General features: G+C 73.4%; 39 protein-coding genes and 2 tRNA genes. 13 read left to right on the forward strand and 28 right to left on the reverse strand.

The annotated features are described in order from the left end of the window. Nucleotides 1–138 precede the first annotated feature (138 nt). The 6 genes from ACFVFR_RS16370 to ACFVFR_RS16395 form a co-directional block, all read right to left on the reverse strand. Complete coding sequence (locus ACFVFR_RS16370; RefSeq protein WP_383701972.1) at nt 139–4,455, reverse strand: ribonuclease E/G; 4,317 nt, start codon at nt 4,453–4,455, stop codon at nt 139–141. A 220-nt stretch (nt 4,456–4,675) separates the two neighbouring features. Continuing rightward, a complete protein-coding gene (locus tag ACFVFR_RS16375; protein WP_383701974.1) occupies nt 4,676–5,476 on the reverse strand; it encodes a TIGR03936 family radical SAM-associated protein in 801 nt (266 codons plus the stop codon). A gap of 347 nt (nt 5,477–5,823) precedes the next feature. Continuing rightward, nucleotides 5,824–7,596, reverse strand: a complete 1,773-nt coding sequence (locus ACFVFR_RS16380) for a protein kinase (RefSeq protein WP_383701976.1) — start codon at nt 7,594–7,596, stop codon at nt 5,824–5,826. Between the two features lie 258 nt (nt 7,597–7,854). Then, on the reverse strand, nt 7,855–9,792 hold the full coding sequence (locus tag ACFVFR_RS16385; RefSeq protein WP_383701978.1) for a TIGR03960 family B12-binding radical SAM protein: 1,938 nt from the start codon (nt 9,790–9,792) through the stop codon (nt 7,855–7,857). Between the two features lie 154 nt (nt 9,793–9,946). Next, nucleotides 9,947–11,665, reverse strand: a complete 1,719-nt coding sequence (locus tag ACFVFR_RS16390) for a CHAD domain-containing protein (protein WP_383701980.1) — start codon at nt 11,663–11,665, stop codon at nt 9,947–9,949. A 146-nt stretch (nt 11,666–11,811) separates the two neighbouring features. Continuing rightward, a complete protein-coding gene (locus ACFVFR_RS16395) occupies nt 11,812–13,182 on the reverse strand; it encodes an alpha/beta hydrolase family protein (RefSeq protein WP_383701982.1) in 1,371 nt (456 codons plus the stop codon). Nucleotides 13,183–13,339: 157 nt separating this feature from the next. Between ACFVFR_RS16395 and ACFVFR_RS16400 the strand changes: the two genes are divergently transcribed. Beyond that, on the forward strand, nt 13,340–14,371 hold the full coding sequence (locus tag ACFVFR_RS16400; RefSeq protein ID WP_383701984.1) for an ArsR family transcriptional regulator: 1,032 nt from the start codon (nt 13,340–13,342) through the stop codon (nt 14,369–14,371). Nucleotides 14,372–14,521: 150 nt separating this feature from the next. Here the strand turns inward: ACFVFR_RS16400 and rodA are convergent, their stop codons facing one another. The 8 genes from rodA to ACFVFR_RS16440 form a co-directional block, all read right to left on the reverse strand. Next, nucleotides 14,522–15,721, reverse strand: coding sequence for a rod shape-determining protein RodA (gene rodA / locus ACFVFR_RS16405; protein ID WP_383701986.1), 1,200 nt, complete (start codon nt 15,719–15,721; stop codon nt 14,522–14,524). Continuing rightward, on the reverse strand, nt 15,718–17,973 hold the full coding sequence (mrdA, locus tag ACFVFR_RS16410; RefSeq protein ID WP_383701988.1) for a penicillin-binding protein 2: 2,256 nt from the start codon (nt 17,971–17,973) through the stop codon (nt 15,718–15,720). The genes rodA and mrdA overlap by 4 nt, the downstream gene beginning before the upstream one ends. A gap of 88 nt (nt 17,974–18,061) precedes the next feature. After that, nucleotides 18,062–18,811, reverse strand: coding sequence for a rod shape-determining protein MreD (gene mreD / locus ACFVFR_RS16415; protein ID WP_383701990.1), 750 nt, complete (start codon nt 18,809–18,811; stop codon nt 18,062–18,064). Continuing rightward, nucleotides 18,808–19,746: a rod shape-determining protein MreC gene (mreC, locus tag ACFVFR_RS16420; RefSeq protein WP_383701992.1), complete on the reverse strand. Its 939-nt coding sequence runs from the start codon at nt 19,744–19,746 to the stop codon at nt 18,808–18,810. Before mreC ends, mreD begins: the two co-directional genes overlap by 4 nt. 287 nt (nt 19,747–20,033) lie before the next feature. Beyond that, on the reverse strand, nt 20,034–21,053 hold the full coding sequence (locus tag ACFVFR_RS16425) for a rod shape-determining protein (protein WP_383702158.1): 1,020 nt from the start codon (nt 21,051–21,053) through the stop codon (nt 20,034–20,036). A 338-nt stretch (nt 21,054–21,391) separates the two neighbouring features. Next, on the reverse strand, nt 21,392–21,805 hold the full coding sequence (gene ndk, locus ACFVFR_RS16430) for a nucleoside-diphosphate kinase (RefSeq protein WP_383701994.1): 414 nt from the start codon (nt 21,803–21,805) through the stop codon (nt 21,392–21,394). Nucleotides 21,806–22,134: 329 nt separating this feature from the next. Then, the gene (locus tag ACFVFR_RS16435; RefSeq protein WP_383702160.1) at nt 22,135–22,605 is read right to left on the reverse strand and encodes a DUF4233 domain-containing protein; all 471 of its coding nucleotides are present in this window, start codon (nt 22,603–22,605) and stop codon (nt 22,135–22,137) included. Between the two features lie 13 nt (nt 22,606–22,618). After that, nucleotides 22,619–24,163 (reverse strand): bifunctional folylpolyglutamate synthase/dihydrofolate synthase, encoded by a 1,545-nt coding sequence (locus tag ACFVFR_RS16440; RefSeq protein ID WP_383701996.1) that lies wholly within the window; start codon nt 24,161–24,163, stop codon nt 22,619–22,621. 384 nt (nt 24,164–24,547) lie between these two features. Here ACFVFR_RS16440 and ACFVFR_RS16445 point away from each other — a divergent pair, with 384 nt between their 5' ends. From ACFVFR_RS16445 to ACFVFR_RS16460, 4 genes are all read left to right on the forward strand, one after another. Further along, complete coding sequence (locus tag ACFVFR_RS16445) at nt 24,548–25,819, forward strand: ATP-binding protein (RefSeq protein WP_383701998.1); 1,272 nt, start codon at nt 24,548–24,550, stop codon at nt 25,817–25,819. Continuing rightward, entirely contained in the window at nt 25,816–26,553 is a 738-nt protein-coding gene (locus ACFVFR_RS16450; protein WP_383702000.1) for a response regulator transcription factor, read from the forward strand. The genes ACFVFR_RS16445 and ACFVFR_RS16450 overlap by 4 nt, the downstream gene beginning before the upstream one ends. Nucleotides 26,554–26,907: 354 nt before the next feature. Continuing rightward, nucleotides 26,908–28,038 carry a non-hydrolyzing UDP-N-acetylglucosamine 2-epimerase gene (gene wecB, locus ACFVFR_RS16455; RefSeq protein ID WP_383702002.1) on the forward strand — a complete coding sequence of 377 codons (1,131 nt, stop codon included), beginning with the start codon at nt 26,908–26,910 and terminating at the stop codon, nt 28,036–28,038. A gap of 150 nt (nt 28,039–28,188) precedes the next feature. Further along, nucleotides 28,189–29,547, forward strand: a complete 1,359-nt coding sequence (locus tag ACFVFR_RS16460) for a glycosyltransferase (protein ID WP_383702004.1) — start codon at nt 28,189–28,191, stop codon at nt 29,545–29,547. Between the two features lie 132 nt (nt 29,548–29,679). Here the strand turns inward: ACFVFR_RS16460 and ACFVFR_RS16465 are convergent, their stop codons facing one another. Next, nucleotides 29,680–32,313: a valine--tRNA ligase gene (locus ACFVFR_RS16465; protein WP_383702007.1), complete on the reverse strand. Its 2,634-nt coding sequence runs from the start codon at nt 32,311–32,313 to the stop codon at nt 29,680–29,682. A gap of 140 nt (nt 32,314–32,453) precedes the next feature. On the opposite strand from ACFVFR_RS16465, the gene ACFVFR_RS16470 reads away from it, so the two are divergent. Both ACFVFR_RS16470 and ACFVFR_RS16475 read left to right on the forward strand, forming a co-directional pair. Further along, a complete protein-coding gene (locus tag ACFVFR_RS16470; RefSeq protein ID WP_383702009.1) occupies nt 32,454–33,551 on the forward strand; it encodes a hypothetical protein in 1,098 nt (365 codons plus the stop codon). Between the two features lie 142 nt (nt 33,552–33,693). Beyond that, on the forward strand, nt 33,694–34,692 hold the full coding sequence (locus tag ACFVFR_RS16475) for a hypothetical protein (RefSeq protein WP_383702011.1): 999 nt from the start codon (nt 33,694–33,696) through the stop codon (nt 34,690–34,692). Nucleotides 34,693–34,814: 122 nt separating this feature from the next. Here the strand turns inward: ACFVFR_RS16475 and clpX are convergent, their stop codons facing one another. From clpX to ACFVFR_RS16500, 5 genes are all read right to left on the reverse strand, one after another. After that, on the reverse strand, nt 34,815–36,101 hold the full coding sequence (clpX, locus tag ACFVFR_RS16480; protein ID WP_383702013.1) for an ATP-dependent Clp protease ATP-binding subunit ClpX: 1,287 nt from the start codon (nt 36,099–36,101) through the stop codon (nt 34,815–34,817). A 164-nt stretch (nt 36,102–36,265) separates the two neighbouring features. Next, nucleotides 36,266–36,931 carry an ATP-dependent Clp protease proteolytic subunit gene (locus tag ACFVFR_RS16485; RefSeq protein ID WP_383702162.1) on the reverse strand — a complete coding sequence of 222 codons (666 nt, stop codon included), beginning with the start codon at nt 36,929–36,931 and terminating at the stop codon, nt 36,266–36,268. A gap of 47 nt (nt 36,932–36,978) precedes the next feature. Then, complete coding sequence (locus ACFVFR_RS16490) at nt 36,979–37,596, reverse strand: ATP-dependent Clp protease proteolytic subunit (RefSeq protein WP_383702015.1); 618 nt, start codon at nt 37,594–37,596, stop codon at nt 36,979–36,981. A 480-nt stretch (nt 37,597–38,076) separates the two neighbouring features. Then, nucleotides 38,077–39,498 carry a trigger factor gene (gene tig, locus ACFVFR_RS16495; RefSeq protein WP_383702017.1) on the reverse strand — a complete coding sequence of 474 codons (1,422 nt, stop codon included), beginning with the start codon at nt 39,496–39,498 and terminating at the stop codon, nt 38,077–38,079. Nucleotides 39,499–39,891: 393 nt separating this feature from the next. Beyond that, nucleotides 39,892–39,968 (reverse strand) — tRNA-Pro (locus ACFVFR_RS16500). Between the two features lie 192 nt (nt 39,969–40,160). On the opposite strand from ACFVFR_RS16500, the gene ACFVFR_RS16505 reads away from it, so the two are divergent. Next, nucleotides 40,161–40,234, forward strand: a tRNA-Gly gene (locus tag ACFVFR_RS16505). Nucleotides 40,235–40,822: 588 nt separating this feature from the next. Here the strand turns inward: ACFVFR_RS16505 and ACFVFR_RS16510 are convergent. The 4 genes from ACFVFR_RS16510 to ACFVFR_RS16525 all read right to left on the reverse strand — a co-directional run bounded on the left by ACFVFR_RS16510 (nt 40,823) and on the right by ACFVFR_RS16525 (nt 46,445). After that, nucleotides 40,823–41,017: a hypothetical protein gene (locus ACFVFR_RS16510; RefSeq protein ID WP_383702164.1), complete on the reverse strand. Its 195-nt coding sequence runs from the start codon at nt 41,015–41,017 to the stop codon at nt 40,823–40,825. Between the two features lie 1,339 nt (nt 41,018–42,356). Beyond that, nucleotides 42,357–42,812: an HD domain-containing protein gene (locus tag ACFVFR_RS16515; RefSeq protein ID WP_383702019.1), complete on the reverse strand. Its 456-nt coding sequence runs from the start codon at nt 42,810–42,812 to the stop codon at nt 42,357–42,359. A gap of 130 nt (nt 42,813–42,942) precedes the next feature. Then, nucleotides 42,943–45,474 (reverse strand): ABC transporter permease, encoded by a 2,532-nt coding sequence (locus tag ACFVFR_RS16520; protein ID WP_383702021.1) that lies wholly within the window; start codon nt 45,472–45,474, stop codon nt 42,943–42,945. Continuing rightward, nucleotides 45,471–46,445 (reverse strand): ABC transporter ATP-binding protein, encoded by a 975-nt coding sequence (locus ACFVFR_RS16525; protein ID WP_383702023.1) that lies wholly within the window; start codon nt 46,443–46,445, stop codon nt 45,471–45,473. The genes ACFVFR_RS16520 and ACFVFR_RS16525 overlap by 4 nt, the downstream gene beginning before the upstream one ends. A 367-nt stretch (nt 46,446–46,812) precedes the next feature. Here ACFVFR_RS16525 and ACFVFR_RS16530 point away from each other — a divergent pair, with 367 nt between their 5' ends. Further along, a complete protein-coding gene (locus ACFVFR_RS16530; protein ID WP_383702025.1) occupies nt 46,813–48,051 on the forward strand; it encodes a cation:proton antiporter in 1,239 nt (412 codons plus the stop codon). A gap of 208 nt (nt 48,052–48,259) precedes the next feature. On the opposite strand, the gene ACFVFR_RS16535 is transcribed toward ACFVFR_RS16530, so the two are convergent. The 3 genes from ACFVFR_RS16535 to ACFVFR_RS16545 form a co-directional block, all read right to left on the reverse strand. Further along, nucleotides 48,260–49,396, reverse strand: coding sequence for a PP2C family protein-serine/threonine phosphatase (locus ACFVFR_RS16535; RefSeq protein WP_383702166.1), 1,137 nt, complete (start codon nt 49,394–49,396; stop codon nt 48,260–48,262). A gap of 241 nt (nt 49,397–49,637) precedes the next feature. After that, nucleotides 49,638–50,462 (reverse strand): Fpg/Nei family DNA glycosylase, encoded by an 825-nt coding sequence (locus ACFVFR_RS16540; protein WP_383702027.1) that lies wholly within the window; start codon nt 50,460–50,462, stop codon nt 49,638–49,640. A 61-nt stretch (nt 50,463–50,523) separates the two neighbouring features. Further along, nucleotides 50,524–51,009, reverse strand: a complete 486-nt coding sequence (locus ACFVFR_RS16545) for a ribose-5-phosphate isomerase (protein WP_383702029.1) — start codon at nt 51,007–51,009, stop codon at nt 50,524–50,526. Between the two features lie 157 nt (nt 51,010–51,166). Between ACFVFR_RS16545 and ACFVFR_RS16550 the strand changes: the two genes are divergently transcribed. Continuing rightward, complete coding sequence (locus ACFVFR_RS16550; RefSeq protein WP_383702031.1) at nt 51,167–52,663, forward strand: amino acid permease; 1,497 nt, start codon at nt 51,167–51,169, stop codon at nt 52,661–52,663. Between the two features lie 134 nt (nt 52,664–52,797). Here the strand turns inward: ACFVFR_RS16550 and ACFVFR_RS16555 are convergent, their stop codons facing one another. After that, nucleotides 52,798–53,406, reverse strand: a complete 609-nt coding sequence (locus tag ACFVFR_RS16555) for a biotin transporter BioY (RefSeq protein WP_383702033.1) — start codon at nt 53,404–53,406, stop codon at nt 52,798–52,800. 284 nt (nt 53,407–53,690) lie between these two features. On the opposite strand from ACFVFR_RS16555, the gene ACFVFR_RS16560 reads away from it, so the two are divergent. The 3 genes from ACFVFR_RS16560 (at nt 53,691) to ACFVFR_RS16570 (ending at nt 57,587) form a co-directional block, all read left to right on the forward strand. Beyond that, nucleotides 53,691–55,097, forward strand: coding sequence for an amino acid permease (locus tag ACFVFR_RS16560; RefSeq protein ID WP_383702035.1), 1,407 nt, complete (start codon nt 53,691–53,693; stop codon nt 55,095–55,097). 141 nt (nt 55,098–55,238) lie between these two features. After that, nucleotides 55,239–56,747, forward strand: a complete 1,509-nt coding sequence (locus ACFVFR_RS16565; RefSeq protein ID WP_383702037.1) for an amino acid permease — start codon at nt 55,239–55,241, stop codon at nt 56,745–56,747. Between the two features lie 198 nt (nt 56,748–56,945). After that, nucleotides 56,946–57,587 (forward strand): superoxide dismutase, encoded by a 642-nt coding sequence (locus ACFVFR_RS16570; protein WP_383702039.1) that lies wholly within the window; start codon nt 56,946–56,948, stop codon nt 57,585–57,587. Nucleotides 57,588–57,671 lie beyond the last annotated feature (84 nt).

Raw genomic sequence — 57,671 nt, forward strand, 5'->3', positions numbered from 1 at the left:
CCTCACAGTTATAAGCGTTGTGGTTATAGCGGTGGTGGGTAGTTATTTGTTTAAACAGCCGGTGCCCGCCCCGGCCGCCCCCGCGGCCCCGGGGGGGGTCCGGGGAGCGCCGCGTGGTGGCTGGGCCGCGCGGGGCGGTCAGTCCTCCGTGGTGGCCGACACGGCGGGGGCGGGCTGCTGCTCCGCCGCCGCGGTCTTCTTCGCGGTCGCCTTCTTGGCCGGGGCCTTCTTGGCGGTCGCCTTCTTGGCCGGAGCCTTCTTGGCGGCCGCCTTGCTGGCCGGGGCCTTCTTGGCGGCCGTCTTGCGGGCCGGCTTCGCGTCCGCCTCCGACGCCTGCTCGGCCTCCGGTCCCTGGGCGTCCTCGGCCGCGGGGGCCTCGGTGGCCGGTGCCTTGGCCGCCGCCTTCTTGGTGGCGGTCTTCTTGGCGGTGGCCTTCTTCGCCGGCGCCTTCTTGGCCGCCTTCTTGGCCGGGGCCTTCCTGGCGGCCTTCTTCGCCACCGGAGCGGCCTCGGCCACCGCGTCGGCGGGCTCGGCCTGGACCGGCGCGTCGGGAGCCGCCTGCGGCTCCGGCACCTCGGCCACGGCCGGCTCGGGCTGGGCCGGGGCCTCGGCGGGAGCCGGGGCCTCGGCGGGAGCCGCCGTGTCCGTCGTACCGGACGGGCCGACGACCACCACGGCCGCTTCCGCGTCGGACGGCGAACCGGCCGGCGCGGTGACCTTGCGGGTCGCCCGGCGGCGGGCCCGGGGCGGCGCGACGGGCTCGGCCGTCACGGGCGCCGGCTCCACCGCGGCCTCGGGAGTCACCGGGGCCTCGGGCTCGGCCGGGGCCTGCGCGGCGGCGGCCGGAGCCTCCACCGGCGCCTCGACGACAATCTCCGTCACGGCCGGCGCCTCGGGGGCGGCCGGCTCGGCCTCGACGACCTCGACCGGGCGCGGCGAACCCGCCGGAGCGGACGCCTTGCGGCTCGCGCGGCGGCGGCCCCGTCGCGAGGCGGCCGAACCACGGCCCACCTCGGCGGCGGCCTGCGCCTCCGCAGCGCTGCCGAACCACTCCTCCTCGACCGGCTCGGGCACCGTCGGCTGGGCCGTCGCGGCCGGAGCGATCTCGGCCGGGGCCGACTCGACCGCCGGGCGCTCGGCCGGGGCGTGCTGGTGCTCGTGGTGGTCGGCGCCGCCGCCCTTCTTCTTCTTGCCGCGCTTGCCGCCGCCACCGCCACCGACGGAGGTCGGCTGATCCATGTGGACGAGCACGCCGCGCCCGTTGCAGTGCACGCAGGACTCGGAGAAGGACTCCAACAGCCCCTGTCCGACGCGCTTGCGGGTCATCTGCACCAGACCCAGCGAGGTCACCTCGGCGACCTGGTGCTTCGTCCGGTCCCGGCCCAGGCACTCCAGGAGCCGGCGCAGCACCAGGTCCCGGTTGGACTCCAGCACCATGTCGATGAAGTCGATCACGATGATGCCGCCGAGGTCGCGCAGCCGGAGCTGGCGCACGATCTCCTCGGCCGCCTCCAGGTTGTTCCTGGTGACCGTCTCCTCCAGGTTGCCGCCCTGGCCGGTGAACTTGCCGGTGTTGACGTCGACCACGACCATCGCCTCGGTCCGGTCGATCACCAGCGAGCCGCCGCTGGGCAGCCAGACCTTGCGGTCGAGGGCCTTCATGAGCTGCTCGTCGATGCGGTACGTGGCGAACACGTCCACGTCCGAGGTCCACTTCTGGAGCCGGTCGGCGAGGTCGGGGGCGACGTGCGAGACGTATCCGTGGATGGTCTCCCACGCGCCGTCACCACTGACGATGACCTTGGAGAAGTCCTCGTTGAAGATGTCACGCACGACGCGGACGGTCATGTCCGGCTCGCCGTACAGCAGGGTGGGCGCGTGCGAGCTGCCGCCGCCCTTCGCCTTCTGCTGGATCTCCTCCCACTGCGCCTGGAGGCGGGCGACGTCACGCGTCAGCTCGTCCTCGCTGGCGCCCTCGGCGGCGGTGCGCACGATGACGCCCGCGTCCTCGGGGACGATCTTCTTGAGGATCTGCTTCAGCCGCGCCCGCTCGGTGTCCGGGAGCTTGCGGCTGATGCCGGTCATCGAGCCCTCGGGCACGTACACCAGGTAGCGGCCGGGCAGCGAGACCTGACTGGTCAGGCGGGCGCCCTTGTGGCCGATCGGGTCCTTGGTGACCTGGACCAGGACGGACTGCCCGGACTTGAGCGCGGTCTCGATACGCCGCGGGCCGTGGCCCATGCCCAGCGCCTCGAAGTTGACCTCACCGGCGTACAGGACGGCGTTGCGGCCCTTGCCGATGTCGACGAACGCGGCCTCCATCGACGGCAGCACGTTCTGCACCTTGCCCAGGTACACGTTGCCGACGTAGCTGGTGGCCTGCTCCTTGTTCACGAAGTGCTCGACGAGGACGTTGTCCTCCAGCACGCCGATCTGGGTGCGCTCGCCGCTCTGGCGGACGACCATCACGCGCTCGACGGCCTCGCGGCGCGCCAGGAACTCGGCCTCGGTGATGATCGGCACCCGGCGTCGGCCCTGCTCGCGGCCCTCGCGGCGGCGCTGCTTCTTGGCCTCCAGACGCGTCGAGCCCTTGATGGACTGCACCTCGTCGGAGGGCTCGCTGTCCTTGGCGCGGCGTTCACGCGGCTCGCGGATCTTGACGACCGTGCGCTCCGGGTCGTCCCCACCGGTGGAGTCCGCGCCGTCACCGCTGCGCCGACGCCGACGCCGGCGACGCCGGCTGCTGCTGGAGCCGCCACCGGACCCGTCGTGCTCGCCGTCGTCCGCGTGCTCGCTCTCGTCGGCCTGCTCGGCCTCCTCCGCGTGCTCGGCGTCGGCGGACCGGTCGTCGTGGTCGGCGTGGTCGGCCTGCTCACCGTCGGTGTGCTCGTCGCCGCCCTCGGCGTCCAGCGCCTCGCCCCGACGGCGGCGTCGGCCGCCGCGACGGCGCCGCCGCGAGGGACGGTCGCCGCCCTCGTCGTCGGCGTCCGTGTCGTGCTCCGGCTCGGCGGCGCTCTCGGCGGCCGCGTCCTCGGGCTCCTCGGGCGCGGCGCTCTCGTCGGCTCCGTGCGAGCGGCTCGGCGCCGGGGCCTCGGTCGCGGTCTGCTCGGCGACGGCACGGCGCCGGCGGCGACGCCGGCTGCTGGTGGTGGCCCGCTCGGTGGCGGACTCCTCCGCCTCGTCCTCGTACGCGTCGTCCTGGCGCACCGCGGCGGCAGCGGCGGCGGCAGCGGTCTCGGGCGTCTGGAACATCGGCTCGGCGAACACCGGTGCCTGGAAGACGGCGGTCGGCGGGCGCACGGCGCGTCGCCGGCCGCGTACCGGCTCCTGTGTGGCGCCGATGTTGCTGGCCTCGGTGGCGGGTCGCGGCTCGGCCGACGCCCGGGGCGCGGCACCCGTCTTGGCGGCGCCGGTGGCGGGCGCGACCATCTCGCTGGCCACCCGCTGGCGGGTACGTCGCGTCACGGGCGCGGGCTCCGCCTCGGGCTGGGGGGCCTCGGCGGCTTCGGCGGCCTCGTGTGCCTCGGCCGCGGCGGCGGTCCTGCGCACCGCGCGACGCCGGGTCCGCGCCTTCGGCGCGCCCTCGGTCTCGGCCGGCTCGGCGGCGGGGGCCGGGGCGGCCTGGTCGGCGGCGCCGTCCTGGGCCGGAGCGCGGTCCGTCGTGGTGGGGGCCTGCTCGGCGGCGGCCTCCTGCGGGGCGCCGGCGGGGGCGGTGGCCTTGCGGGTGGCCCGGCGGCGGGTACGCGCCCGGGGAGCGGACTCCTCCGCGGCGGCCTCGTCCGCACCGGCCTCGACGGCGCTCTCGGCGGCCGGCTGGGGCGCTTCGGCGGTGGCCCGCGCGTCCTCCGGCTCCTCCTCGTCCACGGCGGTCTGCTCCGCCGTGGCGGCGGGCGCCTGCTCGGCGCTCTCCCGCGGGGCGCCGGAGGGCGCGGTGGCCTTGCGGGTGGCCCGGCGACGGGTACGCGCCCGGGGAGCGGACTCCTCGGCCGCGGCCTCGTCCGCACCGGCCTCGACGGCGCTCTCGGCGGCGGCCGGCTGGGGCGCGGCGGCGGGCGCGGCGGTCTCGGTGTCGGCCGCTTCGGTGGCGGGCGGGGCACCGGCGGGGGCGGCGGCCTTGCGGGTGGCCCGGCGACGGGTACGCGCCCGGGGAGCGCCCTCGGCGTCGGCGGTGTCGGTCGGCTCGGCGGTGACCGGGGCCGCCGTGGGCGGCTCCTCGGCGGCTGCGGCGGCGGGCGCGGCGGCCTGCGACGGCGTGCCGCTGGCGGCTGCCGACGGGGCGTCGTCGCTGGTCAGACCGGCCGGCGGGCCGGCGGGCCGGGAGGCGGCGCGGCGTCGGCGACGCGGCGGCAGGGTGCCGCTGGGGCTGTCGCCCAGCGACTCCTCGGCGCCGGAGCGGGCCGGGTCGGCGGCTTCGTGAGTCGCGGCGGATTCGTGGGGCTCAATTGGTTCGAGCATGCGGGCGGTTCTCCCGTCACGCTCCCGGGCGCCGCGCCTGGTTCCGGCCGCGGCACCGCGTGATGTGCGCGGTACCGCCATCCGGGGCGCGGGCGCCGCACGGGAGCTGTTGTCTCGCTCGCCGGGTCCCGTGCTTGGGCACCGGCGAAAGTCTTCTGGTCAGTGCGCCTGCCGCAGTCGGGCGGTTGCCTGTGCAGCGGCGGCGCGTCGACGACCATCCCTAAGCGGGACCTTCCGGCGCTCCCCCGCGAGCGGGCGTTGCCCCCGGCGCGGCGGTGATTCCGGCGGCCGTGGATGAGGCGGCCTGGACTGCCTCGCGGTCGGGTGCGAGCGGATCGGTCACCGTGTTGGACTCCTCATCGAGCAGCCCCTGCGCCAGCCTGGTCACCGCAGCGGGGACCGGCGGCGCCAGGTCGGCCGTGGCGCGGAGACCGGACAGGACGTCGTCGGGTCGCACGGCAGGTGTCACATGCCGAACAACCAGGCGCAGTATCGCACAGCCATCGGCGCCCGGCCTATCGGCCTGACCTGGGAGCGCTTCCAGTCCGACGACCGCGCCCCGGGCGTCGAAGCTGCGCAACCCGTTCTTCGTACGGCGTTGCACCTCTACGGTCTCGGCCGCGAGGAAGGCCGCGACGGCGCTCTCGGCGGCGGCGGTCTCCACCCCGTCCAGGCGCAGTTCCCACACCGACGCCTGAAGCCGGTCGGCCAGCCCCGACGTGCTGGCCTCCACGGCGTCGGTGACGTCGAGGCCGTCCGGCAGCGAGGTGTTGAGCAGCACCCGGACCTGCTCCGGGTCGCGCCGCTCGGCGAGCTGGATCTCCAGGTACTCCGCCTCGCTGCCGGTGCCCGTGGGCGCCGCGTTGGCGTAGGACACCTTGGGATGCGGGGTGAAGCCCGCCGAGTACGCCATGGGCACCTCGGCGCGGCGCAGGGCCCGCTCGAAGGCGCGCTGGAAATCACGGTGGCTGGTGAACCGGAGGCGGCCACGCTTGGTGTAACGCAGTCGGATGCGCTGCACCGCGGGTGCGGGCGGTGGGCCTTCGGGCTGTCGCTTGCCCAGGGTGACGTCTCCTTGCGTAGGGCCGGCCAGGGCGTCAGCCCGCGTTCCGTCGGGGCCACACCGGCTGTCGCCCGCCCAGTGTCGTCCGGTCCGGCGCGCCCCGCCTGTCTGCGGTGGTCAGCGCGCGGACCTCCTCCCCAGGGTACGCGCCGACCGCGTGAGCGGTGCCCGCCGGGGCCGGCTCCTCTTCTTTCCCGGCACCGCGTGACGGTGCGCTGACGCCGCGTACGGAGCGTGTTCGGCGACGGTGTCCCGGGCGACGGTCACCCGGGGTCAGCGTCCGCCGCCGACGGTGGTCGTCCCGGTCAGCGCTCGCTCCCGGGCGCGGGGACGCTCATCACGTCGCACACGAACAACAGCGTGTCCGTCCCCTTGATCCCCGTCGACGGCAGGCCCTTGTCCCCGTACGCCTTCTCCGGGGGCACCGAGATCTCCACGCGGCTGCCGACCCGCTTGCCGACCAGCGCCTCGTCCCAGCCCTTGATCACCGCGCCCACGCCGAGAGTGAACTCGTATGCCTGGCCGCGTCGGTGGGAGGAGTCGACCACGGTGTTCCCGCCCCAGACCTGCATGACGTAGTGGATCGCGGCGCGGCTGCCCTTGTCCGCCGCGCGGCCCTCGCCCTCGATCAGCATCTCGACCACGAGCCCGCGCGGCGGGGCGCCGCTGGTGTCGGCCATCGTCGGTGCCTGGCCGAACCCGGTGCCCGAGACGATCGCGGGCAGCCGCCCCTCGCCACCCACGCTCGGGTCGCGCGTGCCGGGTTCGGTGCTCGGCGCGGTGCTCGCGCCGCCGGCCGACGCCTGGTCACCACCGGTCGCCTCGCCCGGAGTCGGGGTCTTCGTCACCCGCTCCCCCGAGGCGCCCCCGTCTCGCCCCTCGGTCGCCGTACCGCCCCTGGCCGCGCCGCCCCGGCCGTCGCCGAACCCCTGCCACAGGGCGTACCCCCCGCCCCCGACGAGCGCGGCGCCGCCGCCCACGACGGCCGCCAGGACCGCGCGCCGGGAGGCCGGGCGCGTGGCGGGCGGGGCCGACCCGGGCCCCGGCGGGAGCCACGGGGCGGGCGGGGCCGGTGCGGGCAGCGACGGGGGCGGCCCGAAGCCGGGTACGCCGCCGGCGGGGGCGGTGGGCGGCCTGTACGGCGAGGGGCCGGGCGGCGGTGCGGGCGCGGATCCGGGCGGCGCCGTGGACGGGGCCAGGGGCGCCGGTGGGGGTTTCGGGTCGGGCGCGGGCGGGGTGGCGAGCCCCGACGGTAGCCAGCGGCGCTCGCGTACCAGGTCGGGGATCTCGAACTCCGCGCGCAGCCGCGCCACCGTGGGCCGCTGGGACGGCTCCTTGGCCAGGCAGCGCGCCAGCGTCGGGCGCAGCGCGGCGGGCACCCCGGTCAGGTCGGGGTCCTGCTCCACGGTGCGGTAGACCAGCGCGAACAGGTCCCCCTCACCGTACGGGCCCCGCCCGGTGGCCGCGTAGACGAGGGTGGCGCCCAGGGCGTAGACGTCGGTGTGCGCCCCGACGGTCTCACCGCGCAACTGCTCGGGCGCCATGTAGCCGGGGCTGCCCGCGATCTGGCCGGTCTGGGTGATCTGGGTGTGCTCCATGGAGCGGGCTATGCCGAAGTCGATGACGCGCGGGCCGTCGCCGGCGAGCAGCACATTGGACGGCTTGAGGTCGCGATGGGTGAGGCCGACGGCGTGGATGGCCTCCAGGGCGCGGGCGATGCCGGCCAGCAGGGCGCGGAGGGCGTCCTCCGGCAGGGGGCCCCGGTCGGCCACGGCCGTGGTGATCGACACACCGGCGATGTACTCCGTGGCCAGCCAGGGGCGGGGCGCGTGCGGGTCGGCGTCCAGGACGGCGGCGGTGAAGCGGGCGTCGACCCGGCGGGCGGCGTCCACCTCGCGGGCGAAGCGGCGTCGGAACTCCGCGTCGTCGGCCCACTCGGCGCGCGCCACCTTGACGGCGGCGTCGCGCCCGGTGGCGGTGCGGCCCAGGAAGACCTCTCCCATGCCGCCGCTCCCCAGTCGCCCGCGCAGCGCGTAGGCGCCTATCGACGGCGGATCGCCCGCCTCCAGCGGCCTCATGTACCGGCCCTCCCCGTAGCCCGGTGGGCGAGCCTACCCACGCCGCGCGGGGCGACACCACGGCCCCGCGGCCGGACCCGCGACCGGCGGGCGCGACGGACGGGGCGCGGCGGACGGGCGACGGGGAGGGTCGTCGGCCCGGCTGCCGGAGCCCGGGCCGGCGACGCGCGCGGCGTGGCCGGGCCGGGGGCGCGGGCCCGGACGGGGCTGTGCCGGCCCGGGGAGGTGCGGGCCCTCCCCGGGCCCGGCGGGGCGCGGTTACGCCCCGGGGGCGCCGACGACGGTCAGCGGCAGCAGCTTCTTGCCCGTGGGGCCGATCTGGATGCTGGTGTCCATCTGCGGGCACACGCCGCAGTCGAAGCACGGCGTCCAGCGGCAGTCCTCGACCTCGGTCTCGTCGAGCGCGTCCTGCCAGTCCTCCCAGAGCCAGTCCTTGTCCAGACCGGAGTCCAGGTGGTCCCAGGGCAGCACCTCCTCGTAGGTGCGCTCACGCGTGGTGTACCAGTCCACGTCCACGCCGAAGGCGGGCAGCGTCTTCTCGGCGCAGCGCATCCAGCGCTCGTACGAGAAGTGCTCGCGCCAGCCGTCGAACCGGCCGCCGTCCTCGAACACCGCGCGGATGACCGCGCCCACGCGCCGGTCGCCGCGCGAGAGCAGGCCCTCGACGATGCCGGGCTTGCCGTCGTGGTAGCGGAAGCCGATGGAGCGGCCGTACTTCTTGTCGCCGCGGATCTTGTCGCGCAGCTTCTCCAGGCGCGCGTCGGTCTCCTCCACGGAGAGCTGCGGCGCCCACTGGAACGGCGTGTGCGGCTTGGGCACGAAGCCGCCGATGGAGACGGTGCAGCGGATGTCGTTGGACTTCGAGACCTCGCGGCCCTTGGCGATCACGTTGATCGCCATGTCGCCGATCTGCAGCACGTCCTCATCGGTCTCGGTGGGCAGCCCGCACATGAAGTACAGCTTCACCTGCCGCCAGCCGTTGCCGTACGCCGTGGCGACGGTTCGGATCAGGTCCTCTTCCGAGACCATCTTGTTGATGACCTTGCGGATGCGCTCCGAGCCGCCCTCGGGCGCGAAGGTCAGGCCCGAGCGGCGGCCGTTGCGGGTCAGCTCGTTGGCCAGGTCGATGTTGAACGCGTCCACCCGGGTCGAGGGCAGCGACAGGCCGATCTTGTCCTCTTCGTACCGGTCGGCCAGCCCCTTGGCGATGTCGCCGATCTCGGTGTGGTCGGCCGAGGACAGCGACAGCAGGCCGACCTCCTCGAAGCCGGTGGCCTTCAGGCCCTTCTCCACCATCTCGCCGATGCCGGTGATGCTGCGCTCGCGCACCGGGCGGGTGATCATGCCCGCCTGGCAGAACCGGCAGCCCCGGGTGCAGCCACGGAAGATCTCGACCGACATCCGCTCGTGCACCGTCTCGGCGAGCGGGACCAGCGGCTGCTTGGGGTAGGGCCACTCGTCCAGGTCCATGACGGTGTGCTTGGACACCCGCCACGGCACGCCGGACCGGTTGGGTACGACGCGGCCGATGCGGCCGTCGGGCAGGTACTCGACGTCGTAGAAGCCGGGCACGTAGACGCCGCCGGTCCGGGCCAGGCGCAGCAGCAGCTCCTCCCGGCCGCCGGGGCGGCCCTCGGCCTTCCAGCCGCGCACGATCTCGGTGATCTCCAGGACGGCCTGCTCGCCGTCGCCGATGACCGCGCAGTCGATGAACTCGGCGATCGGCTCGGGGTTGAACGCCGCGTGCCCGCCGGCGACGACGACCGGGTGGTCCTCGGTGCGTCGCGCGGCCTCCAGCGGGATGCCCGCGAGGTCGAGCGCGGTGAGCATGTTGGTGTAGCCCAGCTCGGTGGAGAAGCTCAGGCCGAAGACGTCGAACGCGCCCACCGGCCGGTGGCTGTCCACGGTGAACTGCGGCACCTGGTGCTCGCGCATCAGCTCTTCGAGGTCGGGCCAGACGCTGTAGGTGCGCTCGGCGAGCACGCCCTCGCGTTCGTTGAGCACCTCGTAGAGGATCATGACGCCCTGGTTGGGGAGGCCGACCTCGTACGCGTCGGGATACATGAGCGCCCAGCGGACGTCACACTCGTCCCACTTCTTGACGGTGGAGTTCAGCTCTCCACCCACGTACTGGATCGGCTTCTGCACATGCGGGAGCAGAGCTTCGAGCTGCGGGAAGACCGATTCGGCAGACATACCCGGAAACCTTTGTGAGCTGACGGGGAGCACGCCCCTTTGCCGACGGCGAGGGACGGGTGACCCTCAAGCCTAACCCGCCCGACAGCACCTCCCCGCCCACCGCCCGCACCGGGCCCGCCCGCCGCGCCCGTCTCCCCCGCCGGCCGGCCGGTCACAGCAGTTCGCGCACCGGCCCCTCGGCGAGGCGGGCCCACAGCTCGGGCAGCTCGCGTTCGCGGGCCGCCGCCACCGCCTCCTCGCGCCCGTACAGCAGCCCGAGGGTGAAGGTGCTCTCGCCCGCCGCGTGCGCCCGTAGCGCGATGCCCCGCAGCGCCGCGCGCGCCATGACGCTGTCCTGGTGGTCGCCCAGGAGCCGCTGCACCTCCTGGAGGCGGTCGGCCAGCTCGCGCGCGGCCACCCCGAGGCCCAGTTCGGCGGCCTCGGCGGCGTAGCGGGCGCGCTTGGCCGCCTTGCGCGCGGCGTGCAGCGCGGTGTCGCGCTCGGGGCCCGGGGACAGCGCGAGGGCCTCCTCCACGCGCCGGGCCAGCCGGTCCACCTCGCGCAGTACGGCCGCGCGCACCACCTTGCGCGGCGGCCTGGTCGCGGCCGGGCGCAGCAGCGGTGTGTCGGCGCCCACCCGGGGCGGGTCGGCGCGCAGCCCGTCGAGGGTGGTGAGCAGGGCCAGGTGGCGCGGCCCGTCGAGGACCTCGGTCAGCCGTCGGCGCGCGTCGGCGTGCTGGGCGTGCGACCAGATCCGCAGCCGGGCGCGCACCGGGCCCAGCCGCTGTTCGGCGGGGATCGCGTCCAGAGCGGCCAGCAGGCGTTCGGCCAGCACCTCGCGGTCCCGGTCCACGCCCAACTCGGCGGCCAGCCACCTGAGTTCGGCGCCCACCGGGTCGGTGGCCGACCGGGCCACCACCGTGCGGTAGGAGCGCAGGACGCTGCGCAGGCGGCGCGTGGCCACCCGCATCTGGTGCACGGCGTCGGGCGCCTCGCGGCGGACGGCCGGGTCCAGCGCGACGATGGCCGCGACCTGGCGTCGCACCGCGTCCAGCACCACGTCCCCGGCCCGTGGGTCGGCGGCCGGATCGCCCCCACCCAGCAGCGCGTCGGCGCCCTGCCGGCGGCGGGCCTTCTTCGGCTTCTTCCCGCTGCCGTCGGGGACGGCGCGGCGCTCCTCCCGGTGTGCCTGGGTGGCCGGTGCGAGAGGCTCCGGTGCGGGCTCGGCGGCCGTCGGCGGCGGGGCGGCCGTCTGTTCCAGGGCGCGGGCCAGCTTGGAGGTGGCGCGGGCGGGCCGCAGGCCGAGGGTGGCCAGGTGCGCTTCGACCGCGTCGAGCAGGGTGGTGTCGTGGCCGGTGGCGAGTTCCACCTCGACCTCGCTCCAGTGGACGGGGTCCCCGTCCCGGCCCGCGCGGCGGGCGCTGACCTCGTCGGCGCTGATCTCCGCGAGCGGCTCGCCGGCCGCGTCCAGGAGGTGCCACACCGCGCGTCGGGTGTGCAGGACGACCAGCGGGGCCAGGGGTGCGTCGAGGGTGCGTGAGCGGGTGAGGCCGGCGAGTTCGGGTGGGATCGCGTCGCCGAGCGGGGCCCGGATCTCGTCCCTGACCACGTTCCCGCCGCTGGCGCGCGGGGCGCCCTTGGGGCGTACCGGGAGCTTGAGGTGCCAGCCCTCGTCGGGGCCGCCGGTGCGGCGGCGCAGGGTCACGCCGTCCGCCGCCAGGCGTCGGTCGGCGGTGTCGTAGTAGGTGGCGTCGAGCACGCGGACGCCTCGGTCCGCGACGGAGGCGACGCCGGGCAACTCGGCCAGGGCGGACAGCCCGGCGAGGTCGAGCGGCGCGGCGCCGGACGCCGTCTCGTACTTGCGTTCGATTTCTCGTACGGTACGTGCCATGGCCGCAATGTACGCCCGGGGCCCGACGGGCGGCGAGCAGCCGACGCGCGGGGGTACGTCGCGCGTACGTCGCCGCCCGACGGCCCGCCCTCGCGCCCCCCGTGGCCCACGCCGTCGGGCCGGGGGCGCGGGACGCGCGGGGCAGGTCAGCGCGTGGGCAGGTGGCGGGCGAAGAAGGTGCGCACGAGGTGGCGTACCAACGGCACCGAGCGCGCCGGGTCGATGGGGCCGACCAGCGCCTCGCGCGCTTCGGTGGTCACCAGGCCGGCCGCCCACAACCGTGGGACCAGGGCCGCGTAGTCGGTGAGGGTGCCGTGCGTGGCGCCCTCGATCCGCCGCCAGGTGGCCCGGCCGCCGGAGCGGGCCAGCACCGCCGACCACGAGCGGGCGAACTCCGCGTCCCAGAACCCCCGCGTGCCCACCGACAACAGCGGCCGGTCGGACCCGTCGCGGGCCACGGGAAAGAGCGGACCGGGACGGCCGGGCGCCGGCCCCGGGTGGCTCAGATACCCCTCCAGGTTGACCGCCGCGTCGATACGACGGTCGTCGTACAGCGCCTGCGCCGCCGTGGTGCCGCCCGCCGAGTGCCCGTAGACGCCCACCCGTCTCAGGTCCAGGGCGTCGGCCAGCCCCGGTGGCAGGACGCCGTGCCGGCCGCTGCGCGGGCGCCCGGACGCCAGCTCGGCCAACTGGTCGAGGACCAGGCGCACGTCGGCGATCCGGGTGGCGATCACGGTGGCGAACAGCTCCGGGTCGGTACGCGGATCGCCACGGAGGACCGTCTCGCGGAGCGTGCCGTCCGGGAGTTCGACCTCGCTGGCGTCGCCCGGGTGGTCGATGGTGACCACGACCGACCCGTGGCTGGCGAGTTCCTCCGCCAGGCAGGTGCCCAGGGTGCGCGGGTCGCCGCCGCCCGGGCTGTAGAGCAGCACCGGCCGCCGGCCGGGTCGGGCGGACGCGTTCTGGTGGGCGTGGGTCGTGGTGGCGGCCCAGTCCACACCGGTCGGCGGGAGCCCCGGGTGCAGGCGGGGCGCCCAGGTCGCGAAGGAGGCCGCGGCGCGCGGTGTCATGTGCGGGGCCCGCGCCCTCCCGCGCACGTCGACGGCCGGGTACCAGAGAGTGGCCATCACCTCGCGGGCGAAGCCCGCGCCCAGCCACGGGTCGGCGCGCCGCCCGTCGACCAGGTGCAGCACGCTGACGCCGATCCGGTACGGGCCGGTCGGCGCCGGCAGCCGCAACCGGAACCCGTCCCGCGCCGCGCCACCCTCCCGCGCCCGGCCCCCGGCGCCGCCCACGCGCGTCGCACCCGACGCCGGCTGGGCCCGCGCGGCGCCCGCGCCGGCCAGTGCCAGCCCCGCGCCGAGTGCGACGGAGGCGGCCACCGCGCGCCGGCCCGGCCCGCTACCGCTGGCCGCGCAGCCCGGCTCCGCCCGCACCCCGCCGGCCGGTCGCGCGCCACCGGCCCGCCGCCTCGCCCTCGCCCGCCCCGTACCGTCGTACGCCGCCTCGTTCGCCATGGTGAGCCCGTGCCTTCCGTCGCTGGTCGCCCCGCGCCCCGGCGCGGGCCCCCGCCGGGGGCGCGGGGGCATGACGGGATACTGGCGACCGGCGGGCGGCGCGGGCGATCGTTGTGGCGCTGGCCGAAACGCTGGCGCCGCACCACCGGGGGAAGTAGTGATCCGCGTTCACCTCACCGCCGCCGATCTGGCGCGCGTCCGCTTCGCCCCGCGCCCGGCCCCGCTCCAGGAGCTGAACGCGGCGCTGCTGACGATGGTCCACCCCGGTGGCGCGCTGCGGTACGGGCCCTGGCGAGCGCGGCTGCTGCACCGGCTGCCGGAGGCGACGCTGCCGCTGCGCGACCTGGTTCCCGGCGCGCACGCGCCCGGCTTCCTCGACGTGTTCGCCGACGACCTGCGCGCGGCCCTCGACACCCCGCGCGCCACACCCGTGGCCCGGGTGCGCGCCGAGCTCGCCCGCGTGTACGCCGACCAGCCGGCGCCACCCCCGGCGTGGGTGCGCGACCTGCACCGGGGGGACACCGACGCCTGGCGGGTGCTGCGCCGCGCGCAGCAGGCGGCCTTCGAGACGGTGCTGGGGCCCGTGTGGCCGCTGGTGGCCGACCTGCACCGGGCGGAGTTCGGCCGGCACGCGCTGCTCGCGGCCGAGGCGGGCCTCGACGCGGCGCTGTGCGCCGCCGTGCCCGGATCGACGCTGCGCGCGGGCGTCTGGGAGTTCGCCGCGCCCCGGGAGGCGGACGTACGGCCGGGCGGCCGGGGCCTGACGCTGTTGCCGACCTTCCACTGGCCGGGCGCCCCGCTCGTCGCCGACCTGCCGGACCAGCCGGTGTACGTGACGTATCCGGCCGGGCCGGGGGTCCCACCGTCTCCCGCCGGGGCAAACGGGACGCTGCCCGGGGTGCTCGGCCGCACCCGCTACGAGGCGCTGCTCGTGCTCGCCGACGAGCACACCACCAGCCAACTGGCCCGCCGGCTGCGGGTCAGCAACGCCACCGCCTCCGCGCACGCGGCGGCGTTGCGCGGCGCGGGCCTGGTCACCACGGTCCGCGCCGGCCGCGCCGTGCTGCACCAGCGCACCCCGCTGGCCACCCTCCTGGTGGGCCCGCCCGCCTCGACGGCCCCCCGGGCGCCCCGACGGCCGCCAGCCGGGCCGAACCCGCCCCCGGGTCCGCCCCCGGGCCCCCGGTGAGGGGCCCGGGGCCGCCCCGCCCGCACGCCACCTCCCGCGCCCGCCGTGTCACCCCCCGACCCCGACCCGCCGCGCTGCCCGCACCACGCGCCGGCGCCCCGGAGCGCGTCCGTGGTGGACGGGGCTGCCGGGGCGCCGGGGCGGGCGGGCCTAGGCTGATATGGGCCGCTGCACCTTGATCGACTGGAGCAGGCCGATCGCTATCCAGGCGGCGAACATCGAGGTGCCGCCGTAGGAGACGAAGGGCAGCGGCAGGCCGGTGACCGGCATGATGCCGAGCGTCATGCCGATGTTCTCGAAGGACTGGAAGGCGAACCAGGCGATGATGCCGGCCGCCACGATCGTCCCGTACAGCTCGGGCGCGTCGCGGGCGATGCGGCAGGCGCGCCACAACACGACGCCCACCAGCAGGATGATGAGCCCGCCGCCGAGGAAACCGAGTTCCTCGCCGGCCACCGTGAAGACGAAGTCGGTCTGCTGCTCGGGCACGAACTGCCCGGTGGTCTGGCTGCCCTTGAACAGGCCCGAACCGGTCAGCTGGCCCGAGCCGATGGCGATCCGGGCCTGGTTGGTGTTGTAGCCGACGCCGGCCGGGTCGAGCGCGGGGTTGGCGAACGCGGCGAAGCGGTCGATCTGGTACTGGTCCAGGATGTTGAGCTGCCAGATCAGCACGATGCCCAGCACGCCGGTGCCGATGATGCCGGCGATCCACCGGTTGGAGGCGCCGGAGGCCAGCAGTACCGCCAGCACGATGACGGCCATCACCATCACCGAGCCCAGGTCGGGCATGAGCAGCACGATCGCGACGGGCACGGCCGCGATGGCCAGCGACTGGAGCACGGTGCGGTGGTCGGGGTACTCCCGGTCGCCCGCGTCCACCTTGGCGGCCAGCAGCATCGCCATGCCCAGGATGATGGTGACCTTGGTGAACTCCGAGGGCTGGAGCGAGAAGCCGCCGGGCAGCTGGATCCAGGAGTGCGCGCCGTTGACGGTCGAGCCCAGCGGCGAGAGCACCGCGAGGACCAGGACCACCGAGAGCACGTACAGCACCGGCACCGCGCCGCGCAGGGTGCGGTGCCCCAGCCAGATGGTGGCGATCATCAGCCCCAGGCCGATGCTGGTGTTGAGGGTGTGCCGGAAGAGGAAGGAGTACGGGTCGCCGCCGGTGAGCTCGGTGCGGTTACGGGTGGCGGAGTAGACGAGTATGGCGCCCATCGCGGACAGGGCGAGCGCCGAGAACATCAGCGTCCAGTCCAGCCGGCGCACGATCGAGTCGCGCGCGGTCAGCTTGCCCCAGGTGCCGGGCTCCGGGCTGAACCGGCGTACGGAGAAACCGTCGGAGGCGCTCACTGGCCCCGCCTCCCGGCCGCCGCGAGCGGCGGGGTGAGCGCGCTGGGCGCGGAGAGGGGCCGCTCCCCCGCGTCCAGCGTCGCCACCGGTCGGCGCGGGGGCTCGCCCCCGGCCAACACGGGCGTCGTCTCGACCGGGTCGGCCTTCTTCGGCGGCTTGATCTGCGGGGCCTCGATCGTCCCGTCCTTCTCGATCTTGGGCAGGGTGCGCTGCGGCACGGGCAGCAGCGCCTTCTTCCGGTCGATCTCGCCCTTGGTGTCCACGCCGTACAGCGCGCTGTAGATGTTGCGCACGGCCGGCCCGGAGGCGCCGGAGCCGGTGCCGCCCTGGGAGATCGTCATGACGATCGTGTAGTCCTTGGTGTACGAGGCGAACCACGAGGTCGTCTGCTTGCCGTAGACCTCGGCGGTGCCGGTCTTGGCGTGCATCGGGATCTTGTCCTGCGGCCAGCCGCCGAACCGCCAGGCCGCCGAACCGTTGGTCACCACGCCGGCCAGGGCCTTGTCGACCTTGTCACGGGTGTCGCCGCGCATCGGCAGCCTGCCGTGCGAGGTGGGCTTGATCTCCTTGACCCGCTTGCCGTCGGGGCTGACGACGGCCTTGCCGACGCTGGGGTCGTAGAGCGTGCCGCCGTTGCTGATGGCGCTGTAGATCGTCGCCATCTGTATCGGCGTCACGAGTGTGTCGCCCTGTCCGATGGAGTAGTTGACGCTGTCACCAGCGCGCATGTTCATGCCCTCGGCGCAGTTCTCGCGGGCGATCTGGGTGGCGTAGTCGTTCTTCTTGGACTTGGCCTGCTTGCACCAGACGCTCTTGTTGGCCTCGTAGTAGTCCTTCTTCCACTGCCGGTCCGGGACCCGGCCGGCGACCTCGTTGGGCAGGTCGATGCCGGTCTCCTGGCCGAGGCCGAACTGGTGCGCCGTCCGGTAGAAGTGGTCGCTGGGCTTCTTCTTCGGCTTGTTGCCGCCGTCCTTCTGCCACTGCTTGTACGCCAGGTCGTAGAAGACGGTGTCGCAGGAGACCTCCAGGGCACGGCCGATGTCGATCGGCCCGTACCCCTTGGACTCGAAGTTCTTGAAGACCTGGCCGCCGATGTTGAAGGCGCTGCTGCAGTCGTACTTATTGTCGAAGTCGTAGCCGGCGTTGACCGCGGCGGTCGCGGAGATGACCTTGAAGATCGAGCCGGGCGCGGCCTGGCCCTGGATGGCCCGGTTCAGCAGCGGGTAGTTGGAGTCCTTGCCGGTGAGCCGGTTGTAGTCCTTGCCGGAGATGCCGCCGACCCAGGCGTTGGGGTCGTACGTCGGGTTGGAGGCCATCGAGACGATCCGCCCCGTCTTGGACTCCATGACCACCACGGCGCCCGCGTCCGCCTTGTAGTTGCGGTTGGTGTTGCGGTCGTGCTCCTTGCGGGCCGCCTTCATCGCCTTGTCGAGCTCCTTCTCCGCTATGGCCTGCACGCGGGCGTCGATGCTCGTGACGACGTTGGCGCCGGGCACGGCCCGGTCGCTGTTGGCCTTGCCGATGACGCGGCCGAGGTTGTCCACCTCGTACCGGGTGACGCCGGCCTTGCCGCGCAGCTGGGTGTCGTAGGTGCGCTCCAGGCCCGAGCGGCCGACCTGGTCGGCGCGCAGCAGCGGCGACTCGCTGTCCTCGGCCTTCTTGATCTCCTCGTCGGTGACCGGCGAGAGGTAGCCGAGCACCTGGGCGGTGTTGGCGTCGCCCGGCGCGGCGTAGCGGCGGACGGCGGTGGGCTCGGCGCTGATGCCGGGGAAGTCCTCGGCCCGCTCGCGGATCTGCAGGGCCTGCTGGGTGGTGGCCTCGTCGGTGATCGGGATGGGCTGGTAGGGCGAGCCGTTCCAGCACGGCTGCGGCGTCTTGGCGTCGCACAGCCGCACCTTGTCGGTGACGTCCTTCGGCGCCAGGTCCAGCACCTCGGCCAGCCGGCCGAGCACCGCGGCGCCGTCGTCGGCCATCTTCATCAGCTCGGTGCGGCTGGCGGAGACCACCAGCCGGGTCTGGTTGTCGGCCAGCGGGACGCCACGGGCGTCCAGGATGGAGCCGCGTACGGCGGGCTCGACGACCTGCTGGACGTGGTTGTTGCTGGCCTGGTTGCTGTACTCGTCGCCGTTGCGGATCTGGAGGTACCACAGCCGGCCGCCGAGCGTCAGCAGCAGCGAGAAGACCAGGATCTGAATGGCCACCAGCCGGATCGTGACCCGGGTGGTCCGCCCGGTCTCCGGGATGTTGCTCACCGTGTCCCCCTCTCCGGGCCCGCCGGCCGCCCCGGGCCCCGGTTGTCGTACGAGACCGTCCGCGGGCCCCGCGCGCGCACCTGCCGCCTCACGGTCGCTTGACCCCCTTGATGCGCGCCAGCTTGCCCTTGCCGGGCTTGGCCAGCAGGTCGCTGCGTGGGCTGGCGATCCGGGCGGACCTGCCGAGCCTGATGGTCTTGCCGATCCGCGCCGGCTTGCCCGAGCGGGCCGCCTTGCCCCAGCCACCGGAGCCCGAGCCGCCGCCGGAGCCCGGCGAGAGCCAGCCCAGCGAACGGTCCCGGGTGCCGCCGGAGGAGGTGCCGCCACCGTCGCTGAGCGGGTGGCTCCCGGTCCGCCGCGCCAGCGCCATCACCAGCGGTACGACGAAGGGGGCCAGCAGCAGGTCGTAGAGCGCGGCGGTGAACAGCAGCTTGCCCAGGCCCACGTGCTGGGCCGCGTCGTCACCGACCAGGGTGCCGACGGCCGCGTACAGCAGGGTGGTGCCGATCGCCGCGCCGACGACCACGAGCATCGGGCCGGTGGCCGAACGCAGTTGGCCCTTCTCCGGCTTGGCCAGCCCGGCCAGGTAGCCGATGACACACAGCACCAGCGCGTACCGCCCGGCGGCGTGGTCGGCGGGCGGGGCGAAGTCGACCAGCAGGCCGGCGCCGAAGCCGGTCAGCGCGCCCGCGGTGTGCCCGTAGACCAGGGCGAGCCCGAGGACGACCAGCAGCAGCAGATCGGGCACGGCGCCCGGCAACTGGAGCCGGGCCAACACGGTGACCTGGAGGATCAGGGCGACGACCACCAGGAAGGCGGAGAGGATGATCCGTTTCACTGGGCTGCGCCTCCGGGCGTTGCGTTCCCGCTGGGGGTGACCGTGACGGTGACCGTCGGGGTCGGCTTCTTACGGGGCTTGGGGGGCAGCACCTCGTCACGCGGGTTGACGCGCGGCGGCCTGACCACGATGCCGACGATGTCGAGCTTGGTGAAGCCCACGTACGGGCGGACCTGGACCGTGCGGGTGAGGTCGCCGCGCGAGGGGTCGACGCGGACGACCTCGCCGACCGGGACGCCGGGGACGAACGGCCGGTCGGCGCGGGAGCCGAAGGTGACCATGCGGTCGCCCTTCTTCACCTTGGCCTTGCCGTTGAGGAGTTGCACGCGCAACGACCGGCCGCCCTGGCCGCCCGCGAAGCCGAGTTCGCCGCTCTTCTCCAGTCGGGTGCCGACGGTGAAGTCGGGGTCGTTGGCCAGCAGCACGGTGGCGGTGGACGGACCGACGGTGGTGACGCGGCCGACCAGTCCGTCGCCGTTGATGACGGTCATGTCGCGCGCGATGCCGTCGTTGCTGCCCGCGTCGATGGTGACGGTCCAGGAGAAGCCCTGGGCCGCTCCTATCGCGATGACCTCGGCGCCCTTGATGCCGTACTGGCCGCGGGCCGCGGTTCCCAGCATCTTGTCGAGTTCGGCGGCGCGGGCGCGGTTGCGGTCGTCGCTGCCGAGCTTGTGCTTGAGTGCGGCGTTCTCGCGCTCCAGGTTGCTGATGCGATCGTGTCGCTCGTCCGAGTCCCGCACCGCGGCGATGGCGTTGCCGACCGGGTCGACGGCGGTGGCCACGGTGTCCTCCACCGGACCGAAGACCGTCTGGGCCGCCGTGCGCGGCTTGTCGAGCGGGGAGTCCTCGCCACCGCGGATGTCCACAGTGATCAGTGCGAAGGCGATGGCGACCAGCAGCACCAGTAGCAGCCGGCTCTCTCGGGTGTCCCTCACGTACGGCGGCCGTGCCTTCCTCGTCGGACCGGCCGGTCCAAGGCGGCGGCCGGTCGGGGCGTCCTACCTCGATACGAACGCTGTCCGTGGGGACCGCGTCGTGAGCTTGGTGTGGTCCTCAATACGTACGCGCGGGCGTCCGACGTACGGGGGACGCGGCGCGCGCGGCGCGGCCGGTGATGCTCCGTTGGAGCGACGAACCGGGCTTCCGCGACCATTATGCGGGGGTTTCATCGCGCCGGAACGCGGCTACCCGCGCGGCGTAACGCGTTCACCCCACCGTTGGTTCAGCGTCGCGGCTGGGAGTCGAGCACCTGCTGAAGGGCCTCGAACTCCTCCACGCACTTGCCCGAGCCGAGCGCCACCGAGTCCAGCGGGTCCTCGGCGATGTGGATGGGCATGCCCGTCTCGCGGCGCAGCCGCTCGTCGAGCCCGCGCAGCAGCGCGCCGCCGCCGGTGAGCACGATGCCGCGGTCCATGACGTCGCCGGACAGCTCGGGCGGGCACTTGTCCAGGGTGGTCTTGACCGCGTCGACGATCGAGTTGACCGGCTCCTCGATGGCCTTGCGCACCTCGGCGGCGGAGATGACCACCGTCTTGGGCAGCCCGCTGACCAGGTCCCGGCCCCGGATCTCGGTGTGCTCCTCCTGCTCGGACTCGTACGCCGAGCCGATGGTGATCTTGATGCTCTCAGCGGTGCGCTCACCGAGGAGGAGGCTGTACTCCTTCTTGATGTGCTGGATGATCGCGTTGTCGAGCTCGTCGCCCGCCACCCGGATGGACTGGGCCGTGACGATGCCGCCCAGCGAGATCACCGCGACCTCGGTGGTGCCGCCGCCGATGTCCACGACCATGTTGCCGGTGGCCTCGTGCACCGGCAGCCCGGAGCCGATCGCCGCCGCCATCGGCTCCTCGATGATGTGCACCTGGCGGGCACCCGCCTGGGTGGACGCCTCGATGACGGCACGGCGCTCGACGCCGGTGATGCCGCTGGGGACGCAGACCACCACGCGCGGCCGGGCCAGGTAGCGACGCTTGTGGATCTTCAGAATGAAATAGCGGAGCATCCGCTCGGTGATCTCGAAGTCGGCGATGACGCCGTCCTTCAGGGGCCGTACGGCGACGATGTTCCCCGGCGTCCGGCCGATCATCTTCTTGGCTTCCGCGCCGACCGCGAGAATCCCGCCGGTGTTGGTGTTGATCGCCACCACAGACGGCTCGTTGAGGACGATCCCACGGCCTCTGACGTAAACCAGCGTGTTGGCGGTCCCGAGGTCGACAGCCATGTCACGGCCGATGAACGACATGTTGTTCCCCATGAGGATGCGTCTGGCCTTCCCAACTGGAGCGAATGCTTGATTGAGGTCGGCGCGGTGAGTGCGCTTACGAGGCGCGGAAGGTTCCATCGTAGTCTCGCTCGCCACGGTGCAGCGCGATGGCTGCTCCGCCATTGTCGGCGGAACACGGGGGCGTCCCCTACCTATGGGGACGTCGTGTCGCGGTGATGCGTTCCCTCGGACGATGGGCATATGCCAGGGGACAACCGAAAAACTACGATCGCCCCCTGGTCAACCAGGGCTCGCCCGAGTCACTCAGGCGAAGAAACCCGTCAGATATCTATCGTCTCGTCAGGCGAGACCGGTCATCAGACGAGACCGGGAAAGAAAATCTTCATCTCCCGTTCGGCCGACTCCTCGGAGTCGGAGGCGTGGATGAGGTTCTCCCGCACGATGGTGCCGTAGTCGCCCCGGATGCTGCCGGGCGTCGCGGCGATCGGGTCCGTCGGCCCGGCCAGCGTCCGCACTCCCTCGATGACCCGCTCGCCCTCGACCACCAGGGCCACGGCGGGCCCGGAGGTCATGAACTCCATGAGCGGCTCGTAGAAGGGCTTGCCGACGTGCTCGGCGTAGTGCTGCTCCAGCACCGCGCGCTCCAGGGTCCGCAGCTCCAGCGCGGCGATCCGCCAACCCGCCTTGGACTCGACGCGGCCCAGGATCTCGCCCACCAGACCGCGCCTGACCGCGTCGGGCTTGAGAAGGACGAGGGTGCGCTGGCTCATGATCGCGGCTCCTTGCGGATAAGACGGGGATTGGTGCGCCCGAGGCTACAGGGGTCGCGACCGTGCCCCGCACCGGGCCCGTCCATGATCGCCGCCGGCGTCGGCGGGCAGCCGGACCGGTCGTCCGGGCCGCCGCACCGGCCCCCGCGCGAGGTCACCGGCCGCCCCGGGCCCGGCGTCCACCGGCGCCCGGCCACCCGTCACGACGCCGGCCTACGACCGACGCGGGGTCACCGCGCGCCGGGGGCCCGACACTCGGGCGTGCGCCCGCTGCGCACGGGGACGCGCACCGGGCGATCCCCGGCCCCGCGCGACCTACGGCCCACGACCTACGCGGGGTCGGCCGCCGGGCGGGCGGGGCCCGGCCCCTCGGTCGCGCCCGACCCGCCGTCCGTCGCGCTCGCGCCGCCGTCCGTCGCGCCCGAGGCGCCGTCGGTGGCGCGGGCCACCGCCATCTCGCGGGCCGCCTCGTCCATGGCCGCGAAGCGCGCCTTGGCCTCGTCGATGTGCCGGCCGTAGTGGATCGAGGCCCACCACAGGCCCGCGAAGGCCAGCCCCAGGACGAACATCACCGGTACCACGAAGCCGCTCAGCACCAGCCCGATCTGGAGTACCCAGCCGACCTGGAGCGCCCACGGCCAGCGCAGCATCCCCGACAGCAGCACGCACAGGCCCATCGCGACGCCGCTGACCGTCCACACCGTGCCCATGGACAGGTCGGAGAGCTTCATGGCGACCAGACCGGCGAAGCCGATGACGAAGAACTCGCAGATCAGCGTGCTCGCGCACAACGTTCGCAGCGTTCGCATGGCCTTACTCCCTCCCCAGCAGCAGCCGGGCCTCGCCCACGGTGATCACGGAGCCGGTGACCAGCACGCCGGCGCCGGAGAACTCGCCCTCCTCCTCGGCGAGCGTGATCGCCACGTCCAGGGCCTCGTCCAGGCGCGGTTCGACCTGCACCCGGTCGGCGCCGAAGACCTCGACGGCCACGGCCGCCAGCGCGTCCACGTCCATCGCCCGCTCGTGCGCGTACCGCGTCACCACGACCTCGGCGAACAGCGGCTCGAACGCCTCCAACAGTCCGCGCACGTCCTTGCCGGTGCTGGTGGCCACCACACCGATGAGCCGACTGAAGCCGAACGCCTCGGCGACCGCCTCGGCCGCGGCCAACGCGCCCCCGGGGTTGTGCGCCGCGTCCAGCACCACGGTCGGGCTGCGGCGCACCACCTCAAGTCGTCCCGGCGAACTGACGCCGGCGAACGCCGCTCGCACCGTGTCCAGGTCGAGCGGGCGGGCGTGCTGCGAGCCGACGCCGAAGAACGCCTCGACGGCGGCCAGCGCCACGGCCGCGTTGTGCGCCATGTGCGCGCCGTGCAGCGGCAGGAAGACGTCCGGGTACTCCCCGCCGAGGCCGCGCAGCGTCAGGAGCTGACCCCCGACCGCCACCTCCCGGTGCAGCACGCCGAACTCCATGCCCTCCCTGGCCACCGTGGCATCGACCTCGACGGCCCGCTTGAGCAGCACCGACGCGGCGCCCACCGGCTGCTGGGCGAGCACCACCGTGGACCCGGTCGCGCCGTCGGTCGCGTCCCGGCCCTTGATGATCCCCGCCTTCTCGACGGCGATCTCCTCGGGTGTGTTGCCCAGCCGGTCCGTGTGGTCCAGCGAGATCGGGGTGACCACGGCGACCGTGGCGTCGATGACGTTGGTCGCGTCCCAGGTGCCGCCCATGCCGACCTCGACGACCGCGACGTCCACCGGCGCGTCGGCGAACGCCGCGTACGCCATCGTCGTCAGCACCTCGAAGAAGGAGAGCCGGAACTCCTGCCGCGCGTCGGTCATCTCGACGTAGGGCTGGATGTCGCGGTAGGTCTCGACGAACCGCTCGGCCGAGATCGGCGCGCCGTCCAGGCTGATGCGCTCGGTGACCGACTGCACGTGCGGGCTGGTGTACCGCCCCGTGCGCAGCTCGAAGGCGCCGAGCAGCGCCTCGATCATCCGCGCGGTGCTCGTCTTGCCGTTGGTGCCGGTGATGTGGATCGCCGGGTACGCGCGCTGCGGATCGCCGAGGATGTCGAGCACCGCCTTGATGCGCTCCACCGACGGGTCGAGCTTGGTCTCGGCCCAGCGGCCGGCCAGCTCCGTCTCGACCTCGCGCAGCGCGCGGTCCAGCTCGGGGTCCTCCGGCCGGGTCGGCACGCCGTCGCCCTGGGGCGGCCCGGCCTGCGCGCGCAGGGTGCGACTGCCCGCCTCGATCACGGCAAGGTCGGGGTCGCGCTCGGTCTCGGCCTCAATGATCTCGTCGAAGGCGTCGAGCCCGTCGGGCTCGGATTCGTCACTCGGGGGGCGCTCGCTCACGGTGCCCAGTCTACGAGGCGGGTCCGACACCGGGCGCGCCCGGCCACCGGCGCGAGGCGACGGCCGCCGGACATCTCGCGGCACCCCGGCGGCGGCGCGCGGCCCGACGGGAAAGCGGGGAGCGGGCGGCGGGGCGGCGGCGGGAGGACGGCGCGGCACGACACCGCACGCCACGGGGCGGACCCGGCCCGGGTAAGGCCCGGCGCGCGGGCCGCCGGGGCGAGTCCAGCGACGTTCCGTTGTCCTGATAAACATCCGTATCATCCATTTCAGGGGGATCGCCGCGCACGGGTGCGGTCACCCGACGTGCCGACCCGACCGGCCCACGGTGGCGCCGGTGCGGGACGTGGCGTGAGGCCGGGACGAGGGGCAGGTGAGTGCGGGATGACGCGGTCCCCGAGCGACGACGGAGCCCGGCTCGCGGCCCTGTTGCGGGCGCTGCCCGTAGCGGCGCTCTTCGTGGGGGTCGACGGCCGCGTGGTCGGTGCCAACGAGCGGTTCGCGCGGCTGTTCCACCTGTCGGGCCGCGTGGACCTGACCCCCGGTGCCCCGCTCGGCCCGGTCGTCGACGCGGTGGCGGGGCAGTACGCCTCGCCCTACCGCGAGCGCTACGCGTCATCGCGCCCCCAGTTCGGGACGACCGCCCCACCGGACCCGGCCGGCGCGTCCGATCCGGCGGCCGGCCCGGCGGCCGACACCGCGAACGGCGCGGCCGAGTCGCCCCGGCGCGGGCACCGCTCCGCCGAGATCCCGCTCGCCGACGGCCGGGTCGTCCGCCGCCGGTTGGAGCCGCTCCGGCACCACGGCCGCCCGCTCGGCACCCTGTGGACCGCCCAGGACATCACCGCCGACAAGCGCGCCGAACGCGACCTGGAACGTGACAACCGGATGCTCTCCGAGCTGATCCGCCACCGCAGCGCCTTCGCCGCCTCCGCGTCGCACGAGCTGCGCACCCCGCTCGCGGCCATCCTCAGCTTCTGCGAGCTCCTGGCCGACCCCGCCTCCGGCGGGCTCGGGGAGGAACAGCGTGAGTTCCTGGCGGCCGTGCGGCGTAACGCCGAGCGGATGCGGACCCAGATCGGCGACCTGCTCTCGGCCACCACGACCAGCTCCGCCCAGCTCCAGATGGAGTACGGCTGGGTGCGCGTGCCGTGGCTGCTGGAGCGTGCCGTGCTCGACCGGATGGCCACCCTCGCGGACGCGTCCGTGTTCGCCTCGCTGAGCTGCGTCGAGGGGCCCGACCTGTGGGCGGACGAGCACCGGTTGCACGCCGTGCTGGCCAACCTGCTGGAGAACGCCGCCAAGTTCACCCCGCGCGGGGGACGCGTCACCGTGACCGCCGAGCCCGGTGCCGACGGCTGGGACATCGCGGTGGTCGACACCGGCATCGGCGTCCCGGACGCCTTCCGGGAGGCGATCTTCACCGGCTTCGTCCGCGCGCCCAACGCCCTGGACGGCGGCTTCCCCGGCACCGGCCTCGGCCTCGCCGTCAGCCGCGACGTCGTACGCCTCCACGGCGGCACCCTCACCGTGGCGGACGGCCGGGCGGGCGCGGGCACCGCGTTCGTGATCCACCTGCCCTTCTCCGGGCCGCCCGGAGACCCCGCGCACCGGGACGCGGCGCCAGCGGCCGGGCCTCCGGGAGCCACGCCGTGACCCGGGTGCTCGTCGTCGAGGACGACGCGGACCTGGCGCTGGCACTGCGCGTCGTCCTCACCCGGGCCGGCTACCACGTCCTCCAGGCGGACGACGGCCGCTCCGCGCTGCGCCGGCTCTTCGCCGACCGGCCCGCCGTGATGATCCTGGACATCGGGCTGCCCGGACTCGACGGCTGGCAGGTGCTCGAACGCACCCGCGACCTCACCGACCTGCCCGTCATCCTGCTCTCCGCGCAGGGCGGGGAGGCGGCCCGGGTGCGCGGGCTGCGCGCCGGCGCCGACGACTTCCTGCCCAAGCCGTTCGGCAACGACGAACTGCTGGCCCGGGTCGAGGCGCTACTGCGCCGCACCACGGCGGCGCGCTGGGCCGGCAGCGGCCCCTACCACGACAGACAGTTGCGGCTGGTGCCCGAGCGCCGCTCCGCGCTCTGGCACGGGGTCGAGGTACGGCTGAGCGACATCGAGTTCCGACTGCTCCAGACCCTGGTCCGCAACCGGGGCCGGGTGGTCACCACCGAACAGCTCCTGGACCAGGTGTGGGGGGACCCACGGGGCAGGGGGCGGGAGCGGGTGAAGTTCGCGGTGATGCGGGTACGCCGCAAGCTCCAGCAGGCCGCGCACCCCGACCCGCCACAGCTCGCCGACCCGCTGGAGGCCGTGCGCGGCCTCGGCTACCGCTACCGCGAGCCGGGCACCGAGGAGACCGGGCAGGACCCCGCCGCCCCCGAGTGAGCCGCCGCCCCGTGGTGAGCCGCCCCCGCCACCGCCCCGACCCCGCGTCGAACCACGCGCCGCCCCGGCCCACCCCCGGCGGCACCTCCCACCCCCGCCCCCACTCGCCCGCCCGGCCCGGCCTACCGCCAACGCGCCTCCCGCACCCCCGGCCCGCTCCCCCGCACCCCCGGCCCGAGGCGGCGCGGGACCTTCGGGCGGGACGAACGCCCCACGCCGCGCGGGACCTTGGTCCCCGCGTCGTGCCGGGCGGGCAACCGCAACCGAGCGGCAACCGAACGCCATCCACCGCGACAACCGGGCTCCCGCACACTCCACGGCTGAACCCGTCCCCGGCTCGCCCCTGGAGCACCCGTGCACTCCCTGCCCGCGCGTAGCGTCGCCCTCGTCCTCGGCACCCGGCCCGAGCTCGTCAAGCTCACCGACCTGGTGCGCCTCCTGGGCCCCGCGGCGCACCTGGTCCACACCGGCCAGCACTACGACGAGGAGCTCTCGGGCCGCTTCCTGTCCGAACTCGGCCTGCCCGAGCCGACGTTCCTGACCGGCGTCGGCGGCCTGAGCCGCGCCGGCCAGGTCTCGGCCGCGCTCGCCCAGCTCGACGCGCTGTTCGCCGCCCGCCCGCCGCTGGCGGTCGTCGTCCAGGGCGACACGAACGCGGCGCTGGCGGGCGCGCTCGCCGCCAACGCCCGGGGCATTCCGCTGCTGCACGTGGAGGCGGGGCTGCGCAGCCACGACCGGAACATGCCCGAGGAGCACAACCGGGTGCTCATCGACCGGATCGCCGACGTACTGTGCGCGGCGACCGAGGACAACCGCGCCAACCTGCTCGCCGAGGGCGTGAGCGACGAGCGGATCGTGGTCACCGGCAACACCGTCGTCGAGGCCGTCCACGGCCAGCTTCCCGACGCCGCCGACCGCTCCCGGCTGCTGGCGGCGTACGGGCTGCGCGCGGACGGCTACGTCCTGGCCACCGCGCACCGCCCGGAGAACACCGACGACCCCGCCGCGCTGCGCGCGATCCTGGTCGAGCTGGGCGCCGTCGCCGCCGCCGGCACGCCGGTCCTGCTGCCGCTGCACCCGCGCACCCGGGCGCGCGTCGAGGCCGCCGGCCTGGCGGACCTGCTGACGGGCCTGCGGGTGACCCGCCCGCTGGGGTACGGCGACTTCCTGGCCCTGGCCCGGCACGCGGCGCTGATCGTCTCCGACTCCGGCGGCATCCAGGAGGAGGTCACCGTCCTGGGTCGCCCGCTGATCGTCGTACGCCGCTCCACCGAGCGTCCCGAGGCGATGGTCGACTTCGCCGACCTGGTCGAGCCCGGCCCCGCCATCGGCGAGCTGGCCGCCCGCCGCCTCGCCGAGTCCGCGTCCGGCCTGCGCCGGCTGGCCGCCCTCCCCAGCCCCTTCGGCGACGGCCGGGCCTCCGAGCGCGTCGTCGGCCTGCTGGCGGAGCTCGCGGGCCGCGCGGAGTTCACCACGGCGGCCTGAGCCACAAGGCGGGCCGGCACCGGCCCGCCCCCTCCCACGGACCGCCGGCACCCGGCGTACGCGCCGGCCGGCTCCCCCGTCCACGCGCCGCCCGGCTCCGCGCGGGCCGGCCCACGCCGCCCCGCCCCCTTTCGACCAGGAAGGTCGCCCGTGCACCTCGTGCTCCCGCTCTTTCCCTTCGCGCTGCTGCTCTGCTTCCTCCTCTACTGGGCCGGCGCCCGGCACGCCTATCTGCGGCGGCCGGCGCTCGTGCCCGGCGACCCGCGCGACTTCGACTGGCACTTCTTCGTGCCCTGCCGCGACGAGGAGACCGTCGTCGGCACCACCGTGGCCCGGCTGCGCGGCCAGTTCCGCGACGCGCACGTGTGGGTGATCGACGACGACAGCGACGACCGCACGGCGGAGATCGTCGCCGCCCTCGCCGACGACGACGTCCGCGTCCACCTGGTGCGCCGCACCCGCCCGGACGCCCGACTCGGCAAGGGCGCCGCGCTCAACGCCGCGTACGCCCAGCTCAACGAGTTCCTGCCGGCGAAGGCCGACCGGGAGCGGGTCGTCGTCTGTGTCGTCGACGCGGACGGCCAGCTCGCGCCACACGCGCTGGAACGCGTCTGCGGGCCCACCGCCTTCGGCGACCCGGAGATCGGCGGGGTGCAGGTCAGCGTGCGGATGCGCAACGTGGACGACCCCCGGCCGCTGCCCGACCACGGCCGGGCGCGCAACGCGCTGGCCCGACTGCTCGTCCGGGTCCAGGACATGGAGTTCTCCGTCTCCAACGCGGGGATGCAGCTCCTGCGGACCCGTACCGGCTCCGTCGGCCTCGGCGGCAACGGCCAGTTCACCCGGCTGACCGCGCTGGACCGCGTCGCCGACGCCGAGCGGCGCCCCTGGCAGCGCGGCGCCCTCCTGGAGGACTACGAACTGGGGCTGCACGTGATCCTCGGCGGCTACCAGATCACCCACGTCGCCGACACCTGGGTCTCCCAGGAGGGCCTGCCACACCTGCGCCGCCTGCTCACCCAGCGCACCCGCTGGGCCCAGGGCAACCTCCAGTGCGTGCGCTACGCCCCCCGCGTGATCGCCTCCCGCCACTACGGCGCCCGGGGCGTGCTGGAGACCCTCTACACCTTCTTCCAGCCCGTCGCCCACCTGGTCACCCTGGCGCTGTGCCTGGTGCTCGGCGCGAGCCTGGGCGTCGGCCTCGCGACCGGCACGGGAGGCGACGCGTGGGGCGGCCTGGTCACGCTGTGGCCGCTGGCCCTCGTGCTGGCCCTGGTGTCCGTCGGCCCGTTCCTGCTGTGGGGCCCGGTCTACCGGCGCGACCGCGCCCCCGACCGCTCCCTGGCGGTCTCGCTCGGGTGGGGGCTGGCCCTGTGGCTGTACGCGTACCACCTCTTCCCCGCCTCGGCACGCGCCCTGGGCCGTATGCTCCGGGGCCGTGGCGGCTGGGCGAAGACCCGCCGCAACGCCGAGTCCGTCACCACGGGCCCGGTCGCCATCGAGAGCTGAGCACCCGCACCGCCCGGGCACGGCCCCGGGCGGTCGCCGCACGCGCGGGGCCCCGCACCGGGTCAGGTGCGGGGCCCCGGGGCGACCACCGACGCGCCGGTGCCCGCCCCCGGAGAGGCGGGCACCGTGTCGTCACGCCGGCGGCAGCGCGGCGAGCTGGGCCGTGATGCGGACGATGTCCTCCTCGGCCGCCGCCAGCCGCTGACGGATCTTGTCGACCACCGGCTCGGGCGCCTTGCCCAGGAACGCCTCGTTGCCGAGCTTCCCGGTGGCCTGGGCCTTCTCCTTCTCGGCGGCGGCCAGGTCCTTGGTCAGCCGCTTGCGCTCGGCCGCCACGTCGATGGTGCCCGACAGGTCGAGCGCCACCGTCGCGCCCACGACCGGCAGCGAGGCGGTCGCCGTGAACTCCTCGCCCTCGGGCTGGAGCCGCAGCAGCGAGCGGATCGCGCTCTCGTGCGCGGCCAGGCCGGTGTCGCCCAGGTCGATCCGGGCCGGCACCTTCTGCCCCGGCTGGAGCCCCTGGTCGGCGCGGAACCGGCGGACCTCGGTGACCAGCTCCTGGACCACCGCGATCTCCCGCTCCGCCGCCGCGTCCCGGAAGCCGCCATCGGCCGGCCACTGGGCGACGACCAGGGACTCGCCCCCGGTCAGCGCGGTCCACAGGGTCTCGGTGACGAAGGGGACCAGCGGGTGCAGCAGCCGCAGCGTCACGTCCAGGACCTCGCCGAGCACCCGCCGCGAGGCGTCGGCGGCGGGCCCGCCGGCCTGGAAGGTGGTCTTGGACAGCTCCACGTACCAGTCGAAGACCTCGTCCCACGCGAAGTGGAACAGCGCGTCCGAGAGCTTGGCGAACTGGTAGTCGTCGTAGTACGCGTCCACCTCGGCCACGACCGTGTTCAGCCGGGACAGGATCCACCGGTCGGCGGCCGACAGTTCCTCGGGAGCCGGCAGCGGGCCCTGGACGGTGGCGCCGTTCATCAGGGCGAAGCGCGTCGCGTTCCAGATCTTGTTGGCGAAGTTGCGCGAGCCCTGCACCCAGTCCTCGCCGACCGGCACGTCGGTGCCCGGGTTGGCGCCACGGGCCAGGGTGAAGCGGACGGCGTCGGAGCCGTAGCGCTCCATCCAGTCCAGCGGGTTGACCGCGTTCCCGAAGGACTTGGACATCTTCTTGCCGAACTGGTCACGGACCATGCCGTGCAGCACGACGGTCTGGAACGGCGGGGTGCCGTCCATCGCGTACATGCCGAACATCATCATCCGCACGACCCAGAAGAACAGGATGTCGTAGCCGGTGACCAGGATGGAGTTCGGGTAGAACTTCTCGACGCTCCCGGTCCGCTCCGGCCAGCCCAGCGTGGAGAAGGGCCACAGGCCGGAGGAGAACCAAGTGTCCAGGACGTCGGTCTCCTGGTGCCAGCCCGCGCCCGACGGCGGCTCCTCGTCCGGGCCGACGCAGACCATCTCGCCGTTCGGCCCGTACCAGACCGGGATGCGGTGGCCCCACCAGAGCTGGCGCGAGATGCACCAGTCGTGCAGGTTGTCCACCCAGTCGAAGTACCGCTTGGTCATCTCCTCCGGGTGGATGGTCACCCGCCCGTCGCGGACCGCGTCACCGGCCGGCTTGGCCAGCGGGCCGACCTTGACCCACCACTGCAGCGAGAGCCGGGGCTCGATGGTGGTCTTGCACCGCGAGCAGTGCCCCACCGAGTGCCGGTACGGACGCTTCTCGGCGACGATGCGGCCCTCGGCCCGCAGCGCGGCCACGATGGCGCCGCGCGCCTCGAAGCGGTCGAGCCCCTGGAACGGGCCGTGTGTGGTGATCACGCCGCGCTCGTCCAGGACGGCCGGCGAGGGCAGGCCGTGCCGCTGGCCGATCTCGAAGTCGTTCGGGTCGTGGGCCGGGGTGACCTTGACCGCGCCGGTGCCGAACTCGGGGTCGACATGCGCGTCGGCGACGACCGGGATGCGGCGGCCGGTCAGCGGCAGCTCGATCTCGGTGCCCACCAGGTGGCGGTAGCGCTCGTCGTCCGGGTGGACGGCGACGGCGGTGTCGCCCAGCATCGTCTCGGCGCGCGTGGTGGCCACCACCAGGGACGCCTCGCCCTCGCCGTACCGGATGGAGACGAGCTCGCCGTCGTCCTCCTGGTACTCGACCTCGATGTCGGAGATGGCCGTCAGACAGCGCGGGCACCAGTTGATGATGCGCTCGGCGCGGTAGACCAGCTCGTCGTCGTAGAGCTTCTTGAAGATCGTCTGGACGGCGCGGGAGAGCCCCTCGTCCATGGTGAAGCGCTCGCGCGACCAGTCCACGCCGTCGCCCAGGCGCCGCATCTGGCCGGAGATCTGCCCGCCGGACTCGTCCTTCCACTGCCACACACGCTCGACGAACGCCTCGCGCCCCAGGTCGTGCCGCGACTTGCCGTCCTTGGCCAGCTCGCGCTCGACGACGTTCTGGGTGGCGATGCCCGCGTGGTCCATGCCGGGCTGCCACAGCGTCTCGAAGCCCTGCATCCGCTTGCGGCGGGTGGTCGCGTCGATCAGCGTGTGCTCGAAGGCGTGGCCCAGGTGGAGGCTGCCGGTGACGTTGGGCGGCGGGATGACGACCGTGAACGGCGGCTTGTCGCTGGTCGCGTCCGCCGCGAAGTAACCGCGCTCTACCCAGCGCTCGTACAGCTTCCCCTCTACGTCGGCCGGCGCGTACTGGGTCGGCAGTTCGGGGGTGGCGCTGTTGTGCCCGTCGTGCGGGCGCTGAGTGTTGTCGGTCACGGGTCGATTCTACGGTCCGGGTCCAGGCTGTTACGAACCCGTTGCTCGCCCCGGGGTGAGGGCGCCCTGACGCGTCCGGGAGGATGCTGACTGAGGCGCGACTGTCGCGCGTGGCCTTCGACACACCGGGGAGACGCCCTATGAGCCACCACCAGCCGCAGCCAGGCCCCTACGGCGAGCAACCCGGGCCGTACGGCGACGCTGGTGGCCAGCCACAGGCACCCAACCCCTACGCGGGCCAACCGGGTTACGGCTACCCCGCCGCCCCCGGCCAGCAGGGCCAGCCGGCGCAGCCCCAGGCCCAGCCCGGCGGCTACGGCCACCCCGCCCCGCAACAGCCCCAGCCCGGCGGCTACGGCCACCCCGCGCCCCAGCAGCCCCAGCCCGGCCCGTACGCCCAGGGTGGCCACACTCCGAGCGGTTACGCCCAGCCCGCGCCACCACAGCCACAGCCACAGCACACCCAGGCCAACCCGTACGCCCAGCCGGGTACGCCGTACGGGCAGGGCCCCTACGCCCCGCCGCGGCCGGCGTACCAGCAGCCCTTCCCCCAGCCCGCGCAGCCGCAGCCCACGCCGTACGGGCCGGCGACCCCGGGCGGGGGCGGCGGACGGCGGCGCGGGAAGGGCCCGCTGGTCATCGGCGCGGCCCTGGCGGTGGTGGCCGCCGCCGTCGGTGGCTATCTGCTGCTGAGCGGGGCCGAGGACACCGCGTACGAGCTGACCACGCCGCAGAAGGTGGCCAGCGACTACGAGCGGGTCGGCGAGGGCAAGGACGAGAGCAACCTGACCCCCGCGGGCAAGGCCCAGCTCAAGGAGATGCCGGTGGTGGAGGACGCGCACCCGGTATCGGCCAACTACCAGACCCCCGGTCAGAAGAAGCTCCAGTTCAGCGGCGTGTGGGGGAAGGTGACCGACCCGAACCGGGCGGCCGACCTGGCCCTGGCCGTCATCACCAAGGCGCTCGTCGAGGACGGGACGGCCGAGACGGTCGGCAGCCCGCAGAAGTTCTCGCCCGAGGGCTTCGACGGCGACGTGCTCAAGTGCCAGGAGCTGAAATTCACCTCTCCCAAGGGAGCCATCACGGCCCCCGCGTGCGTCTGGGGTGATGACAGCACCGTCGGCGTGACGGTCATGGCGGACCCCGCGGCCCTGGTCACGGGCGCCGGCATGACGTTGGACGAGGCGGCGGGGCTCGCGGTCGAGGTGCGGGCGGACGCCCGCGTCGAGGCCGACTGACCGACCGTTTCGGCCACCCGGTCGAAGTGTTGCGCCTACCGCACGGCAGCCGAGGCCGCACCCGCGTCCGCGGCCCCTCCCACGCCGTGCGCCCCACCCGCCCCTACCAGCTACGCCACGCACGCAGCAGAACGAGGGAACCATGAGCAACCACCAGCCCGGCCCCTACGGCCAGCAGCCCCAGCAACCCCCACAGCCGGGGCCGTACGGGCAGGGCGGAGCGGCTGGCGACCCCGGCTACGGCTATCCGCAGCAGCCGCCCCAGCCGGGCCCCTACGGCCAGCAGCCCGCGCCGGCCTACGGCTACCCGCAGCAGCAGCCGGGCCCGTACGGCCAGCCGGGCGGCCCGTACCCGCCGGGCCCGCCGCAGGGGGGCGGCAACCGGAACCGGACGATCGGGATCGTCATCGGCGCGATCGTGGTCGTGGCGGCCATCGTCGGCGGAACCCTCGCGTTCGGCGGGGGCGACGGCGACGACTCGGCCAAGGACGACGGCAAGAAGGACGTCGTCATCGGCGACACCGGCGGCCAGCAGGGCACCGGCGGCACCGAGAAGTCCGACACCGACGACAAGCCCACGGAGCCCGGCGAGAACGGCGGCTCCGGCGAGAACGGCGCCAACGGCGGCCAGCAGGAGCCGACCCAGTCCGCCACGCGGTACAAGCTGACGGCGCCGCCGGTGGTCGCGGGCAACTTCAAGCGTCAGGGCGAACCGGACCTCAGCTCCGGCATCGGCACCGGCGGCCAGGAGCCGACGGGCTTCACCACCGACGGCTCGGTCTCCGCGACCTACGAGGGGGCCGACCTCAAGCAGATGTCGCTCGGCGGGGCCCACGGCACCTCGACGGACCCGGAGGCCAGCGTCGACTGGACGCTGCGTCAGATGGTCACCAGTGGCGCCAAGATCAAGACCGCGCCGCAGAAGTTCACCCCGGCCGGCTTCGACGGCACCGTCATGAAGTGCCAGGTGCTGGAGTCCTCCACGATGCCGGTCCAGACGTGCTCCTGGGGCGACGCCAGCACCGTCGGCGTGGTGCTGATCGCCGACCCGGCCACCGTCAGCAACTCCGGCCTGGTCAACCTCACTCGCGTCGCCGACATCACCACCCAGGTCTACAAGGACGCCCGCGTCCCCAAGTGAGGCACCGTCAGGACCCGGGCCCACGTCGCGACACGCGGCCCGGCTGAGGAACCGTCACCACGCGCGCGAGGGGCGCCTGGCCAACCGGCCGGGCGCCCCTCGCGCGTCGCTGGGTGGGAGCGCTACGCGCTCTTCTCGTGCCGCTCGTCCTTGCCGACGATGCGCGGCTCGCGCGGCACCAGGGTCGGGTTCACGTGCGAGTGGACGACCTCTTCGGTGATGACGACGCGGGCCACGTCCTTGCGGGAGGGCACCTCGTACATCACCGACTGGAGGACCTCCTCCATGATGGCGCGCAGACCACGGGCGCCGGTGCCGCGCAGGATGGCCTGGTCGGCGATGGCCTCCAGGGCCGGGCGGTCGAACTCCAGCTCCACACCGTCGAGTTCGAACAACCGCTGGTACTGCTTGACCAGCGCGTTGCGCGGCTCGACGAGGATCTGGAGCAGGGCCTCGCGGTCGAGGTTGTGTACGGAGGTGATGACGGGCAGGCGGCCGATGAACTCGGGGATCATCCCGAACTTCACCAGGTCCTCCGGCATGACCTCCTGGAACTGGTCACTGGCCTCGATCTCGCGCTTGGAGCGGATGGTGGCCCCGAAGCCGATGCCCTTGGCCCCCGCGCGCGACTCGATGATCTTCTCCAGACCGGCGAAGGCGCCACCCACGATGAACAGCACGTTCGTCGTGTCGATCTGGATGAACTCCTGGTGCGGGTGCTTGCGTCCGCCCTGCGGCGGAACGGAGGCCGTGGTGCCCTCCAGGATCTTCAGCAGCGCCTGCTGCACGCCCTCGCCGCTGACGTCGCGGGTGATCGACGGGTTCTCGCTCTTGCGGGCGACCTTGTCGATCTCGTCGATGTAGATGATCCCGGTCTCGGCCTTCTTGACGTCGTAGTCAGCGGCCTGGATCAGCTTGAGGAGGATGTTCTCCACGTCCTCGCCCACGTACCCCGCCTCGGTGAGGGCGGTGGCGTCGGCGATGGCGAAGGGCACGTTCAGCATCCGGGCCAGCGTCTGGGCCAGCAGCGTCTTGCCGGAGCCGGTGGGGCCGAGCAGCAGGATGTTGGACTTCGACAGCTCGATGCCGTCGTCGCGGCTCCCCGCGGCCTCGCCCGCCTGTACGCGCTTGTAGTGGTTGTACACGGCCACCGACAGCGCCTTCTTGGCCGCCTCCTGGCCGACCACGTACCCCTCAAGGAACTCGTAGATCTCGCGGGGCTTGGGAAGTTCCTCCCAGCGCACCTCGGAGGTCTCGGCGAGCTCCTCCTCGATGATCTCGTTGCAGAGGTCGATGCACTCGTCGCAGATGTACACACCGGGGCCTGCGATGAGCTTCTTCACCTGCTTCTGGCTCTTCCCACAGAACGAGCACTTGAGCAGGTCGCCGCCGTCACCGATGCGTGCCACGAGGTGCTTCCCCTTCGCCTGGGATCTGCAACGCTTGCGCAGACCCGGGTGCTTGCCTATCGACGGTACCTTGCCGGGCCCCCCGTACGGGCCCCCCTTGGACCGACTCGATCCGCGTAGGCGGCGAGTGCGCGCCAAGGGGGGCCGATCCCGGCGCGGCGGGATCAAACCGAAACGGAACTCTTACGGGTCGAAACGATCTGGTCCACCAGACCGTACGCCAGCGACTCCTCAGCGGTGAGGATCTTGTCGCGCTCGATGTCGTCGCGGATCTTCTCGATCGGCGTCGTGGAGTGCTTGGCCAGCATCTCCTCAAGCTGCGAGCGCATCCGCAGGATCTCGTTGGCCGCGATCTCCAGGTCGGAGACCTGACCGCGCCCGGTCTCGCTGTACGGCTGGTGGATCAGCACGCGGGCGTTGGGCAGCGCCATCCGCTTGCCGGGCGTGCCGGCCGCGAGCAGCACGGCCGCGGCGGAGGCCGCCTGTCCCATGCACACCGTCTGGATGTCGGGCTTGACGAACTGCATCGTGTCGTAGATCGCGGTCAGCGCGGTGAACGAGCCGCCGGGCGAGTTGATGTAGATCGAGATGTCGCGGTCGGGGTCCATCGACTCCAGGCACAGCAGCTGCGCCATGACGTCGTTCGCGGAGGCGTCGTCGATCTGGACGCCGAGGAAGATGACCCGCTCCTCGAAGAGCTTGGCGTACGGGTCGTACTCGCGCACACCCTGCGAGGTGCGCTCCACGAAGCGCGGGACGACGTACCGGGCCTCGGCGGACGGGCCCTGGTACAGACCACTACCGACGTTGTTGTTCATCTGCGTGTTCACCATCCTGATGGCGTTCGGTGGGCTGGGTGTGGAAGCTCGGGTGCCGCTCAGGCCCCGGTCCCGCCGCCGCCCGGAACGCTCGCGGCGGAGGCCATGACGTCGTCGATCAGGCCGTACTCCTTGGCCTCCTCGGCGGAGAACCAGCGGTCGCGGTCGGAGTCGCGGGTGATCTGCTCGACGGACTGGCCGGTGTGGAAGGCGGTCAGCTCCGCCATCCGCTTCTTGGTGTGCAGCAGCCGCTCGGCGTGGATCTTGATGTCCGAGGCCGAGCCCGCCAGGCCGGCGGAGGGCTGGTGGATCAGGATCTCGGCGTTGGGCAGCGCGAACCGCTTGCCCGGGGTGCCCGCGCTGAGCAGGAACTGCCCCATCGAGGCGGCGAGGCCCATCGCGATGGTGACCACGTCGTTCGGGATGAACTGCATGGTGTCGTAGATCGCCATGCCCGCCGAGATGGAGCCACCCGGGCTGTTGATGTAGAGGTTGATGTCCTTCTCGGGGTCCGCGGCGAGCAGGAGTAGCTGCGCGGTGATCTTGTTGGCGATGTCGTCGTCGACCGGCTGGCCGAGGAAGATGATCCGCTCCCCGAGCAACCGGTTGTAGACCTGGTCACCGAGGCCGCCACCGACGGTCGGCTCGCCGGCGGCGGAAGGCATCAGATTCGTCACGTATCCACCTGCTCGTTGATTCGACGGCCGCGAGCCGTCTCAGCGTCTTCGTGCGGGCACGGGGTAAACGGCGCCGCTGAAGCGCACCCCAACACGCTTCGGGGCTTGTCTAGCGCCACCCCTGCCCTCGTACTTACGGACCCTAACGCGCAGGTCGGACAACGCCATCCCGCATCCGGAACTGTTCGCTGTGAGCGCAGGCTCCAGGGCGCTGTGCGCTCGTTGGAGCGCCGGTGGGCCCGTGTCCGCACGACAAAGGCGCGGCGGCGTCGCCGGGCCCGCGCGGCGCCGCACAGCCCCGCCCGACCGGCATCCGCCAGCCGACCGTGGCTCCACGCCCACCCGGTCGTACGCGTGTACGTCGGACGACGCGCTTCCCATACGCCGTGGGCGCCCGACGGGGCGGGGACGGGCACGGGTCCGGACGCGTGTGCGTCCGGACCCGTGCCGTGGCGTCCCGCGCGGGGATCAGGCCGGGGCTCAGCCCTCGGTCTTCTCCTCGGCCTTCTTCTCCTCGGCGGCGTCGTCGGCCTTGGCCTCCGGCGCGGCGTCCTCGGTGGTGGCCTCGACGGTCTCGGCCGTCTCGTCCTCCTCGTCGTCCAGGTCCACGACCTCACCGTTGGTGTCGGTGACCTTGGCGGCCTCGACGACCACGGCGAGCGCCTTGCCGCGGGCGACCTCGCCGACGAGCATCGGCACCTGGCCACCCTCGACGACGGCCTGCGCGAACTGGTCCGGGCTCATGCCGGAGGACTGGGCGCGGCGCATCAGGTGCTCGGTGAGCTCTTCCTGGCCGACCTGCAGCTGCTCCTTGTTGACCAGCTCGTCCAGGAGGAACTGGGTCTTGATGCCCTTCTCCGCCTGCTCCTTGGTCTCGGCCTCGAACTCTTCCTCGGTCTTGCCCTGGATCTCCAGGTACTTCTTGAGGTCCAGACCCATCTGGCCGAGCTGGTGGCTGACCAGGTTGTGCTTACGGGTCTCGATCTCGTCCTGGAGGAGCTTCTCCGGGATCGGGATCTCGGCCAGCTCCAGGAGGGCGTCGAGCACCTTCTCCTGGGCCTGGGTGGCCTGCTCGTACTTCTTCATCTGCTCAAGCCGCTTGCGGCTGTCGGCACGAAGCTCCTCCAGCGTGTCGAACTCGCTCGCCAGCTGCGCGAACTCGTCGTCCAGCGCGGGCAGTTCACGCGACTTGACCTCGGTGACCTCGACCGTGACCTCGGCCTCCTTGCCCTCGGCGGAGCCGCCCTTGAGCTCGGAGGTGAAGGTGGCGGTGCCGCCGGCCGAGACGCCGGTGACGGCCTCGTCGATGCCGTCGAGGAGCTGGCCGGAGCCGACGGTGTACGAGACGCCGGAGGCGACGCCGTCCTCCAGGACCTCGCCGTCGACCTTGGCCTCCAGGTCGATGGTGAGGGTGTCGCCCTCGGCGGCGGCGCGCTCGACCACGGAGGTGGTGGCGAAGCGGTCGCGGAGCTGCTCGACGGAGGCGTCCACGTCCTCGTCGGAGACCTCGACCGCGTCGACGGTGACCTCGATGCCCGAGTAGTCCGGGATCTCGACCTCGGGGCGGATGTCGACCTCGGCGGTGAAGGCCAGCAGCTCGCCGTCCTTCAGCTCGGTGATGTCGACCTCCGGCTGACCGAGGACGTTCAGCTCACCCTCGTTGACCGCCTCGGTGTAGAACTTCGGGAGCGCGTCGTTGACGGCCTCCTCCAGCACGGCGCCACGGCCGAACCGCTGGTCGATGACCCGGGCCGGGATCTTGCCCTTGCGGAAGCCCGCCACCGTGACCTGCTGGTTGATCTTCTTGTACGCCGCGTCGAGGCTGGGCTTGAGCTCCTCGAAGGGCACCTCGACAGTGAGCCGAACCCGGGTCGGGTTCAGGGTCTCCACGGCGCTCTTCACGGTTCGGTCTCCTTGGGGCTGACTTCTGGGGTCTTCTTGGCTGTTCTGGGTCTCGCTCTGAATGCGCGCGCCTACGCGTGCCGCAGCATGTGGGTTCTGCGGCGACGCTGCGGATCGCGCCCCTTGGCGAAGCGCCCGCCGTATTACCAGGGGATACCAGGGGCGGGCCCATTCCCGTCATCACAGACACAGGCGCGCAGCTTGCATAGTAACCGCAAGCGCGAGCAGCCCCCTAACGGGATCATGCCCGCTCACGACCGCCCCCGGGCCGCCGACCGAACGGGTGGCGGGCGAGGGGAAACCGGGCGACGGAGGAGGGGAAACCGCGAGGTCGCGCCGGACGGGCGAGGTGCCGCCCGGACCCGTGGGTCACGGCGGCGGATGAGGTCATGCTGGTCGGGGTGGCCGGATTCGAACCGACGACCTTCCGCTCCCAAAGCGGACGCGCTACCAAGCTGCGCCACACCCCGTCGGTGCGACACGTAGGGTACATGCCGATCGGACTCTCGGCTGCCACTTATTCCGGCGATCGACCGGAGTGTGCGCGGAACGGGGCTGACCCGCTACGATGCACCTCGTGCCACGGACGGACCCGCGAGGGTTCGTTCGGCCGGTAGCTGGGGGCGATCAGAACCGCGACCTCCATGCCTCGCTGGCGGCGCGCGGGCGTAGCTCAATGGTAGAGCCCCAGTCTTCCAAACTGGCTACGCGGGTTCGATTCCCGTCGCCCGCTCCATGACGTGCCCGACGGCCCGGCGTGCGGATTCTCCGCCGCCGGGCCGTTGGCGTGTCCGAACCGTCGACAGGGCCCCGTCGGAGCCACGGGCGGCGCGTCGGCGGCCGGGGGGACACGGCGAGGCGGGCGGGGACGCGCGGCGCGTGACACCGGCTCGCGACGGGCGGCAGGCGGCGGGGACGAGGCGGCGCGGTCGCGCGACGCGGGCGTCCGGGCGCGGGGGCACCACGGCGACGGGCGGACGGCGGGCCTGTGGCGGGTGGTGCGGCGGCCTGGCGGGAGCGAGGCGAGGAGCGGGCGACGTGCCCGGCGGCGGGCGGCCGAGGGGCGGGCCGCCGGGGTGACGGAGTCGATTGCCCGTGCGCTGCCTCTTGCGCGAGGGGCGCGACATGAGCAGACTCCCCCACACCTCTCGCCCGGTCCGGTGAGTGGCCCGGCACCGGACGGGCCGGGTCCGGGGGTCGCTCGTGTGCGGATCGGCGTGCGCTGGTGGGCCCGCGCCCGGCCGATCGCGTGCTCGGCTTCCGTTGCGCGCCCTCACCCCGCGTCGCGCCCTCGCGGGCGCAACGAAGATGCGGGCGCGCCCGGCTAGAACTCGATGTCGCTGATGCCCTCGGCGACGTTGTCCAGGAACTCCTGGATGTCCGGGGAGGCGTCGGTGGACGCGAGCAGGAACCCGAAGAGGATGGCGACGAGCATGGGTCCGGGCTTGATCTTCCCCGCTCTGAAGATAAACACCAAAACTATGCCAACCAGCAGCACAACAGACAGGGAAATAACCACGACTGATCCCTCGCCCTCGGTCGCAACACGTCTCTCCGGCCCGGGGAGGAGCACGACCCCGCACACCCCCACCTGAACCATCGTGCCACCAAGTGAGTGATGGTTGGGGCCAGGTGACGAATCATTGGCCAACCGCGTATGCCACTCGGACGGGCCGTCCGGACGTCCGCGTGGGGTCCCGAATCGCCTCCGGGAGTGCTGGCAGGCCCGGTTCCCGGGCGTATGGGGCGCTTCCGCCGGCATCGGATGTCCGATAGACACCGCATAAATTCGGCCGGATCTCCTACCCTCGTGCCCCTTACAACAACATTGCTAACGGGAATTCCGCATATCTTCGACGCTCGTCGGGGTGGCGGCCAAATCGCCAACAAGGCGTGGATATCGCCAGTGCAACGGCAGAGCGGGGCATAGCTCGCCAAGTGCGCCCATAAAGCCCGATACGGGACAGGGTGCGTCGCCGTGGCTCGCCTGGCGGAACCGGCCGGCGTCGCCTGGCGTGGGCGACGGTCCGGTGTGACACGCGTGAACAGTGTGCGTCTTCAACGCCAAGCAAAGTTTTACCCATTCCCGTGGTGGCCCGCTATGGCGCCTCGGTGTCGCGGCCCACCGCCCCTCGGGACCGCGCGGTGCGCGCCCGTACGCGCGCGGTTCACCGTCCGGTACGCGCGCGGCCGTGCGCGGCGGGCAGTGGGGGCGCCGCCGGTCGCGTGCGGTCGGGCGCCGCGCGGGGGCCGGGCACGCCGCGTGGGCGTCGACGGCGTCCCGCTCCCGGGCCACGGCTCGTACCCCGATCACGGTGGCCGTCCTCGTCCCGGCCGGCGGCGCGGCGGTGGGGCGGCGCGGCGGCCGACCCGGCCGCATCTGAGCTATGACGTGCGGGAGTTGAGTGCCATGCCGTGGCCTGGGGCGGTGCCGGTGACCGTTGCCGCCGGCGTCGCCGCGGGGGCCGGCGGGGCGCGGCTGGCCGGCGGTGCGGGGCGGTCCGCCCGTCGGGACGTCGTGTCGCCGGAGGCGGGGCGGAGAGCTGACGGGGCGGTGCGGGCCTCGGCGCGGGTTCCTCGTCAGGGCTGGGCGGCCGGCCGGGGGCGGCCTCGGACGGGTCGTCAGGGCACGGGTGGCGGCGGTTGGGTGCGGGCGGCGGGGGCGCGGTCGGGGCGGGGGTGTTCCGGTTTGCGATGGAGCCGACGGGGGCGTACGGGTTCCGTGCCGGCCGGCCGAGACCGATCGGCGGCGGGCTCGCGCGGAGGGCTGAACCGACGCGACTGCGCCAGCCGACGAGCCGTCGCGGGCCGCCGGCGACCGGCGGGGGCGCGTGGGCCCGGCCCTCTCGACGGGGCGCTCAGTCGGTCGGCTGGGGCAGGCCCAGGAGGTGCCGGGTACGGGCGTACTTGGCGCTCAGCCGCTGCCGCGTCGCGGGATCGAGCCTGGCCAGCCGGGTCGGGTTCGCGTTGTGGGCCAGGTCGGCCTCCTTGATGAGCAGCGCGCCGGGGGTCGCCCGCAGGCGTGCCGCGTACGCCTCCAGCGGCTCGCCGGGGCGCTTGGTCATGGCGTCGACGAGCTCCCTGGTGTGCGGCGTCAGCGGGGCCGTGGCCAGCCAGCCGTCCGGCACGACGCCGTCCTCGACGGCGTCGTGCAGCCAGGCCGCCGCGATCTGTTCGGCGCTGCCGCCGCGCGCGCGGACGCCGGCGGCCACCGCCGCCAGGTGTTCCTCGTAGGGCCGGCCCGCCTTGTCCCGCTGGTTCGCGTGGGCCCGGCGGGCGAACGCCTCGACCTCCTCCAGTGTCAGCGTCGACATGTCGGCCTTCCTCGCTTTCGTGACCCGGTGACGTGCGGGTGTCGCACGCGGGGCGCGTGCGACACCCGGGTACCCACTCTCGCCTCCGCCTCCACCACGGGCCAGGCGGGGGCGGGCCGCCGGGGCGGGGCTACTGCTTCTCGCCCGCGCCGACCATGCTCGTCTGGCGCAGGGCGAGCCGGGCCGGGAGCGTGCTGGAGAGCAGGCCCAGGAGCAGGGCGGAGCCGGCGAACGCCGCGTACAGGCCCGGGGGGATGTAGGGGCTGTCGCCGGTGATGCCGCGGGTCATCGGGTTCAGCGTGACCAGGGCGATGGTGGTGCCCAGGGCGACGCCGGCGACGCCCACCAGCAGGGCCTCCCAGCGGACCATGCCCAGGATCTGACGCCGGGTCGAGCCGATCAGTCGGAGCGTGCCCAGTTCGCGGCGGCGGTCGAGGATGGTCATGACCAGGGTGTTGGCGGCGGCGACGGCGGCGAACCCGCCGAGCACCGCGGCCATGGTGGTGTTGGCCCAGGCGTTGAGCTCGCGGTCCTTGTCCCGCGCCTCGGCGTACCCGTCGCGGTCGGTGACCTCGCCGAGCGGGGCGAGGGCGGCGGCGACCTGGTCCGGGTCGCTGCCCGGCGCCCGGTGGACGAAGACGTCGGTGTCGAACGCGCTGGTCATGTGCGGGGCGAGGGCCGCGCGGGGCAGGGTGAGCGCGGCGACGCCCAGGCCGCGTCCGTAGGTGGCGACGACCTTGGGGTGGGCGGTCGAGCCGTCGGGCAGGACGACGCGCAGTCGGTCGCCGACGGCCACGCCGGCGGAGTCGGCGAGCAGCGCGTCCACGGCGACCGTGTCGGGCCGGCCGATGGCGGACTGCTCCCCGCTGCGCAGGTCCAGGTCCTGGACGGTGCGCAGCGCCTGACCGGTGCCCGAGATGCCCTGGGCCGCGGCGCTGACCAGCATGCGGGTCTCGCCGGAGCCGACGGGGACGAGCACGCCCGAGCGCAGCAGGCCGACGGCGTGCTGGACGCCGGGGGTGCGGGCGGCGCGGGCCGTGGTGTCGGCGGGCAGCCCGTCGGGTGAGGAGACGATGTGGTCGGCGACGATGCCCGCGCGGCGCTGCTCGTCCCGTGCGTGGGCCTCGCTGGTGTGCAGGAAGACCAGGGTCGAGGAGAAGGCCATGGCCAGCACGATGGGGGTGATCGCCGAGGCCAGTCGGCGGGCGTTGGCCCGGGTGTTGGCGGCGGCCAGGCCGGCGGAGGCGCCGCCGGCGCGCAGCGGCAGGCCGATCACCCAGGCGCAGGCCCGGGCGAGGAGCGGGCCGAGCAGGCTGACGGCGACCATGAAGAGCATGACCACGCCCAGGGCGAGGTTGGCCGCGTCGTCGCCGCTCTCCTTGGCCGCGACGCGGGCCAGCACGATGCCGCCGACCAGGGCCCCGGCGCCCAGGACCGTACGGACGACGCCGGGTCGCAGGCGTTCGACGGCGGACTCGCTCAGCGCCTGGCCCGGCTTGATCCTGGCCGGGCGGCGGGCGGCGAGCAGTCCGGCCAGCAGCGCGGCCAGGACGCCGGCGCCGACGGCGGCCAGCAGCGGAATCCAGGAGACGTGCAGGCGGACGGGCTCGGGGATGGCGCCCTTGTCGCGGAGTTGGCCGAACCACCAGTGCGCCAGGGCGATGCCCGGCAGGCACCCGACCGCTCCGGCCACGGGCGCCACCAGCAGGGCCTCGGTGGCCACGGACCGGCGCAGCTGGCGCGGGGTGGCGCCGATGGCGCGGAGCAGGGCGAACTCGCGGGAGCGCTGGCCGACGCACAGGGCGACGGTGCCGGCGGCGGTGAAGACGGCGACCATGGTGGCGACGCCGCCGAAGCTGCCGCCGAGGCCGGTCAGCAGTTCCTTGGCCTCGGCGACACCGGGCTCCTCGACGCCGCCGCGGCCGTCGCCGGTGTGCACCGTGGCCTTGCCGGCCACGGCCGTCCTGACCTGGTCGGCGAGGTCGCCGGTGGGCACGTTCGGCTTGGCGGTGACGGCGATCGCGTCGATCTTCCCGGGGTGTCCGGACAGGGCGACGGCGCGCTGGTCGGTGAGGTAGGCGGTGGGGCCGGCCAGTGTGGCGCGGCTGGGGGCGCCGACGATGCCGGAGATCCGGAAGGCGTGGGCGCCGTCGGCGGTGGTCAGGGTGATCCGGTCGCCGACGGTGGCGCGCCGCTCGCGGGCGGTGTCCTCGTCGAGGGCGACCTCGTGCGCGGTGCGCGGCGCGGCGCCCCGGGTCAGCTCGTTGCCGGTGAAGGTGGTGGAGCCCCAGCCGTGGGCGGTGAGGGTGCCGGTGGTGGTGCGTACGGGGTAGCTGACGTCGGGGACGGCGGTGGCGACGCCGGGCGCCGCGGCGATCTTCGGGGCGAGGGCGGCGTCCAGGCGGGCGGCGTCGGGCACCAGGGCGCCGCCGTCCTCGCCGTCGGTGTCCAGGCGGGCGCGCTGGTCGGCCGCGGCGACCACGGGGACGTCGGCGTAGCGCTGGGGCGGGGCGGAGGCGCGTACGCCGCTCTCCAGGAGGATGCCGCAGGCGGAGACAATGAACGCGGCCATCATCAGCGCGACGAAGGTGCCGGCGAACGCGGCGGGCTTGAAGCGGATGGCGGCGCGGGCCAGGCCGTTGGTCAGGGAGCGCGTGATCATGCCGCCGCACCCACCGTCGGGTGGTGTCCGCCGGCGGGGCGGGTGCGGGCGGTCAGGGCGCTCATGCGGGCGGAGACCTGTGCCACGTCGGGGCGTACGAGTTGGTCGGCGATGGCGCCGTCGGCCAGGAAGAGGACGCGGTCGGCGTAGCTGGCGGCGCTCGGGTCGTGGGTGACCATGACGACGGTGGCCGACAGGGTGTCCACGGCCTGCCGCAGCAGGGTCAGCACCTCGGCGGCGGTGCCGGTGTCCAGGGCTCCGGTGGGTTCGTCGGCGAAGACCACGTCGGGCCGGGTGACCAGGGCGCGGGCGATGGCCACGCGCTGCTGCTGGCCGCCGGAGAGCTGGCCGGGGCGGCGCCGGGCGTGGGCGTCGAGACCGACCTGGGCCAGGACACGGGCCGCGGCCTTGCGGTCGGGGCGCTGCCCGGCCAGTCGCATCGGGAGCAGCACGTTGTGCTCGACGGTCAGCGAGGGCAGCAGGTTGAACGCCTGGAAGACGAAGCCGAGGCGGCTGCGGCGCAGCGCGGTGAGCTTGTTCTCGTTCATGCCGGTGATCTCGGTGCCGCCCAGGCGTACGGAGCCGGCGGTGGGCCGGTCGAGTCCGGCGGCGCACTGGAGGAAGGTGGACTTGCCCGAGCCCGAGGGGCCCATGACGGCGGTGAAGCTGCCCCGGGGCAGGGCGAGGTCGATGCCGCGCAGCGCGTGGACGGCGTTGGCGCCGCGCCCGTACTGCCGGCGCACGCCGCTCAGTTCGATGGCCCAGTCGCCAGCGGGCGCGCCGGGGGCGTAGGGCGGCGGGCCGGCGGTCGCGGCGCGCGCCGGGCCGTCGTACGCGTTGCCGTACGCCGTGCCGTGGGGGCTGCCGTACGGGCCGTCGGGCCGGTGGCCGGTGGGGTGTTCGGTGCCCTGTGGCGCGGGCGCGACGTGCTCCGCGTTCCGCTTGGTGCGACGCCTGTTCCGCAGCCCCATCGCCTGTTCCGTCCTTCACTGGTCGTGGCGCGCTCGCGCGCCGTCGGTGCGGGTGGGAGTGGGCGCCGGGGGGTCCGCGCCGCACGTGGTCCTTCAACACCTCGAACGTACGGAGTGCGGGCGGGTCGCGACCATGGCGGTCGCTGGCGGATACGGGGTGGGGAAAACCCGATGGTCCGTGCGGGGGCGGGTCCCCGAGGGGCGGCGCGCGCGGTCGCGGGTGTTGCGGAAGGGTGTCCTCCGGGGTGGTGAGGAGTCGAAAACTCGTTTGGTAAACTAATTACATACGACTTCTTGACTCCCCCTTGACCTCACCGTCGGGCCAACCTCTGGAGGAGCCATCGGACACGCGGACACCCTCATCGCGATGGGCGGGGCGTTTCTCGCCGCCGCCGTGCTCGCCCGCCTGGGCGCGCGGATCGGGCTGCCCACCATTCCCCTGTTCATCCTGGCCGGCATCCTGCTCGGCCCCAACACGCCGGGTTTCGTCCTGGTCGAGGACCCGCACGAGCTGGAGATGCTCTCCGCGCTCGGCCTGGTCCTGTTGCTCTTCTACCTCGGTCTTGAGTTCCACATGGACGACCTCAAGACCGGCGGGCGCAAGATGGCGATCGCGGGCGGCTCGTACCTCGCGCTGAACGTCGGCGCCGGCCTCGGCTTCGGATTCCTGCTCGGTTGGGGCACCTCCGAGGCCCTGGTCCTCGCCGGGGTGCTCGGCATCTCCTCGTCGGCGATCGTCACCAAAGTGCTGGTCGACCTCGGCCGGATCGGCAATCCCGAGACCAAGCCGATCCTGGGCATCATCGTCGTCGAGGACATCTTCCTGGCCCTGTACCTGGCGGCCCTGCAACCGGTGATCTCCGGCGCCGACAGCATGACCTCGGCCGCGCTCGACGCGGGCAAGGCGTTCGGCTTCCTGCTGGCGCTGGCCGCCCTCGCGCGCTGGGGCATCGACCTCATCGGCCGCCTGATCTCCACCCGTGACAACGAGCTGCTGGTGATCTCCTTCCTGGGCGCGGCCGTCTTCGTGGCGGGCGTCTCCGAGTGGTTCGGGGTCGCGGACGCGATCGGCGCCTTCATGGTCGGTCTGATGCTCGGCAGCACCACCTCCGGCAACCGCATCCGCAAGCTCGTGCACCCGCTGCGGGACGCCTTCGGAGCGATCTTCTTCTTCGCCTTCGGCCTGTCCATCGACCCCGGCGACCTGCCGAAGGTGCTGGGCCCGGTGGTGATAGCCGTGGTGCTGACGATCACGATGAACGTGCTCGCCGGTCTGGTGGCCGCGCGGATCTACGGCTTCGGCGCCACCCCCGCCGCGAACATAGCCACCGCGCTGCTCGCCCGGGGCGAGTTCGCGCTGATCCTGGCCACCATGGCGGCCGGGGCCGGCCTCGACAGCCGCCTCTCGCCCTTCATCGCCGGCTACGTCCTGATCCTGGCGGTCCTCGGCCCGCTGGCGGCCAGCAGTTCGCACTGGCTGGCCCGGGTCCTGCCGGGCGCGGGGAACACCCCGCACGCCGCGGCGAACGCGCCGGTGCGTACCGGGGCCACCGCCGTGGGCGGGGCCGGGGCGAGCGGCGAGGACGGCGAGCACGACCCCGGCTGAGGAGCCACGGTCGAGCGGACACGGAGGGGTCGGGAGCGTACGCGGTACGCACTCGGCCCCTCTCGTCGTCAGCGGCCTCGCACCGCGACGGCCGTCGCAACCGGCGGACCGGCACCGACCTGGCCCCGGCTGACCGGCACCGCCCCCGGCGGGCCGGCGTGCCGCGCGCCCGCTGTCGCCGCCGGCGGTTGGCTGACCCGCGCCGCCCTCAGTCGCGGCAGATCAGCAGCAGCGCACGGTCGTCGTTGACGTCCTTGGCCACCGACTCGATCAGGTGCCAGGCCGCGCCCTGGAAGCCGCTCGCGACGTAGCGGTCGGCCTCGCCCGTCAGCCGGTCGATGCCGTCGGCGATGTCCCGCTCGGAGGTCTCCACCAGGCCGTCCGTGAAGAGCATGAGCACATCCCCCGGGCGCAGGCTGCCCTTGAGCGGGTCGAAGCACGCGCCGTCGTACACGCCGAGCAGCGGGCCCTCGGCCGCCATCTCCTCCCAGCGCCCGGTGCCCGCGTTCAGGTGCAGCGCGGGTGGATGGCCGGCGGAGTACAGCTCGTAGTCCCCGCTGTCGAGGTCGAGTACCAGGTGGATGGAGGTGGCGAAGCCCTCGTCCCAGTCCTGTCGGAGCAGGTAGCCGTTGGCGGCGGGCAGGAAGCCGTGCGGCGGCAGCGAGCCGAGCAGGCCGCCGAACGCGCCGGAGAGCAGCAACGCCCGCGAGGCCGCGTCCATGCCCTTGCCGGAGACGTCCGTGAGCACGACCTCCAGGGTGCGCCCGCCACCGGTGCGGGCCGCGACGACGAAGTCACCCGAGAAGGACTGGCCGCCGGCCGGGCGCAGCGACATCTCACGGTGCCAACCGCGCGGCAGCGTCGGCAGCTTGCTCTGCACCCGGATGCGTTCGCGCAGGTCGAAGAGCATGGTCCCGCCGCCACGCCAGGGCACCCCGACCCGGCTGCGGAACTGGGCGATCACCAACCCGAAGAAGCCCACCGCCGCGACCACCAGGATGGTGCCGGCCGTGACCCGGTCCGCGCCACCGGCGTACGACTCCAGCGCCGCGGCCTCGACGATCAGGGCGGCGGCCGAGGCGGCGTACAGGGCGAGCAGGCTGGCCGGGCGGAGCAGCAGGCCGCCCGCGACGATCGGCAGGACCAGCGCGGCGGGGTCGAACAGGTCGGGCTGGGCGATGGTGCCGGCGGCGATGGCCGGCACGGCGGCGAGCAGGGTGACCAGGGCCAGCCAGTCGGAGCCGTCGCCGCGGAAGTAGTCCACCCCGGCCTTGCGCACGTTGGTGCGAGCCCGGTGGAGCGCCTTGCGCAGCCGGGCCGTCGGGGACTCCACACCTCCGGTCATCATCGCATCGGGACCTTATCCACCCTCCGCCATGCTCCGCACGTTTCAACAAACTCCGGCGCATCGCATGGTCGTCCGCGACGCGGGCCGGGGGCGCACGCCTTGGACTACTGGCTGAGAAGGGAATCTTAAGCGAAATGCGTTCGCCTGTGCGGGTACGTCGCGAAGACCACACTCATGACCAGGGGTTCCACGAGCCGCGACCGGGCCGCGCGCGCGGGGCGCCCCGGGCGTGGGACACCTAGTGGCGCTGGCACCCCGGACACCAGAAGAGGTTGCGGGCGGCGAGTTCGGCGGTGCGGATCTCGGCGCCGCAGACGTGGCAGGACTGCCGGGCCCGGCGGTAGACGTACACCTCTCCCCCGTGGTCGTCCACGCGCGGGGCGCGGCCCATCGCCTCGGGCAGGTGCTCGTCCCGCACCGTGTCGATGCGGTTGTTCCGGACGCCTTCGCGCATCAGGTCGACCAGGTCGGACCAGATGGCGTCCCACTCGGCCCGGGTCAGGTCGCGGCCGGGGCGGTAGGGGTCGATGCCGTGCCGGAAGAGCACCTCGGCGCGGTAGACGTTGCCCACCCCGGCGATCACCTTCTGGTCCATGAGCAGCGCGGCGATCGTGGACCGGCTGCGGGAGACCCGCCGCCAGGCGGCCTCGCCGTCCCCGCCGGCCGCCGCGTCCCCCGCGCGCAGCGGGTCGGGGCCCAGCCGGTCGTGTATGGCCTGCTTCTCGGCGTCGGTGATCAGCGCGCAGGTGGTGGGGCCGCGTAGGTCGGCGTACGCGGCGGGGTCGGCGATCCGCAGTCGCACCGTGTCGGTGGGCGGCGGCGCGGGGGCCGGGCCGAAGGTGAGCTTGCCGAAGAGGCCGAGGTGGATGTGGACCCAGCCGGCGGCGGCGAAGCCGAGGAAGAGGTGCTTGCCATGGGCGTCGGCGGCGGTCAGCGGCTGGCCGTCGACCAGCGCGGCACCGTCCGCGAACTTGCCCTGCGGGCTGCTCGCCCGCACCGGCCGGTCGGCGAAGCGCTCCCGGTAGTCCGCCGCGAGACGGTGGATCGTGTGCCCCTCTGGCACGTGGACTCCTGTGGGCGGTGCGGCGGCGGGCCGGGGTGGTGGGCACCCGGCCCGGCGCGCGTCAGGGCTGCGGGTGGTGCGCCGGGATGGCGGGCAGGGTGCCGGTCAGCTCGTACGCCGAGAGCATGTCGATGCGCCGGGTGTGGCGCTCCTCGCCGGAGTACGGGGTGTCCAGGAAGGCCGCGACGAAGGCGGTGGCCTCCTCGGCGGTGTGCATGCGGGCGCCGATGCTGAGCACGTTGGCGTTGTTGTGCTCGCGGCCCAGGCGAGCGGTCTCCTCGCTCCAGGCGAGCGCGGCGCGGGCGCCCTTGACCTTGTTGGCGGCGATCTGCTCGCCGTTGCCTGAGCCCCCGAGGACGATGCCCAGGCTGCCCTCGTCGGCGACGGTGCGCTCGGCGGCGCGCAGGCAGAACGGCGGGTAGTCGTCCTGGGCGTCGAAGACGTGCGGGCCGCAGTCGACGGGCTCGTGCCCGTTGGCCGTCAGCCACTCCACGAGGTGGGTCTTGAGTTCATAGCCGGCATGGTCGGAGCCGAGGTACACGCGCATGTGCTGAGTGTGGCACGAGCCGCGTCGGGTAGACGCGCACGGGTACGGAACGCCCGGTTCCCACGAGCAACGATTTGGAATCACTCCTTCCTCTTCGTTGCGCCCTGAGTTTGAATGCCGGAACCGCACATGGCCCCACCCAAGCGAAGGAACGTGCATGAGTACGCAGCCGCCCCCCGTCAAAGTCGACGGGGCCAGGGACGCGGCGGGGGCTCCGGACGGGGCGTCCGGCGACGGCCTCAAGGCCGGCCTGAAGAACCGCCACCTGTCGATGATCGCGATCGGCGGGGTGATCGGCGCCGGCCTGTTCGTCGGCTCCGGCGCCGGCATCGCCAAGGCGGGGCCCGGCATCCTGGTCTCGTACGCGATCGCCGGCCTGCTGGTCGTCCTGGTGATGCGGATGCTCGGCGAGATGGCGGCGGCCAACCCGACCTCCGGGTCGTTCTCGGCCTACGCGGACCGGGCGCTGGGGCGCTGGGCGGGCTTCACCATCGGCTGGCTCTACTGGTTCTTCTGGGTCGTGGTGCTCGCGGTCGAGGCGACCGCCGCGGCGGGCATCCTCACCGAGTGGGTGCCCGACGTCCCGCAGTGGGGCTGGGCGCTGCTGGTGATGGTCGTGCTGACGGCCACGAACCTGGCCTCGGTCGGCTCGTACGGCGAGTTCGAGTTCTGGTTCGCCGGGATCAAGGTCGTGGCGATCGCCGCGTTCATCGTGATCGCCGGGCTCGCCGTCTTCGGCGTGCTGCCGGACACCGAGGCGGTGGGGACCTCGCATCTGACGGGGGACGGCGGGTTCCTGCCCAACGGCCCCGGCACCATCCTGTCGGGCATGCTGCTGGTCGTCTTCTCCTTCATGGGCAGCGAGATCGTCACGCTGGCCGCGGGCGAGTCCGCGGAGCCGGCGAAGATGGTCAGCCGGGCGACCAACAGCGTCATCTGGCGGATCGGCATCTTCTACCTGGGCTCGATCCTGCTCGTGGTGATGCTCCTGCCGTGGAACTCGCAGGCCCTGCTGGACGACGGCCCCTACGTCGCCGCGCTCAACGAGATCGGCATCCCCCACGCCGGCACGATCATGGACGTGATCGTGGTGACGGCCGTGCTGTCCTGCCTGAACTCCGGCCTCTACACGGCCTCCCGGATGGCCTTCTCGCTGGGCCAGCGCGGTGACGCGCCCGCCGCCTTCGCGCGGGTGGACAAGCGGGGCGTGCCGGCCGCCGCGATCTGGTCCTCGGTGGTCTTCGGCTTCGTCGCCGTCATCTTCAACTACACCTCGCCCGACACAGTCTTCGAGTTCCTGCTGAACTCCTCCGGCGCGGTGGCCCTGTTCGTGTGGATGGTGATCTGCTTCTCGCAGCTGCGGATGCGGCCGATCATCGAGCGCGAGACGCCCGAGCGGCACACGGTGCGCATGTGGCTCTTCCCGTACCTGACGTACGCCACCATCGGCCTGATCGTCTTCATCCTGGGCTACATGCTCTACGACGACGAGGGCCGCGAGAAGATGGTGCTCTCGCTGGCCGTCGGCGCCCTGGTGCTGGTCACCAGCCTGGTCCTGGACCGCAGGCGGCGGCGCGCGGCGCTGGTGGCCGGCGCTTCGGCGGACGCGGACGTCGCGACGGACGGGACCGGCGTGCCCGAGCAGCGCTCCTAGCGCGGGCCCCCGTCTCGCGGGCGGGCCCGCCCGGCCCGCGCCGGCGACGCCCGCCCCCCGTGACGACACCTGGCGCCCCACCCGCCCGTTCGGGCCGGTGGGGCGCCAGGTGCGTACGAGCCCTGGGGCGCGGGTCAGGCGCGGCGCTCCAGCAGCTTCCACGCCGAGGGCAGCAGGCCCATCGCCAGGGCCACCTTGAGCGCGTCGCCCAGCAGGAACGGGGTCAGGCCGGCCGCGACCGCCTGGGACAGCGAGATGTCGGCGGCCAGCGCCAGGTAGGGCACGCCGACGGCGTAGATGATCGCGGAGCCGACGGCCATGGTGCCCACCGTGCGCACCATGTCACGGTCGCCGCCGCGCCGGGCCAGCGCGCCGACCGTGGTGGCGGCCAGCATCATGCCGATGACGTAGCCGAAGGAGGGGGCGGCGGCACCCGAGCCGCCCTCGGCGAACCAGGGCATGCCGGCCATCCCGACCAGCGCGTACACCAGCAGCGAGAGCAGGCCACGGCCGGCGCCGAGGGAGGCGCCGACCAGCAGGGCGGCGAAGGTCTGGCCGGTGACCGGCACGGGCGAGCCCGGCACCGGGACGGCTATCTGGGCGCCGACGCCGGTCAGGGCGGCGCCGCCGACGACCAGGGCCGCGTCCCGGGCGCGGGCGCGGCCGTCGGAGGAGGCGCGCAGCAGGTCGGCCAGGACCGATCCGGGGCGCGCGCTCGTGGTGGTGGCGGTGGCAGTGCTCAACGTTTCTCCCCGAGTGAGGTCGGAACAGCGAAGACAGCAGGGACAGGGCGACGTTAACCCAGCCCTCACCGCGCTCTCACTGTGCACGTAGGACAAAGCCGTCGGCGTCGCGATGGTGGGTGTGACCCGCGCGCCGGGCCCCCACGGCACGCTGCGCGTTCGCCGTTTCGGCTGGTCGCGTGATGCTCGTCACGAAGCGGTGGGCGGTGGCCGGCTCGTTTTGCGGTTCCCCACGGGCGGCGGCGACACTGTGGGCTCCCCACCCATACGAGAGTACGAGCACCATGCGCGACAGACCCACGCCGGACCCGGCCGACACCACGGAACCGCTGGCCGGCGGGCTCAAACAGCGCCACATGACGATGCTCGGGCTCGGCGGGGTGATCGGCGCCGGCCTGTTCGTCGGCTCCGGCGCCGGCATCGCGGTGGCCGGCCCCGGCATCGTGCTCTCGTACCTGGTGGCGGGCGCGCTCGCCATGCTGGTGATGCGGATGCTGGGCGAGATGTCGGCGGCGCTGCCGGCCTCGGGCGCGTTCTCGGTGCACGCCGAGCGGGCGCTGGGGCGCTGGGCCGGCTTCACGGTGGGCTGGTTGTACTGGTTCCTGCTGGTCGTGGTGTTGGCCGTGGAGGCGACGGGGGCGGCGGGCATCGCCAACGGCTGGGTGCCGCAGGTGCCGCGCTGGGCCTGGGTGTTGGCGTTCATGGTGGTGTTCACGCTGGCCAACCTGGCGGCGGTGAAGAACTTCGGCGAGTTCGAGTTCTGGTTCGCCACGCTCAAGGTGGGCGCGATCGTGCTCTTCCTGGGGCTGGGGCTGCTGGCGGTCTTCGGGCTGCTGCCGGACACCGAGGCGGTGGGCCTGTCCAACCTGACCGGGCGGGGCGGCTTTCTGCCCGAGGGGTGGGGCGGGGTGGTCTCGGGCGTGCTCGCGGTGGTCTTCGCCTTCGGCGGTCTGGAGGTGGTGACCATCGCGGCGGCCGAGTCGGACGACCCGGCGCGCGCGGTGGGCCGGGCGGTGCGCAGCGCGGTGTGGCGCATCGTCTTCTTCTACATCGGCTCGATGCTGGTGATCGTGACCGTGCTGCCGTGGACACAGATGGCGCCCGGCCGGAGCCCGTACGTGGCGGTGCTCGACCACGTCGGTGTGCCGGCGGCCGGGCAGACCATGAACATCGTGGTGTTCGTGGCGCTGCTGTCGGCGCTCAACGCCAACCTCTACGGCTCCTCACGGATGATCTTCTCGCTGGCCGAGCGCGGCGAGGCGCCGCGCTCGCTGTTGCGGGTGACGGCGGGCGGGGTGCCGCGCCGGGCGGTGTACGCGTCGGTGGCGTTCGGGTTCCTGTCGGTGCTGCTCAACCTCAAGTGGCCGGATTCCATCTTTCAGTACCTGCTGAACGCGGTGGGCGCGGTGCTGCTCTTCGTCTGGGCGTTGATCGCGGCGTCGCAGCTTCGGCTGCGCGGCCGGATGGACCCGGCGACGGTGGCCGCGCTGCCGCTGCGGATGTGGGCCTTCCCCTATCTGACCTGGGCGGCCCTGGTCGCGATGGCCGGGGTTCTGGTGCTGATGCTGACCGACGGTCAGGCGCGTCCGCAGCTGCTGTGGTCGGCCGGCGCGACCCTGGCGGTGCTGGCCGTGGCGGGTGTGCGAGAAGTGGTCAAGGGGCGCGAAGTGGGCGAAGGATCACCAACCTGACGATCGGTCGGGTGCGGAGCGTAACCGTGCCGTCTGCATATCGGACAGGGCTGTCCGAACTGTTGTCCTGAGCGGACACCGGCCCCACACTGGGGCCTTCATGCGCACGTCAGGGCTCTCACGGACTGGACCTTTATCACCATGAAGCGGACCCCCGCGTTCCCCGCGTCGGAGCGCGAGCCATCCAAAGAGGTAACGGACGGCAACGAAGCCGGCGTCACCGACAGCGTCAATCTTGGCCACGGCCTCAAGCAGCGACATCTGTCGATGATCGCGCTGGGTGGCGTGATCGGGGCGGGTCTGTTCGTCGGCTCCGGCGCTGGCATCCGCGCGGCGGGTCCCGCCATCGTCCTCGCGTACGCCGCCTCGGGCCTGCTGGTGATGCTGGTCATGCGGATGCTGGGCGAGATGGCCGCGGCCAACCCCGCCTCCGGCTCGTTCTCGGTGCACGCCGAACGCTCGCTCGGCCCCTGGGCCGGCTTCACCGCCGGCTGGATGTTCTGGATGCTGCTGTGCGTGGCGGTGGCCGCGGAGGCCATCGGCGCCGCCGACATCATGGTCGGCTGGTACCCGGGCACCGAGTCCTGGATGTGGGTCGCCCTGTTCATGGTGGTGTTCACCGGCACCAACCTGGCGGCGGTGAGCAACTTCGGCGAGTTCGAGTTCTGGTTCGCCACGCTCAAGGTCGCCGCGATCGTCACCTTCCTGATCCTGGGCATCCTGGCCATCACGGGGGCCCTGCCGGGCACCGACGCGCCGGGCACCGACAACCTCACCGGCGACGGCGGCTTCCTGCCCAACGGGGTGGACGGCCTGGTCGTGGGCCTGCTGGCGTCGGTGTTCGCCTTCGGTGGCCTGGAGACGGTCACCATCGCCGCCGCCGAGTCGGAGCACCCGCGCAAGGGTGTCGCCAAGGCCGTGCGCACCGCGATGTGGCGCATCGGCCTCTTCTACGTCGGCTCGATGCTGATCATCGTCACCCTCATCCCGTGGGACGACATGGCGGTAGTCAACGACGGCCCCTACGTGGCGGTGCTCAACCACATCGACATCCCGGCGGCCGGCAACACCATGAACGTCATCGTTCTGGTCGCGCTGCTCTCGGCGATGAACGCCAACATCTACGGCGCCTCGCGCATGGCCTACTCGCTGGTCGCGCGCGACCAGGGGCCGCGCTTCCTGAAGGTGGTCAGCAACCGGGTGCCGCGTCGCGCGGTGGTCGCCTCGGCCGCGTTCGGCTTCCTGGCCGTGCTCTTCAACTACTGGTGGCCCGAGACGATCTTCAAGTGGCTGCTGAACATGGTCGGCGCGGCCGTGCTGGTGGTGTGGGGCTTCATCGCCGCCGCCCAGCTGCGCATGCGCCGTCAGCTGGAGCGCGAGGCGCCCGACAAGCTGATCGTGCGCATGTGGCTCTTCCCGTACCTGACGTGGGTGGCGCTCATCGGCACGGTCGGCGTCCTGCTGCTGATGCTGCGTGAGGACGACACGCGCACCCAGCTCTTCTTCACCGCCGGCCTGGCCGTGGTCTTCGCCGTCATCGGCTACGTCCGGCAGCGGGCGGCGACCAACGTCGGCGGCGGCACCGGCGGCACCGACCCGAGCACCAGCCCCGACTCCGGCGCGGCGGCCAAGGACACGCCGGCCGGCTAGCGCGTACGCGTACGGCCCGCCCGCGCACCCCCCTTCGACGAGGCGGTGGCGCACCAGGAGGCGGGGTGGTTCCTCAGACCGGGGGACCACCCCGCCTCCGTCTTTTGGACCAGGTCAGCGCCAGTCCGTGGCGCGAAATGGTCTTGCTGGTAGCGTGCACCTGCAAGTTAATTGCAATAAGCGGTCGGAGGGCTCGGCATGGCCATCTACACACTTCCTGAACTTCCCTATGACTACGCGGCGCTGGCCCCGGTGATCAGCCCGGAGATCATCGAGCTGCACCACGACAAGCACCACGCCGCCTATGTCAAGGGCGCGAACGACACCGTGGAGCAGCTCGCGGAGGCGCGGGACAAGGACCAGTGGGGCGCGATCAACGGCCTGGAGAAGAACCTGGCCTTCCACCTCTCCGGGCACATCCTGCACAGCATCTACTGGCACAACATGACCGGTGAGGGCGGCGGCGAGCCGCTGGACAAGGACGGCGTCGGCGACCTGGCGAACGCCATCACCGAGTCCTTCGGCTCCTTCGCGAAGTTCAAGGCCCACCTCACCAAGGCGTCGGCCACCACCCAGGGTTCGGGTTGGGGCGTGCTGGCGTACGAGCCGGTCAGCGGTCGGCTCGTGGTCGAGCAGATCTACGACCACCAGGGCAACGTGGGCCAGGGCTCGGTGCCGATCCTGGTCTTCGACGCCTGGGAGCACGCCTTCTACCTGCAGTACAAGAACCAGAAGGTGGACTTCATCGAGGCCATGTGGCAGGTCGTCAACTGGCAGGACGTGGCCAAGCGCTACCGCTCGGCCACCGAGCGGGCCGGGAACCTGCTGCTCGCTCCCTGAGCCGGCGACGCGCCCCGGGAGGGCCGGCGGTCCTCGCCGCCTCCCGGACGGGCGCTCCCCCCCCTGCCTCCTGCTGACGTGATC

It is taken from the genome of Streptomyces sp. NPDC057702 (genome assembly GCF_042799315.1).
GTDB lineage: Bacteria > Actinomycetota > Actinomycetes > Streptomycetales > Streptomycetaceae > Streptomyces.

Coding starts and splice junctions, on each gene's coding strand:
- ACFVFR_RS16520 (WP_383702021.1), bottom strand. CDS start 45,474: ATGATCACGCGCTCCCTGACCAACGGCCTGGCCCGCGCCGCCATCCGC.
- ACFVFR_RS16370 (WP_383701972.1), bottom strand. CDS start 4,455: ATGCTCGAACCAATTGAGCCCCACGAATCCGCCGCGACTCACGAAGCC.
- ACFVFR_RS16395 (WP_383701982.1), bottom strand. CDS start 13,182: ATGGCGAACGAGGCGGCGTACGACGGTACGGGGCGGGCGAGGGCGAGG.
- ACFVFR_RS16385 (WP_383701978.1), bottom strand. CDS start 9,792: ATGTCTGCCGAATCGGTCTTCCCGCAGCTCGAAGCTCTGCTCCCGCAT.
- ACFVFR_RS16425 (WP_383702158.1), bottom strand. CDS start 21,053: ATGTCGTTCATCGGCCGTGACATGGCTGTCGACCTCGGGACCGCCAAC.
- ACFVFR_RS16545 (WP_383702029.1), bottom strand. CDS start 51,009: ATGCGCGTGTACCTCGGCTCCGACCATGCCGGCTATGAACTCAAGACC.
- ACFVFR_RS16565 (WP_383702037.1), top strand. CDS start 55,239: ATGAAGCGGACCCCCGCGTTCCCCGCGTCGGAGCGCGAGCCATCCAAA.
- ACFVFR_RS16380 (WP_383701976.1), bottom strand. CDS start 7,596: ATGAGGCCGCTGGAGGCGGGCGATCCGCCGTCGATAGGCGCCTACGCG.
- ACFVFR_RS16445 (WP_383701998.1), top strand. CDS start 24,548: ATGACGCGGTCCCCGAGCGACGACGGAGCCCGGCTCGCGGCCCTGTTG.
- ACFVFR_RS16535 (WP_383702166.1), bottom strand. CDS start 49,396: ATGACCGGAGGTGTGGAGTCCCCGACGGCCCGGCTGCGCAAGGCGCTC.
- ACFVFR_RS16515 (WP_383702019.1), bottom strand. CDS start 42,812: ATGTCGACGCTGACACTGGAGGAGGTCGAGGCGTTCGCCCGCCGGGCC.
- ndk (WP_383701994.1), bottom strand. CDS start 21,805: ATGAGCCAGCGCACCCTCGTCCTTCTCAAGCCCGACGCGGTCAGGCGC.
- ACFVFR_RS16475 (WP_383702011.1), top strand. CDS start 33,694: ATGAGCAACCACCAGCCCGGCCCCTACGGCCAGCAGCCCCAGCAACCC.
- ACFVFR_RS16570 (WP_383702039.1), top strand. CDS start 56,946: ATGGCCATCTACACACTTCCTGAACTTCCCTATGACTACGCGGCGCTG.
- ACFVFR_RS16470 (WP_383702009.1), top strand. CDS start 32,454: ATGAGCCACCACCAGCCGCAGCCAGGCCCCTACGGCGAGCAACCCGGG.
- ACFVFR_RS16550 (WP_383702031.1), top strand. CDS start 51,167: ATGAGTACGCAGCCGCCCCCCGTCAAAGTCGACGGGGCCAGGGACGCG.
- ACFVFR_RS16530 (WP_383702025.1), top strand. CDS start 46,813: ATGGGCGGGGCGTTTCTCGCCGCCGCCGTGCTCGCCCGCCTGGGCGCG.
- ACFVFR_RS16525 (WP_383702023.1), bottom strand. CDS start 46,445: ATGGGGCTGCGGAACAGGCGTCGCACCAAGCGGAACGCGGAGCACGTC.
- ACFVFR_RS16560 (WP_383702035.1), top strand. CDS start 53,691: ATGCGCGACAGACCCACGCCGGACCCGGCCGACACCACGGAACCGCTG.
- ACFVFR_RS16390 (WP_383701980.1), bottom strand. CDS start 11,665: ATGGCACGTACCGTACGAGAAATCGAACGCAAGTACGAGACGGCGTCC.